Here is a 55,983-nt window from a genome sequence, read left to right as displayed (position 1 = left end):
ACGGCGACTTCGCCATGCGCCCCGACCTCAGCACGCTGCGCCGGCTGCCCTGGCACGAGGGCACCGCCTTCCTCGTCGCCGACCTCGCCTGGAACGACGGCTCACCGGTCGTCGCCGCGCCCCGGCAGATCCTGCGCCGCCAGCTGGAGCGGCTCGCCGCGCACGGCTACAGCGCGCACGCCGGGACCGAACTCGAATTCATCGTCTTCAAGGACACCTTCGAGCAGGCGTGGAACAGCGGCTACCGCGAGCTGACCCCGGCCAACCAGTACAACATCGACTACTCGATCCTCGGCACCGGCCGGATCGAGCCGCTGCTGCGCCGCATCCGCAACGAGATGGCGGGCGCCGGACTGACCGTCGAGTCCGCCAAGGGGGAGTGCAACCCCGGACAGCACGAGATCGCGTTCAAGTACGACGAGGCGCTGGTCACCTGCGACCAGCACGCCGTCTACAAGACGGGGGCCAAGGAGATCGCCGTCCAGGAAGGCGTCTCCCTCACCTTCATGGCCAAGTACAACGAGCGCGAGGGCAACTCCTGCCACATCCATCTCTCGCTCCAGGACGACGACGGCGTGAGCGTCATGGCCGGGGAAGGCCCCGGCGGCATGTCGCCCGTCATGCGCCACTTCCTCGCCGGACAGCTCGCCGCGCTGCGCGACTTCGCGCTGCTCTACGCGCCCAACATCAACTCCTACAAGCGGTTCCAGCCGGGCTCCTTCGCGCCCACCGCCGTCGCCTGGGGCTACGACAACCGCACCTGCGCGCTGCGGGTCGTCGGCCACGGCCGGTCCCTGCGCTTCGAGAACCGGCTGCCCGGCGGCGACGTCAACCCGTACCTCGCCGTCGCCGGACTCGTCGCCGCCGGGATCCACGGCATCGAGAACCGGCTGGAACTCCCCGACGAGTGCACGGGCAACGCCTACAAGGGCGACTACGCACACGTCCCCACCACCCTGCGCGAAGCGGCCGAGCTGTGGGAGAACAGCCCGATCGCGCGGACGGCCTTCGGCGACGAGGTCGTCGCGCACTACAGCAACATGGCGCGCGTCGAGGTGGAAGCCTTCGACGCCGCCGTCACCGACTGGGAGCTGCGCCGCTCCTTCGAACGCCTGTGAGGCCCGAGATGAGCCCTGCGACCGAGCACCACATCCTCAACCCAGCGACCGGCGAGACGATCACCACCGTCCCCGCCACCACCCCCGCACAGGTGGACGCGGCCGTCACCCGCGCCGCCGCCGCGCAGCGCGGCTGGGCAGCCGCCGCCCCCGCCGACCGGGCACGGCTGCTGCGCCGCTTCGCCGCCCTCGTCGACACGCACACCGAGGAACTGGCCCGGCTGGAGGTGCGCGAAGCCGGCCACACCATCGGCAACGCCCGCTGGGAGGCGGGCAATGTCCGCGATCTGCTCGACTACGCGGCGGGCGGGGTCGAGCGGCTGACCGGCCGGCAGATCCCGGTGGCCGGGGGCATCGACGTCACGTTCCTCGAACCCCTCGGGGTGATCGGGGTGATCGTCCCCTGGAACTTCCCCATGCCGATCGCCGGCTGGGGCGCGGCGCCCGCGCTCGCGGCAGGCAACGCCGTCATCCTCAAGCCCGCCGAGACCACCCCCCTCACCGCGCTGCGCCTCGCCGAACTGGCCCTGGAGGCAGGCCTTCCCGAGCATCTGCTGCAAGTCCTGCCCGGCGCCGGGGACATCGCGGGCAACGCCCTCGTCGAACACCCCGGCGTCGCCAAGATCGTGTTCACCGGGTCCACCCGCGTCGGCAGGCAGATCATGGCGAAGTGCGCGGAGCGGGTGAAGCGCGTCACCCTCGAACTCGGCGGCAAGAGCCCCAACATCGTCTTCGCCGACGCCGACCTCGAACAGGCGGCGGCCACCGCGCCGATGTCCTTCCTCGACAACGCGGGACAGGACTGCTGCGCCCGCACCCGCATCCTCGTCCAGCGCGAGGTGTACGACCGCTTCCTCGACCTGCTCGCCCCGGCGCTCAGCGCCGTCGTCGTCGGCGACCCCGCCGACGAGGCGACCCAGATGGGCCCGCTGATCTCGGCCGTCCAGCTGGAGCGCGTACGGTCCTACATCCCCGACGGCGCGCCCGCGCTGCGCGGCAGCGCACCCGTGGGGCCCGGCTTCTGGTTCCCGCCGACCGTCCTCACCCAAGCCCCCGCCGACTCACCGGCCGCCGTCCAGGAGGTCTTCGGCCCGGTCGCCGTCGTCCTGCCCTTCGACGGCGAACAGGACGCGGTCCGGCTCGCCAACGCCACCGACCACGGCCTCGCGGGCTCCATCTGGACCCGCGACGTGGGCCGCGCCCTGCGCGTCTCACGCGGGGTCGCCGCCGGGAACCTGTCCGTCAACTCGCACAGCAGCGTGCGCTACAGCACCCCCTTCGGCGGCTTCAAACAGTCCGGGCTCGGCCGCGAACTCGGCCCCGACGCACTGACCGCCTTCACCGAAACCAAGAACGTCTTCATCAGCACGGAGGCCTGAGCACCCATGACCGAAGCCACCACGGACGCCGTCTGCCGCCGACTGGTCGGCCGCACCGCCGTCATCACCGGAGCCGGCAGCGGCATCGGCCTCGCCACCGCCCGCAGGCTCGCCTCCGAAGGCGCCCATGTCGTCTGCGGCGACATCGACGAGACCACGGGCCGCACCACGGCCGACGAGGTCGGCGGCACCTTCGTCCGGGTCGACGTCACCGACCCCGAACAGGTCGAAGCGCTGTTCAGGACGGCGTACGACACCTACGGCAGCGTCGACGTCGCCTTCAACAACGCGGGCATCTCCCCGCCCGACGACGACTCGATCCTCACCACCGGCCTCGCGGCCTGGCGCCGGGTCCAGGAGGTCAACCTCACCTCCGTCTACCTCTGCTGCAAGGCCGCGATTCCGTACATGCAGCGCCAGGGCAGGGGCTCCATCATCAACACCGCGTCGTTCGTGGCCAGACTGGGCGCGGCGACCTCGCAGATCTCGTACACCGCCTCCAAGGGCGGCGTGCTCGCCATGTCCAGGGAACTGGGCGTCCAGTTCGCCCGCGAAGGCATCAGGGTCAACGCCCTGTGCCCGGGCCCCGTCAACACCCCGCTGCTCCAGGAACTCTTCGCCAAGGACCCGGAACGCGCGGCCCGCCGCCTGGTCCACATCCCGGTGGGCCGCTTCGCGGAGGCCACCGAGATCGCCGCCGCCGTGGCCTTCCTCGCCAGCGACGACGCGTCCTTCGTCAACGCCACGGACTTCCTGGTCGACGGCGGCATCGCGGGCGCCTACGTCACCCCGGTGTAGCCGCGGCCGCCGGGGAGGGCGGCCGCGTGGCCACGGGACCGCGTCAGAGGAACGTCTTGCCCTCGCCCCGGTAGGTCGGGGTCTCGGCGGTCAGGTGGTCGCCCTCCAGCAGGTGCAGGGTGTCGAACCGTTCGCACAGTTCGCCCGCCTTCGCGTGCCGGAACCAGACCTTGTCGCCGATCAGGAGGTCGTCCGCCGGTGAGCCGAGCAGGGGGGTCTGGACCTCGCCCGGGCCCTCCTGCGCGTCGTAGCGCAGGCCTTCAGGGAGATACGGTTCGGGCAGCCGGTCGGGGCCTGCCGCGCCCGAGGCCGGGTAGCCGCCGCCGAGGACCGTCACCACGCCGACGCCCGGCCTGCGGACCACCGGCAGGGCGAAGAGCGCTGCCGGGCGGCCGGTGAACGACGTGTAGTTGTCGAACAGGCGCGGTACGTAGAGGCCAGAACCCGCCGCGATCTCCGTCACCGCCTCCTCGGCGGCCGTGTGCTGGACGCTGCCCGTGCCGCCGCCGTTGACGAACTCCAGCTCCGGGGCCACCGCGCGGACCGCGCGTACGACGGCGCCGCGCCGGTCCGCCAGTTCCCTGCGGGCCGTCGCCTGCATCAGCCTGATCGCCCGCGAGCGCAGCGGCCGGTCGGCGATCGCGTCGCCGACGCCCGCGATATGGCCCTCGTACGCCATCAGACCCACCAGCCGGAAGCCCGGCCTGCGCGCCACCGACCGCGCCAGCTCGACCAGTTGTGCCGGCTCGCGCAGCGGCGAGCGCAGCGCGCCGATCCGTACCCGGCCGCCGAACATCCGCAGCGACGTGTCGAGTTCCAGACAGACCCGGATCTCCTCCTGACCGCCCGCACGCGCCAGATCGATCAGATCCAGCTGCGCCGGATCGTCGACCATCACCGTCACGGCGGCGGCCAGCTTGGGGTCGGCCGCCAGCTCCGCGTACGCGGAGCGGTCCGCCGACGGGTACGCCAGCAGTACGTCGTCGAAACCGGCGCGCGCCAGCCACAGCGACTCCGCCAGCGTGAACGACATGATCCCGGCGAAACCGTCCCTGGCCAGCACCCGTTCCAGCAGCGCACGGGAGCGAACGGACTTGCTGGCCACCCGGATCGGCTTGCCCGCCGCCCGCCGGACGAGATCGTCCGCGTTCGCGTCGAAGGCGTCGAGATCGACGATCGCGAACGGGGCGTCGAGATGAGCGGTGGCCCGGTCGTAGCGGGCCCTGTCAGTGGCGCGGGGAGTCATGGACCGAGCTTGCCAGACAGGATTACCCGACGGTAGGGGGATCTATTGGGCAGATCACCACCGGCCGGTCCACCCGTTCCCTCCGGGGGTGGTCCAGCCCGTAGAGTGACGCACACGCGGCGTTCGAACGGGCCTGCCCGGCAAGGCGGATCGGCGCGGGCCGAACAGCGGACCGAACTGCACAGGGGGGCAGATGAGCACCGACGCGCGGCGCTCCTCCATACCGCCCCGGCCCACGGAGCCTCCCGAGGTCCAGCCGCCGCCCGGCGTGCCCCAGCCCCGCTCCCGCATCACGGACGCGCTGCTGCCGCCCAAACCGCCGGCGCCGCCACGGCCCGCCACACCGCCACCGCCCCCCACCGCCCCGCCCGCGGCCCCGACTTCGGCCGAGACCACCACCCAGCTGCGCGTCCCGCCGCCGCCCCCGGCACCGGACCACACGCCCGGCGCCGCCGCCCGGCACGGCTCGCCCTTCTCCCGCGCCCCCTGGGCCGTACCGCCCGAGACCCCGGCCGAACTGACCACCCGGCTGCGTCCGGTGCCCGCGCGACGGCCCGTCAGGACCGTCGCCGCCGTGGCCTGTGTCGTCCTCGGCCTCGGTCTGATCGGCGGCGCCGTCACCGGCAGCTGGCTGACCGGCGACTCGGCCGCCGAACCCGCCGCACGCTCCAGCTTCAGCGCGGCGCGCGCCCTGTGGCACAGCACCCCCGTCGACACGCTCTTCCCCCGCACGCTCAAGGGCACAGGGGCGGGGCCCGGCGGCGCCGACCGCACCTGGACCCGGATCGCCGTCGCCCCCGACAGCCCCTGCGCGAACGCACTCGACCCCCTGCTGGTCAGCACGCTCAACCCCGTCGGCTGCGAGCGCGTCCTGCGCGCCACCTACGCCGACGCGACCGCCAGCAGCGTCACCACCGTCGGGCTGGTCTTCACGGCGGCCGACGCACCCGCGGCGCAGGACCTGCGGGCCCGGTTCGACAAGGAGCGTCTCGCCGAGCGGGCCGATCTGATGCCGCGCCCCTTCGCCGCCGCCGGCACCACCGCCTCGGCCTTCGGCGACCGGCAGCGCGGCAGTTGGACGGTGCGCGTCCTCACCGACGCGCCCGTCGTCGTCTTCGCCGTCTCCGGCTTCGCCGACGGACGCCAGGTCGCGCGCCCGCTCCCCGTCGACAAGGCCATGGCGGCCCGCGCCACCTCGGACGTCGCCCAGGCGGGCCTCGGCCAGGAGGCCAAGGGCATCGCCGACCGCGTCGAGCGCGGGCTGCGCAAGACGGTCGAGGCGAGCCCGGGGACGGACGAGTGAGGCGCAGCCGGCTCGCCGCCGCCCTCGCCGCCACGTCCTTCGCCCTCCTCGTACCGGCGGCGCCCGCGCACGCCGACTCACTCCGCGACCAGCAGTGGGGTCTCGAAGAGCTGCACACGGAAGCCGCCTGGCGCACCGCGCAGGGCCACGGCGTCACCGTCGCCGTCCTCGACACGGGGGTCGACGGCAGCCACCCCGACCTCGAAGGACAGGTGCTCCCCGGCAAGGACTTCATCGGCTTCGGCGCCGAGCGCGGCGACCGCTCCTGGGCCCGGCACGGCACCGGCATGGCCGGCATCATCGCCGGACACGGCCACGGGCCGGGCAACGAAGAAGGGGTACTCGGCATCGCGCCGCAGGCCAAGATCCTGCCCGTCCGGGTCATCCTCGAAGGCTCCGACCCGGCACGGGACCGGGCCCGCGACTCCAAGGGCGGCGCCCTCGCCGACGGCATCCGCTGGGCCGCCGACCACGGCGCCGACGTCATCAACCTCTCCCTCGGCGACGACAGCGCCTCGGCGCACCCGGAGAGGGGCGAGGACGACGCAGTCCAGTACGCGCTCGCCAAGGGCACCGTCGTCGTCGCCTCCGCCGGCAACGGCGGCGAGAAGGGCAACCACATCTCGTACCCCGCCGCCTACCCCGGCGTGATCGCCGTGACGGCCGTCGACCGGTACGGCACACACGCGGCCTTCTCCACCCGCCGCTGGTACGCCACGGTCAGCGCCCCCGGCGTCGACGTCGTCCTCGCCGACCCCGACCGCAAGTACTACGAAGGCTGGGGCACCAGCCCCGCCGCCGCTTTCGTCTCCGGCACCGTCGCGCTGCTCCGCTCCGCGCACCCCGGCCTCACCCCCGCGCAGATCAAGCGGCTCCTCGCCGACACCGCGCGCGAGTCACCCAAGGGCGGTCGCGACGACGCGCGCGGGTACGGCCTGGTCGACCCGGCGGCGGCGCTGGACGCCGCGGCGCAGCCGGTCGTGCGCGACAGGACGGCCGGTTACGCCCGGCGGTATTTCGGCGCGGGCCCGGACGCCCCGCGCGAGAAGTCCGAACCGTCCAGCTGGCTGGCTCCGGTCGCCGGCGGCCTCGGCGGACTGTTCCTGGCGGCCGCGGTGGTGCTGTGGCGCGGCAGGCGCCACTCCCTCGGCCGCTGACCCAGGCCCCGGCTGCCGGCCCGTCCCGCCGCCGTGGGGCGGCGACCCGCCCCGATACGCTCACCCCGTGGCCCTCAAGAACATCCCCGACCCCGGATTCTCCGCCGACGACGGCACGGCCGACGCCGCGCTCAGCACCGCGCTCGCCGCGTGGGCCGCCGACAGGTCGGCCGAGCCGCAGGTGCTCGCGGCGCTCAGCGGCGCCCGGCTGCTGGTCCCCGTCGTCGCCGTACTCGGCGAGAGCGAGGAGGACGAGAACGGGCTGCGCCGCGAGAAGACCAGCGACATGGCGGTCCCCACGCTCCGCGCGGGCGACCGGCGCGCCCTGCCCGCCTTCACCTCGACCGCGTCGCTGGCCCGCTGGGACCCGGCGGCCAGGCCCGTCGCCGTACCGCTGCGGCAGGCCCTGGAGGCGGCGGCGCACGAGCGGGCGGACACGCTCGTACTCGACCTGGCGGGCCCCGTCACCTACCAGCTCACCGGCGCCGCGCTGCGCGCGCTCGCCGAGGGCCGCGTCAGCACCGACCCGCTGGCCGACCCGGCCGTCACCGCGGCCGTACGGTCGGCCGTGGCCGCCGAGCCCGCCGTGCGGCGCGCGCATCTCGGCCCCGGCAGCGCGGACGGCACCCTCGCGCTCGTACTGGACGACGCGGCGCCGCCCGCCGAAGCGGCCCGCAGGATCGCCGAGGCACTGGCCGCCGACGAGGTACTCAGGGCCCGGCTGGTGCGCGGCCTGGATCTGGCCCTGCTGCCGCCGGAAGCGGCGCCACCGGGCGAGCCCCTGTACGTACGGCCGTAAAGAACCGACGCTCAGCCGTCAGCCGTCAGCCGTCAGCCGGCTCAGCCGTAGACCGGCCCGGTGTACTTCTCGCCGGGGCCCTGGCCGATCTCGTCCGGTACGACCGACGCCTCGCGGAACGCCAGCTGGAGCGACTTCAGACCGTCCCGCAGCGGCGCCGCGTGGAACGAGCTGATCTCCGTCGTGCTCGCGTCCATCAGCCCGGCCAGCGCCATGATCAGCTTGCGCGCCTCGTCCAGGTCCTTGTGTTCCTCACCCTCCTCGGTGAGCCCGAGCTTCACCGCGGCGGCGCTCATCAGATTGACCGCGACGGTGACGATCACCTCGACGGCGGGCACCTCCGCGATGTCGCGGGTCATGGCGTCGAAGTCGGGGGATGCCGTGGGCTCCGAGGAGTCCTGGGGAGAGGTAGCGTCGCTCATGCCCCACACCCTAGGGCGTATCGCTCGAACAGCATCCCGTGCCGCCGGTTAGCTCCCGCGGGGGAGAGGTGCTAACCTGGAGTGACGACCGGCTGGACATCTGTATGTCCGGCCCACAAGTGGAGGCTCCGATCTCCCACCTGACCGCCTTTACCGGGCGGCGGGTCACCGGTCAGGTGGCGCCCATCGTTCCGTACGGACGATGGAGCCGCCCGATACGCCCCGCGGTAGACGCGGCGGTGTTCCGGTATTCACGGAGCTTCCGCCTGTGTCCCGTCCGGGGCATTTTTGTTGTCCCGCCACGGTTGGTCTGACGAAACAGACGTTACGCGGCTGTCTGCCAGGCAGTCGTGTGGTGCTACCGAGGAGGATCCATCAGCGCCGAGCCCCGCATCAACGACCGGATTCGCGTTCCCGAGGTGCGACTGGTCGGTCCCAGTGGCGAGCAGGTCGGCATCGTGCCGCTTGCCAAGGCCCTGGAACTTGCACAGGAGTACGACCTGGACCTGGTCGAGGTCGCGGCGACAGCCCGTCCGCCCGTGTGCAAGCTCATGGACTACGGGAAGTTCAAGTACGAGTCGGCCATGAAGGCCCGTGAGGCGCGCAAGAACCAGGCGCACACGGTCATCAAGGAGATGAAGCTCCGGCCGAAGATCGACCCGCACGACTATGACACCAAGAAGGGTCACGTCGTCCGGTTCCTCAAGCAGGGTGACAAGGTCAAGATCACGATCATGTTCCGTGGTCGCGAGCAGTCCAGGCCGGAACTCGGCTTCCGACTGCTGCAGCGGCTCGCTTCGGACGTCGAGGACCTCGGGTTCATCGAGTCGAACCCGAAGCAGGACGGCCGAAACATGATCATGGTTCTCGGCCCGCACAAGAAGAAGACCGAGGCCATGGCCGAGGCACGCGAGGCGCAGGCCGCCCGCAAGGCCGAACGCCAGGGCTACGCGCCCGACGAGCATGTCGACGAGTCCCCGGACGCCGCCGAAGCTCGCGCCGAAGCCCAGGCCGAGGCACCTTCCGAAGCGTGATCCGTGGGCGCCAACCAGGCGCCCTGGACCGCGGTCCGGACATCCCCATCACCATTGAGAAGGCGTCTCGTGCCTGCCGGCCCGTCCGGACCGGCAGGGGGCGCCAATGACGAGGAGAGAACGGCGTCATGCCGAAGAACAAGACCCACAGCGGTGCAAAGAAGCGTTTCCGCGTCACCGGCTCCGGCAAGATCCTGCGCCAGCGCGCCGGCCGCCGCCACTACCTGGAGCACAAGCCCTCGACCCTGACGCGCCGCCTCGCCGGCACCGTCGAGCTCGCCCCGGGAGACGCCGCCAAGGCGAAGAAGCTTCTCGGCATCTAGGGCGTGCCCTAGGCCAGTACAGGGCACACCCGCCGACCTGCGGGGGCCATGCCGTTCTCGGGTCACGTCCCACCGTGACCCAGCTACTAGGAGTTAACAAGTGGCACGCGTCAAGCGCGCAGTCAACGCCCACAAGAAGCGCCGGGCAATCCTTGAGGCAGCCAGCGGTTACCGCGGCCAGCGCTCACGTCTGTACCGGAAGGCGAAGGAGCAGGTCACCCACTCCCTCGTCTACAACTACAACGACCGCAAGAAGCGCAAGGGCGACTTCCGTCAGCTGTGGATCCAGCGCATCAACGCCGCTGCCCGCGCCAACGGCATCACCTACAACCGCTTCATCCAGGGTCTGAAGGCCGCCAACGTCGAGGTGGACCGCAAGATCCTCGCCGAGCTGGCCGTCAACGACACGAACGCGTTCGCCGCGCTCGTCGAGGTCGCCCAGAAGGCGCTTCCGAGCGACGTCAACGCGCCCAAGGCCGCGGCCTGACCGCGCTCGCGCACCCAGCACAGCCACCGGACCCGCAGGCGGAGAGCCTGCGGGTCCGGTGCGTTCCCCGGCCCGTCCGGTAGCCGTCACCCCGCAGCCGTCACCCCGCAGCCGTCACCCGGCAGCCGTCACCCCGTCGAACGTCCGCCCCGCCAGAAGTGAGAGCCGCCGCATCATGGGCACCCCCACCCCCGAGCTGATCTCCCCGCGCTCAGCGCGCGTCACGGCGGCCCGCAGGCTCGCCAAGCGGGCCTTCCGCGGCAAGGAGCGCCGGTTCATCGCCGAGGGGCCGCAGGCCGTGCGGGAGGCGGTCGCCCACCGCCCGGCCGGCGGCGAGTCCACGCTCGTGGAGCTGTTCGCGACGGCCGAGGCCGCCGAGCGGTACGCCGAGATCGTCCGGGCGGCCCGGGACACCGGCGCCCGGGTGCACCTCGCGGCCGACGCCGTGCTGGACGACCTGTCCCAGACGGTCAGCCCGCAGGGCCTGCTCGGGGTCTGCCGCTTCCTCGACACCCCGTTCGAGGACGTCGTACGGGCCAGGCCCCGGCTCGTGGCCGTTCTCGCGCACGTACGCGACCCGGGCAACGCCGGTACGGTGCTGCGCTGCGCGGACGCGGCGGGAGCCGACGCCGTCGTCCTGACCGACGCGTCCGTCGACCTCTACAACCCCAAGTCGGTGCGGGCGTCGGCCGGTTCGCTCTTCCACCTGCCGGTGGCTGTCGGCGTTCCCGTCGAGGACGCCGTCCAGGGGCTGCGGGATGCGGGCGCCCGCATCCTGGCCGCCGACGGTGCGGGTCACAGCGATCTGGACGACGAGCTGGACGCGGGACGGATGGGCGCCCCGACCGCGTGGGTGTTCGGCAACGAGGCGTGGGGGCTGCCGGACGAGACGCGCGCGCTCGCCGACGCCGTGGTGCGCGTCCCGATCCACGGAAGGGCCGAGAGTCTGAACCTCGCGACCGCCGCCGCCGTATGTCTTTACGCCTCCGCCCGTGCCCAGCGCAAGACAGCTCCCTAGGCCGGACGGCGCCTAGTACTGTTGCGCCTTCGAAGAAGCCCAACCACAGCCCGACCGCTGCCCGACCGCGGTCCGGGACAAGCCCCACAGCAGCTCCACAGCAGTCCGACAGATGCCCGATCCGCTGATCCGGAAGGGGATACGACGTGCCGGCCATCGACCCCGACGATCTCCCCGACGGCCTTGTCGTCGCCGACGAGACAGGCAAGGTGATCAGCTTCAACGCGGCAGCGGCCCGTATCACCGCCTTACCGTGCGCCGAGGCGATCGGCCGCCCGCTGGAGCGGGCGCTGCCGCTGGAGGACCTGAAGGGCCGCCGCTGGTGGACGCTGACCGATCCGTACGGCGGGCTCGCCATCCGGTCGGGCCAGCCCGAATGCAACCTGCTGCTGCCCGGCGGCCGTGAGGTCCTCGTCTCGGTCCGCTACGTCCGTACGCACCCCACGGGACCCGTCCGCAGGCTCGTCGTCTGCATCCGCGGCACCGAGGCGCGACGGCGTACCGAACTGAGCCATGCCGAGCTGATCGCCACCGTCGCGCACGAGCTGCGCTCACCGCTGACCTCGGTGAAAGGCTTCACCGCGACGCTGCTCGCCAAGTGGGAGCGGTTCACCGACGACCAGAAGCGGCTGATGCTGGAGACCGTCGACGCCGACGCCAACCGGGTGACCCGGCTGATCGCCGAACTGCTCGACATCTCCCGGATCGACTCCGGCCGGCTTGAGGTGCGCCGCCAGCCGGTCGACATGGCCGCGGCCGTCGGCCGCCACGTACAGGCGCACACCGCGTCGGGCCAGGCGCCGGACCGGTTCCTCGTCCGGATGCGGCAGCCGCTGCCCGATCTGTGGGCCGATCCCGACAAGATCGACCAGATCCTCGGCAACCTGCTGGAAAACGCGGTGCGCCACGGCGAGGGAACCGTCACCATCGAGGTGGGCCCCGCGCCCCTCGACCCGACCGCCGACCCGGCGGAAAGCACGACCACTACGGAGATGGGAACGGCTGTCACGGTGTGCGACGAAGGCCCCGGCATCCCCGAGGAGTCGATGAGCCGCGTCTTCACCCGCTTCTGGCGCGGCAGCAAACGCGGCGGCACGGGCCTCGGCCTGTACATCGTCAAGGGGATCGTCGAGGCGCACGGCGGGACGATCACCGTGGGACGCGGCCCCGGCGGCGGCGCCGAGTTCCGATTTATCCTGCCCGTCGGCGCTCCGGCCTATCTGACCTGAGCACGCCCACGGGCTTCGTCACTCCGTACGACCTTTAGACTCGACCTTTGGCGCTTTCGCGTCCTCTGCGAGCAGGGTCGTTTCGCCAGCCAACCGGAAGCACGGGAAGAGATGTCGGCACCCAACAAGTCGTACGACCCAGTCGAGGTCGAGGCACTGAAACCGCAAGAGATCGACCGGATGCGGGACGAGGCGCTCGCCGCCTTCGCCGCAGCGGGCGATCTCGAAGCGCTCGGTCACGCGAAGACCGCGCACACCTCGGGCACCTCACCGCTCGCACTCGCCAACCGGGAGATCGGCGCGCTGCCGCCCCAGGCCAAGGCCGAGGCCGGCAAGCGGGTCGGCCAGGCGCGCGGCGCCGTCAGCAAGGCGCTCGCCGCCCGGCAGAGCGAGCTGGAGGCCGAGCGCGACGCCCGGGTCCTGGTCGAGGAGGCGGTGGACGTCACACTGCCCTACGACCGGGTACCGGCAGGCGCCCGGCATCCGCTCACCACCTTCATGGAGCGCGTCGCCGACGTCTTCGTCGCCATGGGCTACGAGGTCGCCGAAGGGCCCGAGGTCGAGGCGGAGTGGTTCAACTTCGACGCGCTCAACTTCGTCCCCGACCACCCGGCCCGGCAGATGCAGGACACGTTCTTCGTCCAGGGCCCCGCGGGCACCGAGGGCGACGAGTCGGGGGTCGTGCTGCGCACGCACACCTCACCCGTCCAGGCGCGCACCCTGCTCGACCGGGAGCCGCCGGTCTACGTCGTCTGCCCCGGGCGGGTCTACCGCACGGACGAGCTGGACGCCACGCACACCCCGGTCTTCCACCAGATCGAGCTGCTGGCCGTCGACGAGGGCCTGACCATGGCCGACCTCAAGGGCACCCTCGACCACATGGTCCAGGCGCTCTTCGGGCCCGAGGTGACGACCCGGCTGCGGCCGAACTACTTCCCGTTCACCGAGCCGTCCGCCGAGATGGACATGGTCTGCTACGTCTGCCACGGCGACTCCGTCGGCAACCCCGACCGGCCCTGCCGCACCTGCGGCAGCGAGGGCTGGATCGAGCTGGGCGGCTGCGGCATGGTCAACCCCAAGGTGCTCGTCGCCTGCGGTGTCGACCCCAAGAAGTACAGCGGATTCGCCTTCGGGTTCGGCATCGAACGGATGCTGATGTTCCGCCACAACGTCGAAGACATGCGAGACATGGTCGAGGGTGACGTCCGGTTCACCCGGCCGTTCGGGATGGAGATCTGATGCGCGTCCCGCTTTCCTGGCTGCGGGAGTACGTCGACCTGCCGGCGACGGAGACCGGCCGTGACGTACAGACGCGGCTCGTCTCCGCAGGGCTCGAGGTCGAGGCGGTCGAGCAGCTCGGCGCCGGACTCAAGGGCCCGCTCGTCGTCGGCAAGGTGCTCACCATCGAGGAGCTGGAGGGCTTCAAGAAGCCCATCAGGTTCTGCACCGTCGACGTCGGCACCGCCAACGGCACGGGCGAGCCGCAGGAGATCGTCTGCGGCGCCCGTAACTTCGCCGTCGGCGACAAGGTCGTCGTGGTCCTGCCGGGCGCCGTGCTGCCCGGCGACTTCGCCATCTCGGCGCGCAAGACGTACGGCAGGACGTCGCACGGCATGATCTGCTCCAGCGACGAGCTGGACATGGGCGACGACGGCACGCACGGCATCATCGTGCTGTCGCCCGAGCACGAGGTCGGCTCCGACGCCATCGCGCTCCTGGAGCTGGTGGACGAGGTCCTCGACATCGCCGTCACGCCCGACCGCGGCTACTGCCTCTCGCTGCGCGGCATCGCCCGCGAGACCGCCATCGCGTACGGGCTGCCGCTGCGCGACCCGGCGCTCATCGACGTACCGGCGCCCAGCGCGTCCGGCTACCCGGCGAAGGTCTCCGACCCGATGGGCTGCGACCGGCTCACGCTCCGCACGGTCACCGGGCTCAGCCCCGAGGCGCAGTCCCCGATCTGGATGCGGCGCAGGCTGCAGAAGGCCGGGATGCGGCCCATCTCGCTCGCCGTCGACATCACCAACTACGTGATGCTGGAGATCGGCCAGCCGCTGCACGCCTACGACCGCTCCCGGCTCGAAGGGCCGATCGGGGTGCGCCGCGCGCAGCCCGGCGAGCGGATCACCACCCTCGACGACACCGAGCGGGCGCTCGACCCGCAGGACCTGGTCATCACCGACGACCGGGGCCCCATCGGGCTCGCCGGGGTGATGGGCGGCGCCCACACGGAGATCGCCGACGGCGGCACCGACGGCGACAGCGGTGAGGCGCACGGCACGACCGACGTCGTCATCGAGGCGGCGCACTTCGACGCGATCTCCATCGCCCGTACCGCCCGCAGGCACAAGCTGTCCTCCGAGGCGTCCAAGCGCTTCGAGCGCGGCTCCGACCCGCAGGCGACCGCCGCCGCGGCGCAGCGGACCGTCGATCTGCTGGTGCTGCTCGGCGGCGGCTCGGCCGAGGCCGGTGTCACCGAGGTCATCGCACCGTCGGCGCCGCACACGATCAGCATGCCGGCCGGTCACCCCGACCGCGTCGCGGGTGTCACATACGGCAGGGAGACCGTCGTACGGCGGCTCCAGGAGATCGGCTGCGACGTCTACGGGCAGGACGAACTCGTCGTGACCGTGCCGTCCTGGCGGCCCGACCTCGACGCTCCCAACGACCTCGCCGAAGAGGTCATCCGGCTGGAGGGGTACGAGAACCTGCCCTCCACGCTGCCCACCCCGCCGGCGGGCCGCGGCCTCACCGAGCGGCAGCGGCTGCACCGCCGCGTCGGCCGCGCCCTCGCGGGCGCCGGCTATGTCGAGGCGCTGAGTTACCCGTTCATCGGCGACGCCGTACTCGACCAGCTCGGACTGCCGGCCGACGACGCGCGCCGCCGTACGGTCAAGCTGGTCAACCCGCTCTCCGACGAGGAGCCAGCGCTGCGCACGACGCTGCTGCCCGGACTCCTCGGGGCGCTGCGCCGCAACGACGGCCGTGGCTCGCACGACCTGGCGCTGTTCGAGACAGGTCCGGTGTTCCGGCCGACCGGCGACGAGACGGTGCCGGTCCGGCTGCCTGTCGACCGGCGGCCGACCGACGAGCAGATCGCCGCGCTCGACGCGGCGCTGCCGCGCCAGCCGCGCCGTGCGGCCGTCGTGCTGGCCGGTGCGCGCGAGCAGGCGGGCTGGTGGGGCAAGGGCCGCCCGGCCGGCTGGGCGGACGCCGTCGAGGCGGCCCGCACGATCGCCCGCGAGGCGGGCGCCGAGCTGGCCGTACGCGCGGATCAGCACGAACCCTGGCACCCGGGCCGGTGCGCCGCGCTGTTCGCGACGGTGGACGGCACGCGGACGCTGGTCGGTCACGCGGGTGAACTGCACCCGCGCGTCGTGAAGGCGCTCGGCCTGCCGGAGCGCACCAGCGCCGCCGAGGTCGACCTCGACCTGCTGGAGCGGGCCGGCGCCGGGCCGTTGCGGGCGCCCAGGATCTCCACCTTCCCGGTGGCGACCCAGGACGTGGCGCTGGTCGTCGCGCGTGACGTGCCGGCCGCCGACGTGGAGCTGGCGCTGCGCGAGGGCGCGGGACCGCTGCTTGAGGGCATCCGGCTGTTCGACGTGTTCACCGGCGAGCAGCTCGGTGCGGACAGCAAGTCCCTCGCCTACGCCCTGCGGTTCCGGGCGGCCGACCGCACGCTGACCGTCGACGAGGCATCGGCCGCGCGTGACGCGGCGGTCGCGCTGGCGGCCGAGCGCACGGGCGCCGTACTGCGCGGCGCCTGAGGGACCGGGCCCGACAGCCCGACCGGGCTGTGGTTGAGCACTGAGGAGCGGATCCGCAAGCCAGGGATCCGCTCCTCACTCGTTCGAGTGAGAACTCCTGGTGGAGGGTCCGGAGCGGGCCCGGTGATCGACACAATCGATCCGGCCACTCAGCCGAAGGGCGGGCCATGATCCGTACCAGGACAGCAGCCAGACCGGCGGAGAAATCCCCCGCCGGACCGTCGTCCCTGTGGCGCGCCCTCGTCTATCTCGTCCCCGGCCTGTGGCTCGCCTCGGTGATCGGCTGGGAGCTGCTGGGCCCGCCGGCCGAGGAGGACCACGGCGGGATGGCCCAGCGCTTCGCGGCCTGCGCGGCCTGCCTGCTCCCCGCCGTGTGCGTCGTCGCCGGGGTGCGGCACGGCCCGGTGCGCGAGCTGCGGCAGTTACGCGCCATCGCGCGGGCCGCACAGGACGTACTGCTCAGACCCCTGCCACCACGGCTCGACGGTCTTACCCTCGCCGCAGCCCAGCTCTCCGCGACCCGGGGCGCCGACATCGGCGGCGATCTGTACGAGGTGCTGGTCACCCCGTACGGCGTGCGGGTGGTGATCGGGGACGTACGGGGCCACGGACTGCCCGCCGTCGGGGCGGTCGCCGCCGTCCTCGGCTGCTTCCGGGAGGCGGCGTACGACGAGCCGGGACTCGACGGGGTGCTGCGCAGACTGGAGCGGGCGCACCAGCGCCAGGTGCGCAGACGGGCCGGGCAGGAGTATCCGGCGGCCGAGGGGCCGCTGTGCCCCGCCGTCGAGGAGTTCGTGACGGTCCTGCTGCTGGAGATCACCGCCGACGCCGAGGTGCTGGCCGTCAACTGCGGTCATCCGTGGCCCCGCAGGATCGGCGGTGAGGTGACACCGCTCGCCTCCGACGAGCCGCTGCCGCCGCTCGGCGCTTTTCCGCTGCCCGCCGACGTCCCCGTACAGAGCTGTGGCCGGCTGCTGCCGGGCGAGGCGCTGTTCCTGCACACGGACGGCGCGACGGACGCCCGTGACCACGCCGGACGGTTCTTCGCCCTGGAGGCCGAGCTGGCCGCCACGGCGGGGACGGACCCGATCTCACCGGCCGCGCTGGTACGGCGGGTGCACACCGCCCTGCTGCGGCACACCGGGGGCCGGGTCACCGACGACATCGCCCTGCTGGTCCTGTGCAACGACCGCGCGCGGGTACCGGCGCAGTCCGCTGAGCCGGAGCTGCGCCGCACCCGTCCGACACCCTCCCATCCGTAGTGGCCCAGTTGGCTGCACGGCCGACTGCGCCGTCCGCCTGCCGCGGAGTGTCGGGCAGGTCGGCAGGACGGACGGTGCGGTCACGGGCCGCCGCACTGTACGAGGGGGAGCCGGCGGCCCGGCCGACGGCATTCAGTCAACCCGCCCCCGCGCCGCACCGGCAGAGCGCACACTGTCCGGATCCGGGCGTTACGTTCACACCCCGTGTGAACGCCGCCCTGCGGAGGCCGTGCGGGGGCGGCGTCCGGCGAGCCACCGGAGGGGGATATGCAGCCCAACACTCTGCTGGAATCGCTGCTCGACGAGGCGGGCGTCTCGCATGCCGGTCTCGCCGCGCGGGTCAACCTGGCGGGCCGGGACAGGGGCCTGGCCCTGCGGTACGAGCACACGGCCGTGGGCCGCTGGCTCAAGGGGCAGCGGCCACGCGGGCAGGTGCCGGACCTGATCTGCGCCGTCCTGAGCGAGCGGCTGGGCCGTCCGCTGGCCCTGGACGACATCGGGTTCGGCAGACCGGACGAGCCGACGGCCGCCGGGGTCACCCCGCTGGCCGGGTTCGTGGAGCGGGCCACCGCGCTCTGGCGCTCCGACGTACAGCGGCGGCCGCATGCCGTGGACGCGCCCGCGGTCACCGGCACTCCGGCCGTGCTGCCGGTGTGGGAGTGGGAGAACCCGCCGGAGGACGGCGACGTCTCACGCAACGGCCCCACCAAGGTCTCGCCCGCCGACATAGAGCTGCTGCGGGCGGCCAGGGCCCACTACGAACTGATGTACCGCAGGGCGGGCGGGGTGGTGACCCGGGCCAGGATCGTCGGCTTCCTCAACGCCGAGACGGCGCCGCTGCTGCGCGGCGGGTACAGCGACGCCCTGGGCCGTCAGCTGCACCGCGCGGCGGGCGGGCTCGTCGCCGTCGCGGGGATCTGCGCGTACGACTCGGACGCGCACGGCCTCGCCCAGCGCTACTTCCACCAGGCGCTGCGGCTCGCCAAGGCCAGCGGCGACCGGGGCCTCGGTGCCTATGTGATCGCGCTGCTGGTCAACCAGTCGCTGTACCGGGGGGAGTACCGGCAGGCCGTCGCCTTCGCCGAGGCGGCGCTGCGGGCGGCCGGGCGGCAGATCACGCCCGCGCTCGCCGCCGACCTGTACGCGATGCAGGCCAAGTCGTACGCGTGCCTGGGCGACAGCGCCGGCGCGCTGGAGCGGATCAGGCGCGCGGAGCAGGCCGCGGAGCGCATCAGGCCGGGGTACGAGCCGGACGAGACCGGTTACGTCCAGCCGGGCCTGGTGAACGTGCAGGTGGCGGAGGCGCTGCTGAGCCTCGGCGATCTGCCGGCCGCCCGCGCGCACGCGGCTGCGGCCGTGGACACCCCGGCACACGACCGGGGCCGGGTGCACCGGCTCGCGATGCTCAGCCACATCGAACTGCGCCAGGGCGAACCCGACCGGGCGGCGCGCACGGCCGTCGAAATGACCGAACGGGCCAGGGGGATGGAGTCGCAGCGGCTGCGCGACCGGCTGCGCTCGGTCCGCGAACAGCTGGTGGCCAGTGGCTGCACGGACGCGGAGGAGACGGCCGAACTCATCGACGGCGCACTGCGCGTCCCCCTGTAGAAGACCTGCCGCCGGGAGAAGACGTACTGCCGGTCACAGACCCGCTGCTGCGATATTGCCATCAACTTGTCGAAAGGTGGCAGAAACGTGCAGTGGACGAAACTAAGCGAAAAGAATGTCTATGGAAACCGCTGGTTCGAGGTGAATCTGGCGGACGTGGAACTCCCCGACGGCCGGCATCTGGACCACTTCCTCATCCGGCTCCGTCCGGTGGCCGTGGCGACAGCGGTCAACGCGGCCGACGAAGTGCTGTTGCTCTGGCGGCACCGCTTCATCACCGACAGCTGGGGCTGGGAGCTGGCGGCGGGTGTGGTGGAGGACGGCGAGGACATCGAGAGCGCGGCGGCGCGGGAAATGGAGGAGGAGACCGGCTGGCGCCCCGGCGCGCTCAAGCATCTGCTCACCGTCGAGCCGTCCAACGGTCTGACCGACGCCCGGCACCATCTCTACTGGTCGGAGAGCGCGACGTACGTCGGCCACCCCGAGGACGACTTCGAGTCCTCACGCCGGGAGTGGGTGCCGCTGAGCCGGGTGCCCGCCCTGCTCGCACGCGGTGAGATCCCGGCGGCCAACATGGCGGCCGCGCTGCTGATGCTCCATCACTTACGACTCGGGTAGGCCAGGGACTCCGAACACTCCGGGTATGCGGACATGACACCGTCCGCCGGCGCCCTGCCTCTCCGGCGCCGGCGGACGGCCGGATACGGTGTCCGGGCCCCGCCGTTGTGTCTTGATCCGGGAGGACCCCCATGTCGGCAGCGTTTTTCTCCGCCCTGTCCCATCTCGAATGCTCCAGGACCGGCGCCGTCAGCGACGCCGACGTGCTGCAAGGGACGTCCGAAGCGGGGGTCCCGCTGCTGGCCCGATACGACCTGGACCGGGTCAAGGCGTCCGTGAAGCGCGCGGAGATCGCCGACCGGGCACCGGACCTCTGGCGCTACCGCGAACTGCTGCCCGTACGGGACGAGCGCCATGTGGTCACCCTCGGCGAGGGCATGACCCCGCTGCTCGACCTGCCCCGCTACGGCGCCCAGCTCGGTGTGCCGGGACTGCGGATGAAGGACGAAGGGCTGATTCCCACCGGCAGCTTCAAGGCGCGCGGCGCCGCCGTCGGCGTCTCACGCGCCGCCGAACTCGGCGTGACCGGCATCGCCATGCCGACCAACGGCAACGCGGGCGCCGCCTGGGCGGTCTACGCCGCACGGGCCGGGATGCGCAGCCTGATCGCCATGCCGGTCGACGCCCCGGAGATCACCCGCGCCGAGTGCGTCGTCGCCGGCGCCGAGCTGTATCTGGTCGACGGACTGATCGGCGACGCGGGCAAGATCGTCGCCACCGCCGTCCGCGAGCGGACCGGCTACCAGGAGGTCTCCACGCTCAAGGAGCCCTACCGGCTCGAAGGCAAGAAGACCATGGGCTACGAGATCGTGGAGCAGCTCGGCTGGCGCTGCCCCGATGTGATCCTCTACCCGACCGGCGGCGGTGTCGGCATCATCGGCATCTACAAGGCGCTGCTGGAGATGCGTGAACTGGGCTGGCTGACCGGGGACCTGCCGCGTCTGGTCGCCGTCCAGGCGGCGGGCTGCGCGCCGATCGTGGACGCGTACGAGCGCGGCGCCACCGAGAGCGTGGCGCCCGCGAAGTCCCACACGGTCGCCTTCGGCATCACCGTCCCCAAGGCGCTCGGCGACTTCCTCGTCCTGGAGGCCGTACGGGCCACCGAGGGCACCGCCATCGCCGTGACCGACGAGGAACTGCTGGCGGCCCAGGGCGATCTCGCCCGCGCCGAGGGCATGTTCATCTGCCCGGAGGGCGCCGCCTGCTTCGCCGCCGTGGACAAGCTGCGCGAGTCCGGCTGGCTGCGCGGCGACGAGGACGTGGTCGTGCTGAACACCGGCGCCGGGCTGAAGTACCCGGAGACCGTGCGGGTCGACGTCCCCACGCTGCCGGTCGACGGACGCATTCCCGCCGCGGGCGAACCCTGGTCCGACAGTGAGTGACCGGGCGGGGGCCGGTCCGCAAGCCGGGGCCGGTTCGACGGCGGTGCGCTGGCGGCGCGACATCCACCGGCACCCGGAGACCGGCTTCACCGAATTCCGCACCGCCAGCCTGATCGCCGCGCGCCTCACCGAGCTGGGCTGGCGGGTGCGTACCGGCACCGACGTCATCTCGTCCGGGCACCGGCTCGGTGTGCCGGACCCGGCCGAGCTCGACGCCGCGTACCGGCGCGCCGCCGAATCGGGCGCCGACCCACGGCAGTTGGCGGCGCTGCGCGGCGGCCATACGGCCGTGGTGGCGACGCTGCCGGGCGCCGGGCCGGGACCGGCGGTCGCCCTGCGCGCCGACATCGACGCGCTGCCGATCCTGGAGTCGGCCGACGCGACGCATCTCCCCGCACGCGAGGGCTTCCGCTCCGCGTACGACGGGGTGATGCACGCCTGCGGCCACGACGGGCATATCGGCATGGCCGTCGAACTCGCCGAGCGGCTGGCCGCCGACCCGCCGCCCGCAGGTTCGGTGACGCTGATCTTCCAGCCGGCCGAGGAGGGCGGCAGAGGGGCGCGCGCCATGGTGCCGGCGGGGGCCGCAGACGGCATCGACGTACTGATCGCGGCGCATCTCGGCCTCAGCCTGCCCACCGGCACCGTCGCGTCGTCCCTGGACGGCCTGCTCGCCAACTCCAAGCTCAGGGCGGTCTTCCACGGCGTCTCCGCGCACGCGTCGCTCGCTCCGCACGAGGGCCGCAGCGCTCTGCTCGGCGCCGCTGCCGCCACCCTCGCCGTGCACGGTCTGCCGCGCGTTCCCGGCCACGAGACCCGGGTGGGGGTCGGCCGGATCAGCGGCGGCACCTCCAGCAACATCGTCCCCGACCGGGCCGAGATGCTGCTGGAGACCCGCGCCGACGAAGGGTCCGTCAACGACGACCTGGAGGCGCGGGCCCGTACCGCGCTGCGCGGGGCGGCGGAGATGTACGGGCTGAGCGTCGACGTCGAGCTGATCGGCGGCGTCACGACGGCGCGCGCCGACCGGCCCGCCGTCGAACTCGTCGAGGCGGCCGCGGCCGCGGCGGCGCTGCGGCTGGTGACGGCGTCGGCCGAGAACGGGGTGGCGAGCGACGACGCCACCGCGTTCATGCGCCAGGTCCAGCGCGGCGGCGGGTACGCCAGCTACGTCGGCGTGGGCGCCGACCTCGCCGCGCCCCACCACACGCCGCGCTTCGACTTCGACGAGGCGGCGCTGCCGCTCGGCGTCGCACTCCTCGAAGGGTTCGTCCGCCGCGCCGTGGAGCGCCCGCCGGACGCGACCTAGTCGGGGAAGGCACCGCCGAGAGCGGTGAACAGCCGCTCCAGCCGGGCCCGGTGGTCGTCGATCACCGGGCTCGTCGGCTCCCCTGCGGTGAGCCGGCGCGCGGTCTCCACCATCACCGTGCTGTAACCGGCGATGAAGAAGGCCGCGAAGAGCGCCGCGTCGCCTTCGAAGGCCGGGTCGTGTGCCAGCTCGTCGGCGAGGGTCCGCTGCAGGTCGGAGGCGATCTCCCGGGCCCGCGCGATCAGCGCGGGCGAGGCGGCGACGGTCCGGAAGAACGGGATGGACCGGTCCTTGACCCCGGACAGCGCGTGCCGGGTGTCGACCAGCCGCAGGGTCGTGTCGCGCAGGGACGTCACCACGCCGACGCCAGGAGCGCGGTCGCGCACCGCCGAGCGCAGGAACTCCACGGCGTCGTCCGCGCGGTCCAGGAACAGGTCCTCCTTGCGCGGGAAGTGCTTGAAGACCGTCACGCTCGACACCCCGGCCGCCCGGGCGACCTCGGCGACCGTGACCGTGTCGTACCCGCGCTCCAGGAAGAGCCCGGTCGCGACCTCCGAGATCCTCGCCCGCGTCAGCGGCCCGCCCCGCTCTCCGGTCCTGGGCATCCGGCCTCACTTCCTTGCGTAACTAAACTTAGTGACTTAACTTAGTGGAGTAACCCCAGTGTGGCCACCCCGCACGGCAGAGAGAAGGAAATCAGATGACTGTCGACGCACCTCCGCCCCCCGGCACAGGACCCACGGATTACGACGTGCTCGTGGCGGGCGCCGGGCCCGTCGGCCTGATGCTCGCCACCGAGCTGCGGCTGGCCGGGATCCGGGTGCTGGTCGTGGAGCGGCGGACGGAGATCGACACCGCGCTCAAGGCGGGCGCGGTCAACACCGCGTCGGCCGAGGCCTTCGACCGGCGCGGACTGCTCGCCGCCGTGGCGGCGCTGGCGGCGCCGCAGCCGTTCCAGGGGGCCGGGGCCGGGAAGCTGCCGCCCTCCGTCGGCCACTTCGGCGGCATCCAGGTCCCCGCGGGCCCCGTCGACCTGGCGGATCCCGACCTGCGCGGCCGTGGCCCCGCCTGGTACGTGCAAGCCGTCCAGGCCGATGTGGAGCGGGTCCTCGGCGAACGCGCCGCCGAGCTGGGCGTCGAGGTCAGGCGCGGGGTCGAGGTGCGCGGCTTCGACGCGACGGACGCCGGTGTCACCGTCCAGCTGGACGGCGGCGACGACGTACGCGTGGCGTGGCTCGTCGGCTGCGACGGCGGCCGCAGCCTGGTCCGCCGCCACGGCGGCTTCGACTTCCCCGGCACGGACCCGGGGATCACCTTCCGCCAGGCGGTCGGCACGGTCGAGGGCGCGGAGGCCCTGGAGCCGGGCTGGCAGCACACCGCCACCGGCGTCTACGTCTACGGGCCGAAGCCGGGCCGGGTGCGCACCGTCGAGCTGGACGGCCCGCCGGCCGACCGGGAGGCGCCGGTCACGGCGGCCGAGATGGAGGCCAGCCTGCGGCGCGTCCGCGGCGCCGACGTCCGCGTCACGGAGGTCACCGCCGGCACCCGCTTCACCGACAACGCCCGGCAGGCGACGGAGTACCGGCGCGGCCGGGTGCTGCTGTGCGGCGACGCGGCGCACGTGCACTCACCGTTCAGCGGCCAGGGCCTGAACCTCGGCATCGGCGACGCCGTCAACCTGGGCTGGAAGCTCGCCGCGACCGTACGCGGCTGGGCACCGGACGGACTGCTCGACACCTACACCGCCGAACGGCACCCGATCGGCGCCTGGGTGCTCGACTGGACACGCGCGCAGGTCGGCGTGATGCGCGGCGACGCCTACAGCAGCGCGCTGCGCGGCGTGGTCACCGACTTCCTCGGCACCCGGGACGGCGCGACCTACTACGTCCGACGCGTCTCCGGCCTGTGGCAGCGCTACGACCTCGGGGACGGCCACCCGCTGGCCGGCGCGACGGTGCCCGCCCTCCGCCTCACCGACGGCAGCCGCCTCGCCGACCACGCCCACCACGGCCGCACCCTGCTGGTCGACCTCACGGGCGACGACCGACTGGCGGCCTTGGCCGCCCCGTACGCCGGCCGCCTGGACCTGCTCAACACCCACACCGAAGACACCGAGGCGACCGCGCTACTGGTACGCCCCGACGGCTTCGTGGCATGGGCGTCCTCCGACGGCAGCACCACCGGCCTGACAACGGCCCTGAACCGCTGGCTCGGCGCGTAGCCCCCGCCGGGTTCGTCGGTACGCCGGGTCCGTCAGTACGAGTAGAAGCCCGCGCCCGACTTGCGGCCCAGGCGGCCCGCGTCGACCATGCGCTGGAGCAGCGGGGGAGCGGCGTACAGCGGTTCCTTGTACTCGGCGTACATCGAGTCGGCGACCGAGGCCACCGTGTCGAGTCCGATCAGGTCGGAGAGCTTCAGCGGGCCCATCGGGTGGGCGCAGCCCAGCTCCATGCCGTTGTCGATGTCCTCGCGGCTCGCGATCCCCGACTCGAACATCCGGATCGCGGAGAGCAGATACGGGATCAGCAGCGCGTTGACCACGAAGCCCGAGCGGTCCTGGGCGCGGATCGCGTGCTTGCCGAGGACGCCGCCGACCACGGCCTCGGCGCGGCGGATCGTTTCGTCGGACGTCGTGAGCGCGGGGATCAGTTCGACCAGCTTCTGCACCGGCGCCGGGTTGAAGAAGTGGATCCCGATCACCTGGTCGGGCCGCGAGGTCGCCACGGCCAGCCTGACCAGCGGGATGGACGAGGTGTTGGAGGCCAGGATCGCGTCGGGGCGCGTCACCACCTGGTCGAGCACCTGGAAGATCTCCGTCTTCACCTGCTCGTTCTCCACGACCGCCTCGACCACCAGATCACGGTCGGCGAACTCGCCGAGATCGGTGGTGTAGCTGATCCTGTCCAGCGCCGAGTCGCGCTCATGGGCGGTGATCTTGCCGCGTTCGGCGGCCTTCGTCAGCGAGTTGTGCAGCCGGGTGCGGCCGATCTCCAGGGCCTCGCCCGTGGTCTCGGCGACCCGTACCTCAAGTCCGCTGCGGGCGGCGACCTCCGCGATGCCCGCGCCCATCTGGCCGCAGCCCACCACTCCGACGCGGGTGATATCGCTCAGGGTGTCGGTCACGTCGTGCCTTTCGCTGGTCCGTGTTCCGGCAGGTCCCGTACGGTTCCGGGCCTGTCCGGGCCACGACGTTACCGCGCGGTGTTCTTGGGGTTGCGGCCCGGGGCGGGCATGCTCTGCGGGAGCGGCACGAGCGGCGACCGGCGGAAGCACGCGCAAGCACACAAGGGGCAGGTTCATGCGGGGAATCGGCAGAAGAGGGTTCGTGACGGCCGTGGCGGGCACCGCCGGAGCCCTGCTCACGGCGGGGGACGCCGTCGCGGGGGACGCGGTCGTGCGGCCGGCGGCGGCGCCGCGGGGACGGCGGGCGCCCCGGCGGCCGATGCGCGGGATGTGGCTCGCGACCGTGGCCAACGCCGACTGGCCGTCGAAGCCGGGGCTGCCGGCCGCCCGGCAGCGGAGCGAACTGCTGAGCCTGCTGGACACGGCGGTCGCGCGCCGGCTCAACACCGTGATCTTCCAGGTGCGGCCCACGGCCGACGCGCTGTGGCCGTCGCCGTACGAGCCCTGGTCCCAGGTGCTCACCGGCACCCAGGGCAAGGACCCCGGCTGGGACCCGCTGGGCACCGCCGTGCGCGAGGCGCACGCGCGCGGCCTCGAACTGCACGCCTGGTTCAACCCGTACCGCGTCGCGAACAGCACCGACCGGGCCGCCCTGTCGCCGCGGCACCCGGCGCGGGTCCACCCGCGGTGGGTGCTGCCCTACGGCGGGAAGCTCTACTACAACCCGGGCCTGCCCGAGGTCAGGAGCTTCGTCCAGGACGCGATGCTCGACGCGGTCAAGCGCTACGACATCGACGCCGTCCACTGGGACGACTACTTCTACCCGTACCCGGTCGCCGGGCAGACCTTCGACGACGACGCCGCGTACCGGCGGTACGGCGGCGGCTTCGCCGACAAGGCGGCCTGGCGGCGGCACAACACGGACACGCTGGTGCGCGAAACGGCGGCCCGCATCAAGGCGGTCAAGCCGCACCTGCCCTTCGGCATCAGCCCGTTCGGGGTGTGGCGCAACGCGTCGAGCGACCCGCTCGGCTCGGACACCAGCGGCGGTGTGCAGACCTACGACGACCTGCACGCCGACACCCGCAAGTGGGTCAAGGAAGGCTGGATCGACCACATCGTCCCGCAGCTCTACTGGAACATCGGCTTCGCCGCCGCCGACTACGCGAAGCTGCTGGACTGGTGGGCCGCCGCCGTACGGGGCACGGGCGTGTACCTCCACATCGGCGAGGCGCTGTACAAGGTGGGGGACCCGGCCCAGCCCGCGCAGTGGCGGGACCCGGCCGAACTCACCCGCCACCTCGACCTGTGCGCGCGGCACCCGGAGGTCAGGGGCAACGTCTACTTCTCCGCCGCCCAGGTGGCCGGTGACCCCCTGGGCGCGATGACCCGGGTCGCCGAGCGCTACGAGCGCCACGGGAGGCGGTGAAGGGGGGTCCGGAAGGGCCGGGGCGAGTTCACCTGGTCCGGTCTCCGGTGGTCCGGTCCCGGCCCGGTGCCCCCGCGCGCAGTCCGTCCGTGACGATGTCCAGGAGCCGGGCGGCCCTCGGCTGCCAGTCCTCGTGCGGATCGATCTGCCAGAGGCCGGCGATGGCCAGGAAGAAGTCCTCCGGGCTCACCCCGGGGCGGATGGTGCCGGCCTCCTCGTTGGCGCGGAGCAGGGTTCGGGCAGCGTCCGTCATCGGGGTGGGGCCCGGTTTGGCAGGGCCCCCCGGCGCGCCGGTGACCAGCCGGATCGCGTTGGCCAGGCCGGCCTTGGTCATGGCGAATCCGGCGAGACGGTCCATCCACTCGCGCAGGGCCTGTTCGGGTGCGCGCGTGTCCAGCAGTTCGGTCGCCGCTTCTGAGACCTGCTGCATCTCGTAGCGGTAGACCTCAAGGACCAGTGCCTCGCGGTGGGGGAAGTTGCGGTAGAACGTGGCTTGGCCGACGCCGGCCTTCTTGGCGATCTCGCTCAGCGGGACGTCCGCCCGCAGCGTCAGTTCGACCATCGCGACCCGCAGGATGCGTTCGCGGTTGCGCTGTGCGTCCGAACGCAGAGGAGTGTCCTTCTTCGGCTGGGGCACACGTCCTCCTCGGCGGGTTCCCGGTCGAATCCCTTCCTTGTCAACCGGACAATTGTCCGTTAAGTTGCGCGTACAAGGACAGCAGTCCGGTCAGCTGTCACCTTAGCGTCGGGCGCTGCTGCCTCCAGCCCCCAGTTCCTTGTCACCGGACACAAAAGAAGGCTGATCATGGACCCAGCCCCTTCGTCGACGTCCAGCGCGATCACTCTGCACATCAACGGCGAGAAGTACCGTCTGTCCACCGACCACCGCACCACCCTGCTCGACGTCCTGCGCGAGCGCCTCGACCTCACCGGTACGAAGAAGGGCTGCGACCAGGGGCAGTGCGGTGCCTGCACCGTCCTGGTCGACGGGCGTCGTGTCGTCTCCTGCCTGAGCCTCGCGGTCGCGGCCGAAGGGCGCGACGTCACCACCATCGAAGGCATGGCCGACGGTGACCAGCTGCACCCCGTCCAGCAGGCGTTCCTCGACCTCGACGGCTACCAGTGCGGCTACTGCACGCCCGGCCAGATCTGCTCGGCCGTCGCCGTCATCGAGGAGCACGCCGCCGGCTGGCCGAGCGCCGTCACCGACGACGTAGGCACCGAGGCGGGGCCGGCACCGCTCACGCCCGCCGAGATACGTGAGCGCATGAGCGGAAACCTGTGCCGCTGCGGCGCCTACGTCTCGATCGTCCAGGCCGTCAGCCGTGCGGCCGCGGCGGCCGGAGAAGGCCGGACGGCAGCAGTGAAGGAGGCATCCGTATGAAGGAGTTCGGCTATCAGCGCGCCGACGACGTCGCCGGTGCGGTCGCCCTGCTCGCAGCCGCCCCGGACGCGCGGTTCCTCGGCGGCGGCACCAACCTCGTCGACCTGATGAAGAGCGGAGTCGAACGTCCCGGCCGGCTGGTCGACGTCCGTGGACTGCCGCTGGACCGGGTCGAGCACACAGCGGACGGCGGCCTGCGCATCGGCGCGACCGTCACCAACAGCGACCTCGCCGCCCACCCCGAAATCCGCCGCCGGTACCCGGCGTTGACCCAGGCAGTACTGGCCGGCGCCTCCGGGCAGCTGCGCAACATGGCCACCGTCGGCGGCAACCTGCTCCAGCGCACCCGCTGCGGCTACTTCTCCGACGTGAGCAAACCCTGCAACAAGCGCACCCCGGGCAGCGGTTGCCCCGCCGTCAGCGGCGAGCACCACAACCACGCCGTCCTCGGCGCCTCCGACCACTGTGTGGCGGTGCACCCCTCCGACATGGGCGTGGCACTGACGGCGTTCGACGCCGTGGTCTCCTACGAGACTCCCGAAGGGCCGGGCGAGGTGCCGATCACCGACTTCTACCTCCCGGTCGGCGACACCCCGCACCTGGAGACCGCCCTGCCGCCCGGAGCGCTGATCACCCATGTCAGCCTGCCGCCGGCTCCGGTCGCCGCTCGCTCCCGCTACCGCAAGGTGCGCGAACGCGCCTCGTACGCCTTCGCCATCGGCTCCGTCGCCGCCGCGCTGGACATCGAGGACGGCGTCGTACGTGATGCGCGGCTGGCCTTCGGTGCCGTCGCCTCCCGGCCGTGGCGTGCCCGCGCGGCCGAATCCGTCCTGACCGGGGCACCGGCCGGCGGCGACACCTTCGCCGCCGCGGCGGACGCCGAACTCGCCGCCGCCAGGCCCCTGCCCGACAACGGATACAAGGTGACCCTCATGCGCAACCTGGTGGTCGCCGTCCTGACCGAACTCGCCGAGAGGGACGTCCGATGACGATCACCACGCCAGGAGCCGCCGCGCTGCGAGGGGCTGTCGGTGTCGCGCACACCCGTGTGGAGGGCCGGGACAAGGTCACCGGCGCGGCCCGCTACGCGGGAGAGATTCCCTTCGCCGAACTGGCCCACGGCTGGCTGGTCCTGTCGACCGTCACCCGCGGCCGGATCCGCTCGGTCGAGAGCGCCCCGGTGCTCGGCATGTCGGGCGTGCTCGCCGTGCTGCACCACGGCAACGCACCGCGCCTGAACACCGACTACGTCGGCATGCTGGGACGTCCCGACCCGACCGCCGCCGTCTTCCAGGACGACCGGGTGCCGTGCGCCGGCTGGCCGGTCGCGCTGGTCGTCGCCACCACATCCGAGGAGGCCAGGGAGGCCGCCGAAACGCTGCTCGTCACCTACGACGAGGAGCCCCACGACACCGCGCTCGTCGCCGACCACCCCGGCGCCTACTCGGCCCAGGGACCGATGCCGGCGGAGACGGAGAAGGGGGATATGGAGGCCCAGCTCGCCGCGTCCGCCGTCGTCATGGACGCGGAGTACACCACCCCCGAAGAACAGCACAGCATGATGGAGCCGCACGCGGCGACCGCCCTGTGGGACGCCGGCCGGCTGGAAGTCGTCGACTCCAACCAGGGCGCCAGCTGGATCCAGGGCGAGCTGGCCAAGATGTTCTCGCTCGACGAGTCCTCGGTGCGGGTGCGTTCCGAGCACATCGGCGGCGGCTTCGGCAGCAAGGGCCTGCGCGCCCACCAGGTGTCCGCCGTGATGGCCGCCACCGTCCTGCGGCGCCCGGTACGGGTGGTGATGACCCGGCGTCAGATGTTCTCGCTGACCGGGCACCGCAGCCCCACCACGCAGCGGGTCAGGCTCGGCGCCGACCGGGACGGCCGGCTGCGCGCCCTTGAGCACCGTTCGCTGAGCCGGACGTCGACCGTGTACGAGTTCGTCGAGCCCAGTGCGGGTGTCGCCCGGGTGATGTACGACGCCGAGGCCCACCGCACGGCCAACCACGTCGTGCGACTCGATGTGCCGTCCCCGACCTGGATGCGCGCACCGGGCGAGGCCCCCGGATCGTTCGCGATCGAGTCGGCCCTGGACGAACTCGCGGAACGCTGCGGCGTCGACCCGATCGAGCTGCGTCTGCGCAACGAGCCGGAGACCGGCCCCGTCTCCGGGCTCCCGTTCAGCAGCCGCAACCTGTCGGCCTGCTTCCGCGAGGGCGCCCGCAGATTCGGCTGGGCGGACCGCGACCCGCGTCCCGGCGTGCGCCGGGACGGACGCTGGCTGCTCGGCACCGGCACGGCCGCCGCGTCCTTCGGCGCCGGGGCCAGGCCCTCCACGGCCCTGGCGACGGCGGAGGCGGACGGTTCGTTCACCGTACGGATCTCCGCCGCCGACATCGGCACCGGCGCCCGCACCGCCCTCACCCTGATCGCCGCCGACGCGCTGGAGACCGCGCCCGAACGGGTCCGGGTCCGGATCGGGGACAGCGACTTCGGCCCCGCGATGATCGCCGGTGGTTCGATGGGCACCCGCTCGTGGGCCTGGGCGGTCACAGCCGCAGCCGCCGAGCTGCGGGAACGTCTCGCGGTGGCCCCGGACATCCCCCCGGAGGGGATCACCGTTCGGTCCGACACCACCGAGGTCCTCGGTGCGCTCGCGAAGAAGGAACGGCACTCCTTCGGGGCCCAGTTCGCCGAGGTCGCCGTGGACGTCGCCACCGGCGAGATCCGGGTGCGCCGCATGCTGGGCATCTTCGCCGCCGGCCGGATCGTGAATCCGCTCACCGCCCGCAACCAGCTCCTCGGCGGTATGACCTGGGGCATCTCCATGGCCCTGCACGAGGAGGCGGTCCGTGACCGGAACACCGGCCGCCACTACGCCCCCGACCTCGCCGGTTACCACGTGGCCACGCACGCGGACGTCCCGGACATCGAGGCGGACTGGGTGGCGGACCACGACCCGGACGACCCGGTCGGCATCAAAGGCGTCGGCGAGATCGGCATCGTGGGCGCGGCCGCTGCCGTCGCCAACGCGGTGTGGCACGCCACCGGCGTACGCCACCGGAACCTTCCGATCCGGCCCGACCGCGTGCTGACGGCATCGGTCGAGGACCCGGCCGGGGCGACCCCGGGCAGGGGAGCGGCGCATGCTTGACATCGCCGACGAGCTGCACCGCTGGATGGAGGAGGGCCGGGAGTTCGCCGTCGGCACCGTCGTCTCCGTCGGCGGAAGCGCGCCGCGCGGCCCCGGCGCCGCCCTCGCCGTCGACAGCGAGGGCACGGCGATCGGCTCGGTGTCCGGCGGCTGCGTGGAGGGCGCCGTCTACGAACTCTGCGAACGGGCCCTCCAGGACGACCGGGCCGTGCGCGAACGGTTCGGCTACAGCGACGAGGACGCCTTCGCGGTCGGGCTGACCTGTGGGGGGATCATCGACGTGATGGTCACCCCGGTTCGCTCCCACTCGCCCGAGCGAGCGGTGCTGCGGGCCGCGCTGGCCGCGGCGGCCGGCGGCGAGCCCGCTGCCCTCGCCCGGGTGGTGCGCGGTCCGGAGGAGCTGCTCGGGCGGGCCCTGCTCGTCCGAGCCGACGGCGCCGATGCCGACGGCGCCGACGAGGGCGGGCTCGGAGGCCACCCGGAGCTGGACCGTACGGCCGTGGCCGAGACCCGGGCCCTGCTGGACGCCGGCCGCACCGGCACCGTCACCATCTCCGAGGACGGGTCGCACTGTCCGGGCGGGATCACCCTGCTCGTCGAGACCAGCGTGCCGCCGCCCCGCATGATCGTCTTCGGCGCGGTCGACTTCGCCGCGGCGCTGGTGCGGGCGGGAAAGTTCCTGGGCCATCATGTGACCGTGTGCGACGCCCGGGCCGTCTTCGCCACCGAAGCCCGCTTCCCCGACGCCGACGAGGTGGTCGTGGACTGGCCGCACCGCTATCTGCGGCGTACCCCGACCGACGGACGCACGGTGGTGTGCGTACTCACGCACGAAACCAGATTCGACGTGCCGCTGCTCGTGGAGGCGCTGCGGCTGCCGGTCGCGTTCGTCGGTGCGATGGGCTCACGCCGTACCCACGAGGATCGGCTCCGACGGTTGCGTGAGGCGGGTCTGAGCGAGGCGGAGCTGCACAGGTTGCGCTCGCCCATCGGCCTGGACCTCGGCGCCCGTACGCCCGAGGAGACCGCCCTGTCCATCGCGGCCGAGATCGTCGCGGCCCGTCGGGGCGGCACGGGCCTGCCGCTGACCGGCCGGGCGGAACCCATCCACCGGGACCTGTGGGGGGCGACCGCCTGAACACTCCGCCGTACCGTCAGGTCCTGGCGCGCTGGGTGACCGCGATACAGGCCAGCACGGCGACCGCCGCCACCGGCGCCGCCGCCGTCAGGTGCTCGCCGAGCAGCAGCACCGACCAGACCAGCGTCAGCAGCGGTTGCGCGAGTTGCAGCTGACTGGCCCTGGCGACACCGATCGCCGCCATGCCCCGGTACCAGACGTACAGACCGCAGAACGTCGAGCCGACCGCGACCCACACCAGCCCCGTCACACCGTGCGCCGTCAGCCGCACCGGCTCGAAGGGCAGCGCGACGACGGCGCCCACCACGGCGAACGGCAGACAGCCGACCAGGGCCCAGCCGACCACCTGCCAACCCGGCATCTCCCGGGCGAGCCTGCCCCCTTCGGTGTAACCGGCCGCGCAGACCAGCACCGCGCCGAACGTGTACAGATCCGCGGCGGACAGCCGGCCACCGCTCTGCTGCACGGCGAACGCCACCACGACAGCGGCGCCGACGAGCGCCGCCGCCCAGAACGTACGCGAAGGCCGCCGGCCGGTGCGCAGCGCGGCGAACACGGCGGTCGTCAGCGGCAGCAGCCCCACCACGACAGCGGTGTGCGCGGACGTGGCCGACCCGAGCGCGAGCGTCGTCAGGGTGGGGAAACCGATCACCACCCCGCCCGCCACGACGGCGAGCCCGCCCCGGTGCTCCCGCGCCGGGAGCGGCACCCGCAGCACCAGCAGGAAGGCGCCCGCGACCAGGGCGGCGAGTGTGCTGCGCAGCGTGACCAGGGACCAGGGGCCGAAGCTCTCCAGACCCCACACCGTGGAGGGGAAGGTGAGCGAGAAGGCGATCACCCCGAGCGCGGCGAGCAGCGTGCCGCCGCGGGCACCACCGCCCTCGACTGCTATCGAGGCGGGGTGAGTAGCGCTATCCTGTGCTGTCATGCATGAGGGTAGCAGTGTGGCCGAGTTGACGAAATCCCTGCGCCAGGAGCTGGACCGCTACTCACCAGGTGGAAAACTGCCGTCCAGCAGGGCCCTGGTCGAGCGCTACCGGGTCTCCCCGGTGACGGTCTCCCGCGCCCTCGCCGGGCTCGTCGCCGAAGGTCTCGTCGTCAGCCGTCCGGGCGCCGGGGTCTTCCGCGCCCACCCCCGGGGCACGCCCCCGCCGCTCTGCGACACCTCCTGGCAGGAGGTCGCCCTCAGCGCCGACGCGGCGACCGACGCCGTGCCCCGGTCGGTGGACGCCTCCGGAGTGCTCGTCACCCTCGCCGCCCCCGCGCCCGGCGTCATCGAGTTCAACAGCGGCTATCTGCACTCCGTCCTCCAGCCCGAACAGGCCATGGCGGCGGCGCTCGCCAGGGCGGGGCGGCGGCCCGGCGCCTGGGGACGGCCGCCCGTCGAAGGCGTCCCCGAACTGCGCGCCTGGTTCGCCCGTGGCATCGGCGAGAGCTGCACCGCGGCCGACGTACTCGTCACGGCCGGTGGCCAGTCCGCGCTGACCACCGCCTTCCGCGCGCTCGCGCCGCCCGGCTCGCCCGTCCTCGTCGAATCCCCCACCTACCCGGGCATGCTGGCCATCGCCAGGGCGGCCGGGCTGCGGCCCGTACCGGTCCCGGTCGACGCCGAAGGGGTGCGGACCGAACTGCTCGAAGCGGCCTTCAAAGCCACCGGCGCCCGGCTCTTCGTCTGCCAGCCGCTCTTCCAGAACCCCACGGGTGCCGTGCTCTCGGCGGCCCGCCGCCCCGAGGTGCTGCGCATCGCGCGGGCCGCCGGGGCCTTCGTGGTCGAGGACGACTTCGTACGCCAACTCGTCCAGGAATCAGGGCCGTTGCCCCGGCCGCTCGCCGCCGACGACCCCGAAGGCGTGGTCGTGCACGTGAGTTCGCTGACCAAGGCCACAGCCCCCAGCCTGCGCATCGGCGTCCTCGCCGCCCGAGGTCCGGTGATGGAACGGCTGCGGGCCATCCATGTCGTCGACACCTTCTTCGTGCTGCGTCCTTTGCAGGAGGCCACCATCGAACTGGTCGGCTCGGCCGCCTGGAGCCGCCATCTGCGCTCCGTCCACACGGCGTTGAAGCTCCGCAGGGACACCATGGTCGCCGCGCTCAGGACCGAGGTGCCCGAACTGGCCCTGCCGCACGTCCCGGCCGGCGGCTACCACCTCTGGCTCCGCCTCCCGGACGGCAGCGACGAACAGGCCGTCGTCTCGGCGGCGCTGCGCGCCGGTGTCGCCGTGGCCCCGGGCCGCCCCTACTTCAGCGCCGAGCCGCCCGCACCCCACCTGCGCGTGAGCTTCGCGGGCGTGGCCGGTACGGCGGAGATCACCGAAGGCGTACGGCGGCTGCGCACCGCGTGCGACGAGGCGCTCGGCTGACCGTCAGGATTCCGTCAGAGCCATCTCCGGGGATATGCCGACGTCATGGAAAACGTCCGGAAGCGTTCCATGGTTGTCCATCGAGCCCCCCTTGACCAGCGTGGCTTTCGGATCGACGATCCTGGCCATGAGTGTTCGGGTCACGTTGGTCACCGCCGCGCGAAACTCGGACCTGTACGACGAGCGCTTCGACGACGACCGCCCGCTGAACCGGGCCGGCTGGCACGAGATGCAACTCGTCGCACACGCCCTGGTGCCGCTGGCCGCCGCAGATCTCCGCTACTGCTCGCCGACCCTCCGCAGCCGCGCGACCGGCGACGCCCTCGGCTACGCCCCGCTCGCCCAACCCGCCCTGCGGGACTGCGACATGGGCCGCTGGCGCGGCTTCACCCTGGCCGAGGTCGCCGCCCGTGAACCGGCCGGTGTCGAGACCTGGCTGGCCGACCCGCGCACCTCACCGCACGGCGGGGAACCGCTGCTGGCCTTCATCGCGCGGATAGGGAACTGGCTGGACACCCGGCCCGCCGATGACATCGTTGCCATTGTCGCGGTCGCCGAACCCGCCGTCGTACGCGCCGCGCTCGTCTACGCCCTCAAGGCGCCGCCCCACACCTACTGGTCCTTCGACGTACGCCCGCTGTCGACCGTCACGCTGACCGGCAGCCCGGGGCGCTGGGTGGTACGGCTCGACGCGGGCGTCTGACCGGCGGCGCCCGCAGCTCGGCCCGCCCCGGCGCTCAGCCGGCCTCGGGATCGGGGCCGTCGGGCTCGCCGCCCGGCGCGCCCAGCGTGTCGAGGAGCTGCTGACCGTACTTGGCCAGCTTGTTCTCCCCGACCCCGTTCACCGTGCCCAGCTCGTCCAGCGTCGAGGGCGACAGCACCGCGATCTCGCGCAGCGTGGCGTCGTGGAAGATCACGTACGCCGGTACGCCCTGCTCCTTGGCCGTCGCGCCGCGCCAGGCGCGCAGCGACTCGAACACCGGCACCGCCTCGGCCGGCAGATCGACGGGCGCCGCCCGCTGCTTCGGGGTCTTCTCCCGCGCCGCCCTGGCCGCCTTCGCCGCCTTCTCCGGCTCGCGCCGCAGCACGACGGGCCGGCGGCCGCCCAGCACCTCGCCGCTGTCGTCCGTGAGGACCAGCGTCCCGTACTCGCCCTCGACGGCGATCAGCCCCTGCGCCAGCAACTGCCGGGCCACACTGCGCCATTCGGCCTCACGCAGCTCCGTGCCGATGCCGAAGACGCTGAGCGCGTCATGGTCGAACTGGATGACCTTCGCCGTCTTCTTGCCGAGCAGGATGTCGGTGATCTGCCCCGCGCCGAACTTCTGGTTGCGCTCCCGCTTCAGCCGCACCACCGTCGACAGCAACTTCTGCGCCGGCACCGTCCCGTCGTACGACTCCGGCGGGGTCAGACACGTGTCGCAGTTGCCGCAGGTCTCGCCCGCGCTCTGCTGGCCGAAGTAGGCCAGCAGCTGCCGCCTGCGGCACTCGACGGTCTCGCACAGCGCGAGCATCGCGTCGACATGGGCGCTCAGCATCCGCCGGTGGGCGGCGTCGCCCTCGGACGTGTCGATCATCTTCCGCTGCTGGACCACGTCCTGGAGGCCGTACGCCAGCCAGGCCGTGGACGGCAGCCCGTCACGCCCGGCACGGCCCGTCTCCTGGTAGTACCCCTCGACGGACTTCGGCAGGTCGAGGTGGGCGACGAACCGTACGTCCGGCTTGTCGATGCCCATCCCGAAGGCGATCGTCGCGACCATCACCAGACCGTCCTCGCGCAGGAAGCGCGACTGGTTTGTGGCGCGGGTACGGGCGTCGAGACCCGCGTGGTACGGCAGCGCGTCGACCCCGTTCTTCACCAGGAACTCGGCGGTCCTGTCCACCGAGGCGCGGGACAGGCAGTAGACGATCCCCGCGTCGCCGGGGTGCTCGGCGCGCAGCAGCTGCAGCAGCTGGCGCTTCGGGTCGTCCTTCGGCACGACGCGGTACTGGATGTTGGGCCGGTCGAAGCTGGCGACGAAGTGCCGGGCGTCCTGGAGCTTCAGCCGCGAGGCGATCTCCGTGTGCGTGGCCTCGGTCGCCGTCGCGGTCAGCGCGATACGCGGCACGTCGGGCCAGCGCTCGTGCAGCGCGGACAGGGCGAGGTAGTCGGGCCGGAAGTCGTGCCCCCACTGCGCCACGCAGTGCGCCTCGTCGATGGCGAACAGCGAGATCGTGCCGCGCTCCAGCAGCCGTACGGTCGCGTCGACCCGCAGCCGCTCAGGGGCCAGATAGAGCAGGTCCAGCTCGCCCGCGAGGAACTCGGCCTCCACCAGCCGCCGTTCGTCGAGATCCTGGCTGGAGTTCAGGAAGCCGGCGCGCACCCCGAGCGCCCTGAGCGCGTCGACCTGGTCCTGCATGAGCGCGATGAGCGGCGAGACGACCACACCGACGCCCTTACGGACCAGCGCGGGGATCTGGTAGCAGAGCGACTTGCCGCCGCCGGTCGGCATGAGCACGAGCGCGTCACCGCCGTCGACCACATGGTCGATGATCTCCTGCTGGCTGCCCCGGAAGGAGTCGTAGCCGAAGACCCGGTGCAGGACCCGCAGTGCCTCGCTCGTCTCGTCGGGCGCCGGGGAAGGACCGGGTGCCTCGGGTGCTTCTGGACCGGTGTCGGGAGCGCTCATCCGGCGATTCTACGAGGGTCGGCCCGGCCGGTCCGACGGGCTTGTGTCCTGCCGTGAATCCCGGGGTGGAAAGGTGTGCGAACCCCGTCGCCGCGTGCTTTTTCCTTCTAGACTCAACCGCGTGTCCGCGTTTCCGTCGGCACCGCGCGGTTTTCGCGCCTAGGAGGCTCCCGTGTCGGATGCATCTGTCGTTCCGGTCGTTTTCATCCACGGACTGTGGCTGCACTCCAGCAGCTGGGACCCCTGGCTCAGTCTCTTCAACGAGCGCGGGTACGCGGCGACGGCGCCGGGCTGGCCCGGCGACGCGCCGACCGTCGAGGCCACCCGCAAGAACCCCGCGCCGCTCGCGAACCGGGGGCTCGCCGAGGTCACCGACCACTACGCGCAGATCATCGCCGGGCTGCCGGCCGCGCCCGTGGTGATCGGGCACTCGTTCGGCGGGCTGATCGCCGAGCGGCTGCTCGCCTCGGGCGTGACCCGCGGCTGTGTGGCGCTCGCCCCCGCCCAGTTCCGCGGTGTGCTCGGGCTGCCGCTCGCCCAGCTCCAGACGGCGGGACCGATCCTGAGCCGCCCGGGGCTGCGCACCAAGACCTGGGCGCACACGGCGGACTCGTTCCACCGCGGCTTCGCCAACACACTGCCGCGCGAGGAGTCCGACCGCCTCTTCGAGACGTACGCCATGCCGTCTGTCGCGCTCGCTGTTCCAGGCCGGGCTCGCCAACTTCGCGCCCCGCAGCGAGGCGGCCGTCGACACCGCCCGTGAGCGCGGGCCGCTGCTGATGCTGGCGGCGGGCGAGGACAGGACCGTACCGCCGGCGACGGTGCGGGCCGCGTACAAGATCCAGCGGAAGAAGAACAAGGGCGTCACCGAGTACAAGCTGTTCGAGGGGCGCAGCCACGCGTTCGGCGCCGACAGCGGCTGGCGCGACCTCGCCGACGAGGCGCTGGCGTTCCTCGCCCGCAACGGCCTCGCCCCGGCCGGTACGGCGACGGACCGGCCGCCCACCGCGTAGTCGGTCCTAGTCGGTCACTGACGGCGCGAGTCGGCCCGTGCCGCTCGCGCCAGCAGCAGTGCCCGCTCGGGGGCGTTACGGGTCAGCGAAGCCGCCCGCTCGAACTCGGCGCGCGCCTCGTCCGTCCGGCCCAGCCGCTCCAGCAGATCGCCCCTGACGCTCGGCAGCAGGTGGTAGTCCTTCAGGTCGGGTCCCTCGGCGAGGGCGTCCACCAGCTCAAGACCGGCGTCGGGGCCCCGGGCCATCGACACGGCGACGGCCCGGTTCAGCTCCACCACGGGGGACGGGGTCAGCGTCATCAGCCGGCCGTACAGCGCGGCGATCGCGTCCCAGTCCGTGTCCTCGTAACGGATCGCCTGCGCGTGGCAGGCGGCGATGGCCGCCTGCACCGCGTACGGGCCGCCGCCCGCGCGGTGCAGCGCCTCGATGCCGCGCCGGATGAGGACGCGGTTCCACCGGGAGCGGTCCTGGTCGGCGAGGAGGACCGGCTCGCCGTCCTGGTTCGTACGGGCCGCGATACGGGAGGCCTGGAACTCCAGGAGCGCGGCAAGACCGTGCGCCTCCGGCTCGTCGGGCATCAGCCCTTCCAGCACCCGGACCAGCCGCAGCGCGTCCTCGCACAGCGCGGGGCGTACGAGGTCGTCGCCGGCCGTCGCCGAGTACCCCTCGTTGAAGACGAGGTAGATGACCTCGCAGACCGAGGAGACCCGGCCCGGCCGCTCGGTGGCGCCGGGGACCTCGAAGGGCACCCCGGCCTTGGCGAGGGTCCGCTTCGCCCGGACGATGCGCTGCGCGACCGCCGGCTCGGAGGCGAGGAAGGCGCGGGCGATCTCCTCCGTCGTGAGCCCGCCGAGCAGCCGCAGCGTCAGCGCGATCCTGGCCTGCGTCGACAGCACGGGATGGCAGGCGGTGAAGATCAGCCGCAACAGGTCGTCGTCGATGTCGTCCACATCGGCGGGCTCGGCGGGCGGCGCGTCCTCCAGCGTCCGGCCGACCTCGGCCAGCTTGCGCGCGTACGTCTCCTTGCGGCGGACGAGATCGATCGCGCGATGCCGGGCCGTGGCCGTCAGCCAGGCCCCCGGCCGGTCCGGCACCCCGGTCCGCGGCCACTGCTCCAGGGCGGCGACCAGCGCGTCCTGCGCGATCTCCTCGGCGATGCCGACGTCACGTACCACCCGGGTGACGCTCGCGATGATCCGCGCGGACTCGATCCTGAACACCGCTTCGACCGTCTCCGCCACGCTTGCTGCCGTCACGGCAACCCATCAGAGCAGCAGGGCGGGGACGGGGCAACCGCGGGCCCCCGCGGTGCGCGGCCGGACGCGGGACCCGCGCCCGGTCAGCCCTCGTCGATCTGGCGGACCTCGGAGGTGACGGTCCAGTCGTCCGGGTGACAGGCCAGGAACCGCTTGGTCCACTCCATCGCCTCCGCCTTGTCCTTCACCTGGAGGATGGCGTAGCCGCCGACGACTTCCTTGGTCTCGGTGAACGGCCCGTCGGTGTAGCTGAACTCACCGCCGGACCTGGTGACCCGCGTGCCCTCGGCGGACGGGGTGAGCCCCGCGGTGTCCAGCATGACGCCGGCCTTGGTGATCTCCTCGAACAGCGCCCCCATCCGCGCCCCGGCCTCGGGGGTCATGTCGGCGGGGGAGTGCTTCTCCTCGATACGTACCAGTGTCAGAAAGCGCGGCATGACGACTCCTCGGTCGGAAACGACGACGGGGCCTGTGCCCGCCTCTCACCCTTGCGTCGAACGGGCGGGACCCGGATCGACACCCCCGGCGGAGATTCTTCGGTGAATTTCTCCGGCCGGCCACCGGGACCCCACAGGCGGATTCCCGGCGACGCGCGGCGGGACGCCGCAGGCTGACCCGAACGGCGGACCCTACGCGGCGGCGCCGAACCACCTCGGCAGCGTGTCCGTCAGGTCGCGCTGGTCGTCACCGACCCACGCCACATGGCCGTCCGGCCGCAGCAGCATCGCCGGTACGGGCAGCTCCTCGCTGACGTCCACGACATGGTCGACCCGGTCCGCCCAGCCCTCGGCCGAGAGCCGTCCCGTCTGGTCGAGCAGCAGTCCGCGGCCCGCGCGGGTCAGCTCGTAGAGGCGACCGCGCTTCAGCGTCACGTCCCGCATCCGGCGGCCGAGGAGTTCGTGGCCCTCGCCGAAGTCGTAGCGGATCCCGATCGCGATGATCTTCTCGGTCAGATGGCGGTTCACCTCGTCGAAGTCCATCAGCTCCGCGACCAGTCTGCGGACCGTCCGCGGGCCGGGCTCCGGGGACATCAGCTGCATCTGCGCGCGGGTGTTCTCCAGCACGTCGGCGGCCACCGCGTGCCGCTCGGTGTGGTAGCTGTCCAGCAGCCCCTCCGGCGCCCAGCCGTTGATCTCGGCCGCCAGCTTCCAGCCGAGGTTGAACGCGTCCTGGACGCCGAGGTTGAGGCCCTGCCCGCCCACCGGCGGGTGGACGTGCGCCGCGTCGCCCGCCAGCAGCACCCGGCCGGTGCGGTAGCGCTCGGCGAGCCGGGTGGCGTCGCCGAAGCGGGAGAGCCAGCGCGGCGAGTGGATCCCGAAGTCGGTGCCGCCGTAGGCCCGTAGCTGCCGCTTGAAGTCGTCGAGGGTCGGCGGCACCGAGCGGTCGCCGGCCACCCCGTCGGCGGGCACCACGACGCGGAACCTGTGGTCCCCGAAAGGACCGACGCCGAACCGCAGATGGGTCTTGCGCACCTCGCCCACCACGGCGGCGATCTCCTCCGCCGAGGCGGCCACGTCCATCTCGCCCACCAGCGTGTCGGTCCTGGACGGCTCACCGGGGAAGCCGACGCCGAGCAGCTTGCGCACCGTACTGCGACCGCCGTCGCAGCCGACCAGATACCGCGCGCGCAGTTCCGTGCCGTCGGCCAGCTCGACGCTCACCCCGTCGGCGGACCGGCTCAGCCCGACCAGCTGGCAGCCGCGCCGGATCTCCGCCCCCAGCTCCGCCGCGCGCTCGGCCAGCAGCCGGTCGATGACCGGCTGCGGAATGCCGAGGACATAGCCGTGCGCGGTGTCCAGCCCCTCGGGCGCCGGCTTGGCGATGGCAGCGAAGAACCCGCCGAGCGGATGCTGCCGGCCCTCCGCGAGGAACCGCTCCAGCAGGCCGCGCTGGTCCATCACCTCAATGCTGCGCACATGCAGCCCGAGCGAACGGATGAACGCGGCGGGCTCGGCGTCCTTCTCCACCACGACCACCCGCACCCCGTGCAGCCGCAGCTCGCCGGCCAGCATCATCCCGGCCGGTCCCGCGCCGGCGATGATCACGTCAATCATGAAGTTCCCCCACTACGAAGTCACACACAAGGTCGCAAACAGGCAGATTCCCGTAGGTTCCCCGCCCAGGCGGGCCATTCTGCGGCACACCGGGGGCCTTGCCGCAAGGCCCCCCGTGCGCTATACCTTGGGTGTGGCAAGGAGTGGCTGATCTCCTTGCCTTTGCTTTTGCTCTGCATTGCATAAAGCTGCGGTGAAACGTATAGTCATGCCCTTACCGAGGAGGGTTTTCGATGGCTGTACGTGCAGCGGTGGCGGGAGCGAGCGGATACGCGGGCGGGGAACTGCTCCGACTGCTCCTCACCCACCCCGAGGTCGAGATCGGCGCCGTCACAGGACACTCCAGCGCGGGCGAGCGCCTCGGTCCGCTTCAGCCGCATCTGCTGCCGCTGGCCGACCGGGTGCTGCTGCCCACGACGGCCGACGCGCTCGCCGGGCACGACGTGGTCTTCCTCGCGCTGCCGCACGGCCGGTCCGCCGCCGTCGCGGAGCAGCTCGGTGACGATGTGCTCGTCGTCGACATGGGCGCCGACTTCCGTCTGGAGAACCCCGCCGACTGGGAGCGGTTCTACGGCTCGCCGCACGCCGGCACCTGGCCGTACGGGCTGCCCGAGCTGCCCGGGGCCCGCGCTGCGCTCGCCGGGACCCGGCGGGTCGCCGTCCCCGGCTGCTACCCCACCGCCGTCTCGCTCGCCCTCTTCCCCGCGTACGCCGCCGGTCTCGTCGAGCCGGAAGCCGTGATCACCGCCGCCTCCGGCACCTCGGGCGCCGGCAAGTCGGCCAAGCCCCATCTGCTCGGCTCCGAGGTGATGGGCTCCATGTCGCCGTACGGCGTCGGCGGCGGCCACCGGCACACCCCCGAGATGATCCAGAACCTCAGCGCGGCTGCGGGGGAGCGGATCAGCGTCTCCTTCACCCCGACCCTCGCCCCCATGCCGCGCGGCATCCTCGCCACCTGCTCCGCCAAGGCCAGGCCGGGCACCACGGCGCAAGGCGTCAGGGACGCCTACGCGAAGGCCTTCGCCGACGAACCGTTCGTCCGTCTGCTGCCCGAAGGTCAGTGGCCGGCCACCGCGTCCGTCTACGGTTCCAACGCCGTTCAGATCCAGGTCGCCCACGACCCGGACGCGGGGCGCGTCATCGCGATCAGCGCCATCGACAACCTCACCAAGGGCACCGCTGGCGGCGCGGTGCAGAGCATGAACATCGCCTTCGGGATCGCCGAGGACACCGGACTTTCCACGATCGGAGTGGCACCGTGAGCGTCACCGCAGCGCAGGGATTCACGGCGGCCGGCATCGCCGCAGGAATCAAGGACAGCGGCGGCCCCGACCTGGCCCTCGTGGTCAACACCGGGCCGCGCACATCGGCGGCCGGTGTCTTCACCTCCAACCGCGTCAAGGCGGCGCCGGTCCTCTGGTCCGAGCAGGTCGTCAAGGGCGGCGCGATCACCGCCGTCGTCCTCAACTCCGGCGGTGCCAACGCCTGTACGGGACCCCAGGGCTTCCAGGACACCCACGCGACGGCCGAGAAGGCCGCCGAGGTGCTGAGCGCGGCCGGCCCGGCCGAGCACAGCGCGGGCGAGATCGCCGTCGCCTCCACCGGGCTGATCGGTGTGCCGCTCCCGATGGACAAGCTGCTGCCCGGCGTCGAGAAGGCCGCGGCGGCCCTGTCCGAGCACGGCGGCGAGAAGGCCGCCATCGCCATCAAGACCACCGACACGGTCCACAAGACCGCCGTCGCGGGCGGCGCCGGATGGACCGTCGGCGGCATGGCCAAGGGCGCCGGCATGCTCGCGCCGGGACTCGCCACCATGCTGGTCGTCCTCACCACCGACGCCGACGTGGAGACATCCGCCCTCGACACCGCGCTGCGGGCCGCCACCCGGACCACCTTCGACCGCGTCGACTCCGACGGCTGCATGTCCACCAACGACACCGTGCTGCTGCTCGCCTCGGGCGCGGCGGGCGTGACACCCGGGTACGACGAGTTCGCCGAGGCCGTCCGTACGGTCTGCGCCGATCTCGCGCGGCAGCTCATCGGTGACGCGGAAGGCGCGTCCAAGGACATCAGGATCGAAGTGATCAACGCGGCGACCGAGGACGACGCCGTCGAGGTGGGCCGCTCCATCGCCCGTAACAACCTCCTCAAGTGCGCCATCCACGGGGAGGACCCCAACTGGGGCCGGGTACTCTCCGCCATCGGCACGACGGGCGCCGCCTTCGAGCCCGACCAGCTCAACGTCGCCATCAACGGCGTCTGGGTCTGCAAGAACGGCGCGGTCGGCGAGGACCGCGACCTGGTCGACATGCGCTACCGCGAAGTGAAGATCACCGCCGATCTGGCCGCCGGCGGCGACTCCGCGGTGATCTGGGCCAACGACCTCACCGCCGACTACGTCCACGAGAACAGCGCGTACAGCTCATGAGCACCCGACAGCACACCGCCCTGCCCAAGGCCCAGATCCTCGTCGAGGCGCTGCCCTGGCTGATCCGTCATCACGGCAAGGTCGTCGTCATCAAGTTCGGCGGCAACGCCATGATCGACGACGACCTCAAGGCCGCCTTCGCCCAGGACGTCGTCTTTCTGCGGCAGGCCGGGCTCAAGCCCGTCGTCGTGCACGGCGGCGGCCCGCAGATCAGCGCCCAGCTCGACCGGCACGGCCTGGTCAGCGAGTTCAAGGCCGGGCTGCGGGTCACCACACCCGAGGCGATGGACGTCGTACGGATGGTGCTCGCCGGACAGGTCCAGCGCGAACTCGTCGGGCTGCTCAACCAGCACGGCCCGCTCGCCGTGGGTATGACGGGCGAGGACGCGCACACCATCACGGCGACCCAGCACCGCCCGCTCATCGACGGCGAGATGGTCGACATCGGCCGGGTCGGCGAGATCACCGCGATCGACACCGGCGCCATCGAGGCGCTGCTCGGCGACGGCCGGATCCCGGTGATCTCCTCGATCGCGCGCAGCGCCGAGGACAACCACGTCTACAACGTCAACGCCGACACCGCGGCGGCGGCGCTCGCCGCCGCGCTCGGCGCCGAGACGATGATGGTCCTCACCGACGTCGAAGGCCTCTACGAGGACTGGCCGAACAGCGACGACGTGATCAGCAGGCTCACCGCGACCCAACTGGAGAAACTGCTGCCCGACCTCTCCAGCGGCATGGTGCCCAAGATGGAGGGCTGTCTGCACGCCGTCCGCAACGGCGTCACCACGGCCCGCGTCATCGACGGCCGGGTCCCGCACTCGATCCTGCTGGAGATCTTCACCGACGAAGGAATCGGCACGATGGTCGTGCCGGACGGACAGGACACAGGGGGAGCTCAGTGACCGCCAACGACGCACTCGTACAGCGCTGGCAAGGCGTGATGACGGACAACTACGGCACGCCGAAGCTGTCCCTCGTACGCGGCGAGGGCGCCACCCTCTGGGACGCGGACGGCAACCGCTACACCGACTTCGTCGGCGGTATCGCCGTCAACGCGCTCGGCCACGCCCACCCCGCCGTCATCGAGGCGGTCTCGCAGCAGATCGCGTCGCTCGGTCATGTCTCCAACCTCTTCATCGCCGAACCGCCGATCGCACTCGCCGAGCGGCTGATCCAGGCGTTCGGCCGCCCCGGCCGGGTCTTCTTCTGCAACTCGGGCGCCGAGGCCAACGAAGCGGCCTTCAAGATCGGCCGGCTGACGGGCCGTACGCACATGGTCGCCACCGAAGGCGGCTTCCACGGCCGCACGATGGGCTCCCTCGCGCTCACCGGACAGCAGCCGAAGCGGACCCCGTTCCTGCCGCTGCCCGGCGACGTCACGCACGTACCGTTCGGCGACGTCGAGGCGCTGCGCGCCGCCGTCACCACCGACACCGCGTTCGTGATCATCGAACCGATCCAGGGCGAACTCGGCGTGGTCGTCCCGCCCAAGGGCTATCTGGAGGCGGCCAGGGAGATCACCCGCGCCACCGGCACCCTGCTCGTCCTGGACGAGGTCCAGACGGGCGTCGGCCGGACAGGACACTGGTTCGAGTATCAGGCGCACCAAGGCGTCGAGCCCGATGTCGTCACCCTCGCCAAGGGGCTCGGCGGCGGGCTGCCGCTCGGCGCCACCATCGCCTTCGGCCCGGCGGCCGACCTGCTCAAGCCCGGCCAGCACGGGACGACGTTCGGCGGCAACCCGGTCGCCTGCGCCGCGGGGCTCGCCGTCCTGGACACGCTCGCAGCCGACGGGGTGCTCGACCAGGTCAAGCGGCTCGGCGAGCGGCTGCGCGACGGCGTCGAAGGGCTCGGCCACCCGCTGGTGTCCCATGTCCGCGGCGCGGGGCTGCTGCTGGGTATCGTGCTCACCGAGCCGCTCGCGCCCCAGGTGCAGCGCGCGGCTCAGGACGCCGGCCTCCTGGTCAACGCGCCCGCCCCCGACGTGATCAGGCTGATGCCGCCGCTGATCATCGGTGACGAAGAGGTGGACGCGTTCCTCCGGGCCCTGCCCGGCATCCTCGACGACGCGTACGGGAACGGAAGAGCCGGAGAATGAGACGACGATGACCGAGGCCCCGGAAACAGAGCAGGGCGGACAGTCGGTGCCGCAGACGCGGACCGCGCGCCACCGCCGGATCGTGGACATCCTCAACCGGCAGCCGGTGCGCTCCCAGAGCCAGCTCGCGAAGCTCCTCGCCGACGACGGACTGAGCGTCACGCAGGCGACGCTCTCCCGCGACCTGGACGAGCTGGGCGCCGTGAAGATCCGCAACACCGGTGGTGAGCTGATCTACGCCGTGCCCAGCGAGGGCGGCTACCGGACCCCGCACGCCCCGCTCGGCGAATCGGCGAAGGAGGAGCGGATGCGCAGGCTCTCCGCCGAACTGCTGATCTCCGCCGAGGCCTCGGCCAATCTCGTCGTGCTCCGCACCCCGCCGGGCGCCGCCCAGTTCCTCGCCTCCTCCATCGACCAGGCCGAGTTGAGCGACGTACTCGGCACGATCGCCGGCGACGACACGCTGATGCTGATCAGCAGGGACCCGGCGGGCGGCCAGGCGCTCGCCGACCACCTGCTCAAGCTGGCCCAGAACCCCCGCTGACCGCGCCGTCCCCGGACAGCGCGTCGCCCGCTGGCCGGTCGGCCCGGTGGCGGCCTCGGCGGTCAGTAGCGGGTGAGGGCCGTCGCACCCGACGCGGTGCCCATCGCGATGTGCGGGGAGCGGCGCGGATCGGCCCAGGCCAGGATCGCGCTCATCGCGTCGGCCGGTACGGACACGCAGCCGGCGGTCGCGCCCTTGCCGTTCACATGCAGGAAGATCCCGGCGCCCCGGCCGTGCACCGGCGCGTCGTAGTTGTAGCCGATGACCAGCGCCCGCGCGTACTGCTCGGTGTAGTCGGACAGATGCTCGGCCTCGGCGGCGCGGCAGTCGGCCGGCAGCCCCTCGGTCCAGCGGTTGTACGCGGTGGACCCGTTGTCCTCGCACCACCAGGAGTCGTCGCCCACCGGCCGGTAGCCGAACCGGGTCCCGGCCGGCGCGGGCGCGATGCCGAAGGCGTACGGCAGGTCGTACAGACCCGTCGGTGTGGTGGACGTGCCCTGGGTGCGCCGCTCGCCGTCGACGAGCCCGCCCGAGCCGAAGCGCGCGTCCGCCGAACCCGCCTCGACCCATCGGCCGTCGCGCAGCTCCCACCAGGACAGCTTGCCGGTGGTGGACCCGGTGTCCGGGGCCTGCGCGGTGATCAGCTGACTGCCGCCGCCGGTGTCCGCCATCCGCTCCGGCAGCGGCGCCTCCGGGGACACGGGTACGGGGGCGGCGGCGCCCGTGGCGGTGGCGAGGGCGAGCAGGACGGAGCCGAGCACAAGTCCGGTACGCATGCTCAGGACCGTAGCCCGGCCCGCCCCTGACGGCCCCTCAGCCCGCTCCGTACGGGTGAGGCCCGGTCCGCCGGGCCCGCAGCTTCGGATCGGGGTCCGCACGCATCAGGACCGCCGCGCGCCCCGACGCGGCGCAGCGCGTCGACGGCGGCGGGGCTGGCGTGCGGTTGCTCGTACCCGTGTTCGATCCGTACCTCCTGGTCGACATCGACCCAGGTCGCCGCGTCGGTCAGATCCCGTTCTTCCCAGCTCTGCATGGCCGGAGCCCAGGGCGGACAGGGCTGGGGGCGCCGATCATTTTCGGCGGCTTTGACAAAACATACGGACCACTGCATAGTTATACCCATCAGTGAATGCATCGTAAGGAGATACCCGTGACCGAGCGCGTCGTACTCGCCTACTCGGGCGGCCTGGACACCTCCGTCGCCATCGGCTGGATCGCCGAGGAGACGGGCGCCGAGGTCATCGCCGTTGCCGTGGACGTCGGCCAGGGCGGCGAGGACCTGGACGTCATCCGCAAGCGCGCGCTCGCCTGCGGTGCTGTCGAGGCCGAGGTCGCCGACGCCAAGGACGAGTTCGCCGACGAGTACTGCCTCCCGGCGATCCAGGCCAACGCCCTTTACATGGACCGCTACCCGCTGGTCTCGGCCCTTTCCCGGCCGGCCATCGTCAAGCACCTCGTGGCCGCCGCCCACAAGCACGGCGCGGGCATCGTCGCGCACGGCTGCACCGGCAAGGGCAACGACCAGGTGCGGTTCGAGGCGGGTATCTCCGCGCTCGGTCCCGATCTGAAGTGCATCGCCCCCGTCCGCGACTACGCGATGACCCGGGACAAGGCGATCGCCTTCTGCGAGGAGAAGAACCTCCCGATCGCGACCACCAAGAAGTCCCCGTACTCCATCGACCAGAACGTCTTCGGACGCGCCGTCGAGACGGGCTTCCTGGAGGACATCTGGAACGGTCCGATCGAGGACATCTACGAGTACACCCAGAACCCGGCCGTCCAGCGGGAGGCCGACGAGGTCGTCATCTCCTTCAAGGAGGGCGTCCCCGTCGCGATCGACGGCAAGCCCGTCACCGTGCTGCAGGCCATCCAGCAGCTCAACGAGCGGGCCGGCGGCCAGGGCATCGGCCGGATCGACATGGTCGAGGACCGGCTCGTGGGCATCAAGTCCCGTGAGGTGTACGAGGCGCCGGGCGCCATCGCGCTGATCACCGCGCACCAGGAGCTGGAGAACGTCACGGTCGAGCGCGAACTGGCCCGCTACAAGCGGCAGGTCGAGCAGCGCTGGGGCGAACTGGTCTACGACGGCCTGTGGTTCTCGCCGCTCAAGCGCGCCTTGGACGGCTTCATCAAGGAGGCCAACCAGCACGTCACGGGCGAGATCCGGATGACGCTGCACGGCGGCCGCGCCGTCGTCACAGGACGCAAGTCCCCCGAGTCGCTCTACGACTTCAACCTCGCCACCTACGACTCGGGCGACACCTTCGACCAGTCCAAGGCCCAGGGCTTCATCGAGATCTTCGGCCTCTCGTCGAAGATCGCCGCCAAGCGCGACCTCGCCTGATCCGCGTACGCGCCTGACGCGACCGAACAGGACAGCCGCCTCCCCGTCACAGCGGCGGGGAGGCGCCTTCGTTTCAAGCCTTCTGAGGAGCAGTAGTGAGCAGCAAAAACGGGGATGTCCGGCTCTGGGGCGGCCGGTTCGCCGACGGTCCTTCCGAGGCCCTGGCCGCCTTGTCCGCCTCGGTGCACTTCGACTGGCGCCTCGCGCCGTACGACATCGCCGGCTCACGTGCCCACGCCCGCGCGCTGCACAAGGCGGGGCTGCTCTCCCAGGACGAACTGGCCCGCATGCTGGCCGGGCTCGCCCAACTGGAGGACGACGTCGCCGACGGCTCGTTCGTCGGCACCGTCGCCGACGAGGACGTCCACACGGCCCTGGAACGCGGCCTGCTGGAGCGGCTCGGCCCCGACCTCGGCGGCAAGCTGCGCGCGGGCCGCTCCCGCAACGACCAGATCGCGACGCTCTTCCGGATGTATCTGCGCGACCACGGCCGGATCATCGGCGGGCTGATCGCCGACCTCCAGGACGCGCTCGTCGCCCTCGCCGAGGCGCACCACGGCGTCGCCATGCCCGGCAGGACGCACCTCCAGCACGCGCAGCCCGTGCTGTTCGCCCATCATGTGCTCGCGCACGTCCAGTCGCTGTCCAGGGACGCGGAGCGGCTGCGGCAGTGGGACAAGCGCACGGCCGTCTCCCCCTACGGCTCCGGCGCGCTGGCGGGCTCGTCGCTCGGGCTCGACCCGGAGGCCGTCGCCGTCGACCTCGGCTTCGAACGCGGCTCGGTCGGCAACTCCATCGACGGCACCGCCTCACGGGACTTCGTCGCCGAGTTCGCCTTCATCACGGCGATGATCGGCGTCAACCTGTCCCGGATCGCCGAGGAAGTCATCCTCTGGAACACGAAGGAGTTCTCCTTCGTCACGCTCCACGACGCCTTCTCCACCGGCTCGTCGATCATGCCGCAGAAGAAGAACCCGGACATCGCGGAGCTGGCGCGCGGCAAGTCGGGCCGGCTCATCGGCAATCTCACCGGGCTGCTCGCCACGCTGAAGGCGCTGCCGCTCGCGTACAACCGCGACCTCCAGGAGGACAAGGAGCCGGTCTTCGACTCCTGCGACCAACTGGAGGTGCTGCTGCCCGCGTTCACCGGCATGATGGCGACGCTGACGGTCAACCGCACCCGGATGGAGGAGCTGGCCCCGGCCGGCTTCTCGCTCGCGACGGACATCGCCGAATGGCTCGTCAAGCAGGGCGTGCCGTTCCGGGTCGCGCACGAGGTCGCGGGGGAGTGCGTCAAGGAGTGCGAGGCGCGCGGCATCGAGCTGGACCAGCTCTCCGACGAGCAGTTCGCCAAGATCTCCGAACACCTGACGCCCGACGTGCGCTCGGTGCTCAACGTGGCGGGTTCGCTGGCGTCCCGCAACGGCAGGGGCGGTACGGCCCCTTCGGCGGTGGCAGTCCAGCTCTCCGAGCTGAAGGCCGACCTGGTGATCCAGCACGCCTGGGCGACGGCCAAGGACTGACGACCGCTCACCGCCCGGACGCCGACCAGACGCACCGGTCGGCGTCCGGCGCGTCCGGTGCGGGTCCGGCGCGTCCGGTGCGGGTCCGGCGTGACCGGGGCGGGTCCGGCGCGTCCGGGGCGCGTCCGGACGAACGGGGCGGGTCCGGCGCGACCGGGGCGGCTCCGGCGAAGGCCGCGTCGCCCCCGTCCGCCGGACAGCCGCTACGCGGCCTTCGCCTTCGTCGCGTACATGTCCACGTACTCCTGGCCGCCCAGCCGCATGACCTCGGTCATCACCGAGTCCGTCACCGCGCGCAGCACATAGCGGTCGCGCTCCATGCCGTCGTAGCGGGAGAACTCCATCGGCTTGCCGAAGCGCACCGTCACCTTGCCCGCGCGCGGCAGGCCCTTGCCGCTCGGCTGCAGCTTGTCCGTGCCGATCATCGCGAACGGCACCACCGGCGCACCCGTCATCAGCGTCAGCCGGGCGATCCCCGTACGCCCCCGGTACAGCCGGCCGTCGGGGGAGCGGGTGCCCTCCGGGTAGATGCCGAAGATCCGGCCCTCCTCCAGCACGCGCTGCCCCGTCATCAGCGCGGCGACACCGCCCCTGCCGCCGTCGCGGTCCACCGGGATCATGCCGACACCGGTGAAGAACCAGGCCATCAGCCGGCCCTTCACGCCCTTGCCCGTGACGTACTCGTCCTTGCCGATGAAGAACACCTGCCGGTCGCAGACCAGCGGCAGGATCATCGAGTCGATGAACGTCAGATGGTTGCCGGCCAGGATCACGGGCCCGCTGCCGGGAATGTTCTCGGCGCCTTCCACCCGTGTACGGAACATCAGGCGCACGAGCGTTCCGAGCGTTGCCTTGATGAGCGCGAAGCGGGACAACGGGTCCTCCGGTGTCGGGAACGGGCAGGAATAACCGGCCAAGTCTATGCAGGTGAGCACGTTACTCGCGGGGGACCGCACGGCGCACGTCGGGCCGCCGCCGAATACCCGGTGTCGGGGGCTGTTTCCGCCGTGTTCGTCCAGGGTCCCCCCTGTCGCAGACGTATCCGCCTACGCTCGGGCGCGTTTGACAGGTGCCGGACATCACACGGACTCACACGAGGGAGCATTCATGACGCAGGGTGCGCGCAACACACCCGGACGGCGGACCGTACTGGGCGCCGCCGTACTGGGCTCGGCGGCCATGGCGGTGCCCGCCGTCGCCGGCACGGCCGCCGCGCAGCCGGCAGGGCACGGCAAGGGCGGCCACGGCCCCGCGCGGCCGAAGCTGCCCGTGCCGACGATCGTCGGCCACCGGGGGACGGCGGGTTACCGCCCCGAGCACACCCTCGGCTCGTACCAGCTGGCCCTCGACATGGGCGCCGACGTGATCGAGCAGGACCTGGTGCCCACCAAGGACGGGCATCTGGTCTGCCGTCACGAGCCCGACATCACGGCCACGTCGGACGTCGCCGACCACCCGGAGTTCGCCTCCCGCAAGACCACCCGGGTCATCGACGGGGTCAGCACCACCGGCTGGTTCACCGTGGACTTCACCCTGGCCGAGCTGAAGACGCTGCGCGCCAAGGAGCGGATCCCCGCCAACCGGCAGCACAACACCCTCTACGACGGCCACTGGGACATCCCCACCTACGAAGAGGTGCTGCGCTGGGCCGACGACGAGGGCCGCCGCCGTGGCAGGCCCGTCTGGCTGTACACCGAGACCAAGCACCCCACCTACTTCCGGGGCATCGGCCTCGGTCTTGAGGAGCGGTTCGCGAAGCTGCTGCGCCGGTACGGGCGCGACCACGCGAACGCGCCGATCTTCCTCCAGTCGTTCGAGCCGACCAGCATGAAGCGGATGGCCGAGCTGGTCTCGGCGCCGCGCGTCGTCCTGCTCGACGTCGCGGGCAGCCGGCCGTGGGACTTCAAGGCCACCGGCGACCCCCGGGGTGTCGACGACCTCGTCACGCCGGCCGGGCTGAAGTGGATCGCCTCCTTCGCGCAGGGCATCGGCCCGACGCTCGACCTGGTCATCCCCAAGGACGCGACGGGGAAGCTGACGTCGCCGACCACCCTCGTCCGGGACGCGCACGCCAAGGGGCTGATCCTGCACCCGTACACGATGCGCAACGAGAACACCTTCCTGCCGGCCGACTTCCGCCGCGGCACCGACCCGAACGCGTACGGGGACGCCTTCGGCGCCTTCCAGGCGTACTTCGAGACCGGTATCGACGGTGTCTTCACCGACAACGCCGACACGGGTGTGCTCGCCAGGGCGGACTTCCTCAGCCGCTGAGCCACTGGCTGCCGAGCCGCCGAGCCGATGCCGGGGCGCCGGTCCGTCAGCGGCGCGCCCCGAGATGCCCCCGGTCGGGTGACTGCCCGCACCGGGGGCAACCGCCGTCCGCCGCCGTCGCGTCCCGCCAGGCATGACAGTCGCCGACACCCGCTTCCCGTACGGTCCGCACCGGGCCGCAGCCGCGCTCGTCAGCGCGCTGTCCCCGCTGGTCAGCGCCGAGGCCACGGCCGAAGCCGGCTGGGCGGCCACCGAACCGCGCGATCTCGAACAGGCCGTCTGGGTACGGCTGCTGGAGCGGCTGGCCGACGCGGGGCCGCCGTCCGACACGGCCCGCTGGGTACGGTCGGCGGTACGCGCCGAGGCGCGCAGGACCCGGCGTACGGCGGCGAACGAGCTGCCCTACGCACCGGAGCGGCCGGATCCGGCCACCGACCCCGACGCCGGGCCTGAACACAGCGCATTACGCGCGGAGTGGCGCAGAACACTTCGTTCCGCCGTGGTCCGTACACCAGGGCGTTGCCCCGGGCTGCTGACTGCGATGTTGTCGCCGAAGGACCCCACGTACCGCGAAATCGCAGGGGAGTTGGCTATCTCACAGGGAAGTCTGGGGCCGATGCGTTCCCGATGCCTGGGATGCCTGCGCAGAATGCTGGCGGCAGAGGTTGCAGCTCCTGAACAACGGGGAAAGGAGCGGTAGACAACCGGCGGAACAGGTGAGCGGGAGGCATGCACACATGGGCATGAGCGTGACCATCTCAGCGGCGAGAGCGCAGGACGCGGAACAGATCCTGAAGCTGCAGTACCTGTGTTACCAGAACGAGGCCGAGCTCTACGGCGACTACACCATCGAACCCCTCACCCAGACCCTGGAGGACCTCAGGGCCGAACTCGACGCCGGGCACGGCCTGGTGGCCCGGCTGGGCGACGAGATCGTGGCATCGGTACGGGGAACGGTCGACGAGCAGGGCACGGCGCGCATCGCGAAACTCATCGTCCATCCGAGGATGCAGCGGCACGGCCTGGGCGGCCGGCTCCTCGACGCCATCGAGGGCCAGTTCGCCACGACCCCCGCCGCCAAGCGCTTCCAGCTCTTCACCGGCCACCGCAGTGAGGGCAATCTGCGGCTGTACCGCAGCCGTGGCTACCTGCCGGTGTCGAGGGAGCTGGTCGGTCCGCGGCTGACGCTCGTCACACTGGAGAAGCAGGCGTCACAGGGCGCGGACGCCACCGCGTACGCGGCGAGCGCCTGAGCCACACCACCCGTCAGCATCTACCTCAGCCGTCAACGGGGTCGACGGGGTCAGGGCCCGACAGGCTCTGACCCCGACGGGACCTGCGCAGCCACAGGATGCCGGTGACCGGCAGCAGTACGGGGATGAAGACGTACCCCATGCCGTAGTCCGACCAGACCGTCGCGTCCGGGAAGGCCGAAGGGTCGGCCAGCGTCCAGGTGCCCACGGTCAGCACCCCGACGAGTTCGAGACCGCAGCAGACCAGCGCCGCCCTGCGGGCGGTCTCCCCGCCGCGCACCAGCGTGTACGTGATGAACGCGTACACCACGGCGGCGACGGCCGAGAGTGAATACGCCAGCGGCGCCCGGTCGAAGTCGGTGGCGATCTGGTAGACCGACCGCGAGACGGCCCCGACGGACATCACCCCGTAGAACCAGACGAGCAGCAGTCCAGGACCCTTGACCAGCCTGGTCCTCGGTTCCCCGGTCGCGGAATCCTCCAGCGTCACCGTCAGCCTCCCCAGATGTCGTACAGCCGTACTTCCAGCACCGCCAGGACGACCGCGCCCGCCGAGACCGTCACCGAGCCCCAGCGGGTCCGTTCCGTCAGCGAGAGGAAACCGGCGGCTGGCACCGCGAGCGCGGCGCCGACCAGATACGAGACGAAGATCACCGATCCGTCGTCGGCATGCTCGCCACGTGCCAACTGCACGATTCCCACCACGAGTTGGACCAGCGCGAGCAGGGACACCACGGCCATGCCGATGAAGTGCCAGTCCTTGGTCGGCTGGTCCCTGTATGCGGCGAATCCGCACCAGGCGGCGAGGGCGAGCGCGGCCACGGACACCGCGATCGTCAGGACGTCAAGCATGCGCATGAGCGTATTACGGTCCGTCCCGACCCCGGCGCGCGCCCCTGGGTCCCGACTGTCCGCTATGCGGACACCCCGGACCTCGTCCTTGACGTCTGCTTTACTTGAGCCATGACCACGACGAGCAACCGCGTTTCCGCGACCGAGGCGATCGTTACGCCCGGTGCTCGTTGTATGTGTCGAATGTGCGCCTGCTGACGCGCGCTTCCTGACGCTCGGGCCCCGGCGGCTTTCCGCCCGCGGCGCCTGACCGTCCGAGCAGCTGAACTTCCCCCGGCCCGACCCGGCTCCGCCGTGTCCTGGCCTCTTTCCTGTGCCCCCCTCGTGCCCGGCCGACCTGCGGCCGCGCACCGGACAGTGACGGACAACTCCTGTGATCACCACAACAGGTCTGACCAAAATCTACCGGTCAGGACCCTCCCGCAGCCGTGAGGTGACGGCCCTCGACGGGGTCGACCTCCATGTCGGCGAAGGGGAGGTCTTCGGCGTCGTCGGCCAGAGCGGCGCCGGGAAATCGTCCCTCATCCGCTGCGTCAACCTCCTCGAACGCCCCACGTCCGGCACGGTCACCGTCGACGGCCAGGACCTCACCGCCCTCGCCGGCCGGGGCCGGCGGGCCGGCAAGGAGCTGCGCGCGGCCCGCAGTTCGATCGGCATGGTCTTCCAGCACTTCAACCTGCTGTCGTCACGCACCGTGCGGGACAACGTCGAACTGCCGCTGGAGATCCTCGGCCACTCCGGCAAGGACCGGCAGCGCCGCGCCGCGGAACTGCTCGACCTGGTCGGCCTCGCCGACAAGGCCAAGGCCTACCCCGCCCAGCTCTCCGG

General features: G+C 72.2%; 54 protein-coding genes (2 of these 54 running past the window's edge). 39 read left to right on the top strand and 15 right to left on the bottom strand.

The features are described from left to right. The 3 genes in view from OHS57_RS07810 to OHS57_RS07800 are tightly spaced (at most 8 nt apart) and all read left to right on the top strand, a layout consistent with a single transcriptional unit that may run on beyond the window. Positions 1-1,118, top strand: the 3' portion of a protein-coding gene (locus OHS57_RS07810) for a glutamine synthetase family protein (protein WP_328581477.1). 247 nt of this gene lie to the left of the window's left edge; only the last 1,118 of its 1,365 coding nucleotides appear in the window; its start codon lies beyond the left edge, outside the window; its stop codon occupies positions 1,116-1,118. An 8-nt stretch (positions 1,119-1,126) separates the two neighbouring features. Further along, a complete protein-coding gene (locus tag OHS57_RS07805; protein ID WP_328581476.1) occupies positions 1,127-2,497 on the top strand; it encodes an aldehyde dehydrogenase family protein in 1,371 nt (456 codons plus the stop codon). 6 nt (positions 2,498-2,503) lie between these two features. Continuing rightward, positions 2,504-3,295, top strand: coding sequence for a 3-oxoacyl-ACP reductase (locus OHS57_RS07800; protein ID WP_041991455.1), 792 nt, complete (start codon positions 2,504-2,506; stop codon positions 3,293-3,295). A 43-nt stretch (positions 3,296-3,338) separates the two neighbouring features. Here OHS57_RS07800 and OHS57_RS07795 read toward each other — a convergent pair whose 3' ends face one another. Then, positions 3,339-4,541 carry an amino acid deaminase/aldolase gene (locus OHS57_RS07795; protein WP_041991457.1) on the bottom strand — a complete coding sequence of 401 codons (1,203 nt, stop codon included), beginning with the start codon at positions 4,539-4,541 and terminating at the stop codon, positions 3,339-3,341. 193 nt (positions 4,542-4,734) lie between these two features. On the opposite strand from OHS57_RS07795, the gene OHS57_RS07790 reads away from it, so the two are divergent. The 3 genes from OHS57_RS07790 to OHS57_RS07780 all read left to right on the top strand — a co-directional run bounded on the left by OHS57_RS07790 (position 4,735) and on the right by OHS57_RS07780 (position 7,800). Then, complete coding sequence (locus OHS57_RS07790) at positions 4,735-5,844, top strand: hypothetical protein (protein WP_328581475.1); 1,110 nt, start codon at positions 4,735-4,737, stop codon at positions 5,842-5,844. Beyond that, complete coding sequence (mycP, locus tag OHS57_RS07785; RefSeq protein WP_328581474.1) at positions 5,841-7,001, top strand: type VII secretion-associated serine protease mycosin; 1,161 nt, start codon at positions 5,841-5,843, stop codon at positions 6,999-7,001. Before OHS57_RS07790 ends, mycP begins: the two co-directional genes overlap by 4 nt. Positions 7,002-7,068: 67 nt before the next feature. Next, positions 7,069-7,800 carry an SseB family protein gene (locus tag OHS57_RS07780; RefSeq protein ID WP_328581473.1) on the top strand — a complete coding sequence of 244 codons (732 nt, stop codon included), beginning with the start codon at positions 7,069-7,071 and terminating at the stop codon, positions 7,798-7,800. A gap of 41 nt (positions 7,801-7,841) precedes the next feature. On the opposite strand, the gene OHS57_RS07775 is transcribed toward OHS57_RS07780, so the two are convergent. Further along, positions 7,842-8,222, bottom strand: a complete 381-nt coding sequence (locus OHS57_RS07775) for a DUF1844 domain-containing protein (RefSeq protein ID WP_041991461.1) — start codon at positions 8,220-8,222, stop codon at positions 7,842-7,844. A gap of 350 nt (positions 8,223-8,572) precedes the next feature. Here OHS57_RS07775 and infC point away from each other — a divergent pair, with 350 nt between their 5' ends. The 12 genes from infC to OHS57_RS07715 all read left to right on the top strand — a co-directional run bounded on the left by infC (position 8,573) and on the right by OHS57_RS07715 (position 22,259). Next, the gene (gene infC, locus OHS57_RS07770; protein ID WP_078863721.1) at positions 8,573-9,256 is read left to right on the top strand and encodes a translation initiation factor IF-3; all 684 of its coding nucleotides are present in this window, start codon (positions 8,573-8,575) and stop codon (positions 9,254-9,256) included. A gap of 128 nt (positions 9,257-9,384) precedes the next feature. Next, complete coding sequence (gene rpmI / locus OHS57_RS07765) at positions 9,385-9,579, top strand: 50S ribosomal protein L35 (protein WP_041991465.1); 195 nt, start codon at positions 9,385-9,387, stop codon at positions 9,577-9,579. Positions 9,580-9,679: 100 nt separating this feature from the next. Further along, on the top strand, positions 9,680-10,066 hold the full coding sequence (gene rplT, locus OHS57_RS07760; RefSeq protein WP_041991468.1) for a 50S ribosomal protein L20: 387 nt from the start codon (positions 9,680-9,682) through the stop codon (positions 10,064-10,066). A gap of 175 nt (positions 10,067-10,241) precedes the next feature. After that, on the top strand, positions 10,242-11,084 hold the full coding sequence (locus OHS57_RS07755; protein ID WP_328581472.1) for a TrmH family RNA methyltransferase: 843 nt from the start codon (positions 10,242-10,244) through the stop codon (positions 11,082-11,084). 146 nt (positions 11,085-11,230) lie between these two features. Beyond that, complete coding sequence (locus OHS57_RS07750; protein WP_328581471.1) at positions 11,231-12,313, top strand: sensor histidine kinase; 1,083 nt, start codon at positions 11,231-11,233, stop codon at positions 12,311-12,313. Between the two features lie 111 nt (positions 12,314-12,424). Continuing rightward, entirely contained in the window at positions 12,425-13,552 is a 1,128-nt protein-coding gene (gene pheS, locus OHS57_RS07745) for a phenylalanine--tRNA ligase subunit alpha (RefSeq protein ID WP_041991474.1), read from the top strand. Next, complete coding sequence (gene pheT / locus OHS57_RS07740; RefSeq protein WP_328581470.1) at positions 13,552-16,080, top strand: phenylalanine--tRNA ligase subunit beta; 2,529 nt, start codon at positions 13,552-13,554, stop codon at positions 16,078-16,080. The genes pheS and pheT overlap by 1 nt, the downstream gene beginning before the upstream one ends. A 167-nt stretch (positions 16,081-16,247) precedes the next feature. After that, positions 16,248-17,342, top strand: a complete 1,095-nt coding sequence (locus tag OHS57_RS07735; RefSeq protein ID WP_041991478.1) for a PP2C family protein-serine/threonine phosphatase — start codon at positions 16,248-16,250, stop codon at positions 17,340-17,342. 267 nt (positions 17,343-17,609) lie between these two features. After that, entirely contained in the window at positions 17,610-18,950 is a 1,341-nt protein-coding gene (locus tag OHS57_RS07730) for a transcriptional regulator (RefSeq protein WP_328581469.1), read from the top strand. A gap of 87 nt (positions 18,951-19,037) precedes the next feature. Next, positions 19,038-19,568, top strand: coding sequence for an NUDIX hydrolase (locus OHS57_RS07725; RefSeq protein WP_041991480.1), 531 nt, complete (start codon positions 19,038-19,040; stop codon positions 19,566-19,568). Positions 19,569-19,699: 131 nt separating this feature from the next. Next, positions 19,700-20,950: a threonine synthase gene (locus OHS57_RS07720; RefSeq protein WP_328581468.1), complete on the top strand. Its 1,251-nt coding sequence runs from the start codon at positions 19,700-19,702 to the stop codon at positions 20,948-20,950. Continuing rightward, positions 20,943-22,259, top strand: a complete 1,317-nt coding sequence (locus OHS57_RS07715; RefSeq protein ID WP_328581467.1) for an amidohydrolase — start codon at positions 20,943-20,945, stop codon at positions 22,257-22,259. The genes OHS57_RS07720 and OHS57_RS07715 overlap by 8 nt, the downstream gene beginning before the upstream one ends. On the opposite strand, the gene OHS57_RS07710 is transcribed toward OHS57_RS07715, so the two are convergent. Beyond that, positions 22,256-22,864, bottom strand: a complete 609-nt coding sequence (locus OHS57_RS07710; RefSeq protein WP_328581466.1) for a TetR/AcrR family transcriptional regulator — start codon at positions 22,862-22,864, stop codon at positions 22,256-22,258. The genes OHS57_RS07715 and OHS57_RS07710 overlap by 4 nt on opposite strands. Positions 22,865-22,959: 95 nt before the next feature. Here OHS57_RS07710 and OHS57_RS07705 point away from each other — a divergent pair, with 95 nt between their 5' ends. After that, complete coding sequence (locus tag OHS57_RS07705; protein ID WP_328581465.1) at positions 22,960-24,480, top strand: FAD-dependent monooxygenase; 1,521 nt, start codon at positions 22,960-22,962, stop codon at positions 24,478-24,480. A gap of 32 nt (positions 24,481-24,512) precedes the next feature. Here the strand turns inward: OHS57_RS07705 and OHS57_RS07700 are convergent, their stop codons facing one another. Then, a complete protein-coding gene (locus OHS57_RS07700; protein ID WP_041996818.1) occupies positions 24,513-25,370 on the bottom strand; it encodes a 3-hydroxybutyryl-CoA dehydrogenase in 858 nt (285 codons plus the stop codon). A gap of 187 nt (positions 25,371-25,557) precedes the next feature. Between OHS57_RS07700 and OHS57_RS07695 the strand changes: the two genes are divergently transcribed. Then, a complete protein-coding gene (locus OHS57_RS07695) occupies positions 25,558-26,811 on the top strand; it encodes a glycoside hydrolase family 10 protein (protein ID WP_328581464.1) in 1,254 nt (417 codons plus the stop codon). A 28-nt stretch (positions 26,812-26,839) separates the two neighbouring features. Here the strand turns inward: OHS57_RS07695 and OHS57_RS07690 are convergent, their stop codons facing one another. Further along, positions 26,840-27,448 carry a TetR/AcrR family transcriptional regulator gene (locus OHS57_RS07690; protein WP_328581463.1) on the bottom strand — a complete coding sequence of 203 codons (609 nt, stop codon included), beginning with the start codon at positions 27,446-27,448 and terminating at the stop codon, positions 26,840-26,842. A gap of 168 nt (positions 27,449-27,616) precedes the next feature. Here OHS57_RS07690 and OHS57_RS07685 point away from each other — a divergent pair, with 168 nt between their 5' ends. Genes OHS57_RS07685 through OHS57_RS07670 form a run of 4 tightly spaced genes read left to right on the top strand, consistent with a single transcriptional unit; the run spans position 27,617 to position 32,484 of the window. Beyond that, the gene (locus OHS57_RS07685) at positions 27,617-28,195 is read left to right on the top strand and encodes a (2Fe-2S)-binding protein (RefSeq protein WP_328581462.1); all 579 of its coding nucleotides are present in this window, start codon (positions 27,617-27,619) and stop codon (positions 28,193-28,195) included. After that, positions 28,192-29,184 (top strand): FAD binding domain-containing protein, encoded by a 993-nt coding sequence (locus OHS57_RS07680; protein ID WP_328581461.1) that lies wholly within the window; start codon positions 28,192-28,194, stop codon positions 29,182-29,184. The genes OHS57_RS07685 and OHS57_RS07680 overlap by 4 nt, the downstream gene beginning before the upstream one ends. After that, complete coding sequence (locus OHS57_RS07675; RefSeq protein WP_328581460.1) at positions 29,181-31,346, top strand: xanthine dehydrogenase family protein molybdopterin-binding subunit; 2,166 nt, start codon at positions 29,181-29,183, stop codon at positions 31,344-31,346. Before OHS57_RS07680 ends, OHS57_RS07675 begins: the two co-directional genes overlap by 4 nt. After that, positions 31,339-32,484 carry an XdhC family protein gene (locus OHS57_RS07670; RefSeq protein WP_328581459.1) on the top strand — a complete coding sequence of 382 codons (1,146 nt, stop codon included), beginning with the start codon at positions 31,339-31,341 and terminating at the stop codon, positions 32,482-32,484. The genes OHS57_RS07675 and OHS57_RS07670 overlap by 8 nt, the downstream gene beginning before the upstream one ends. Before the next feature lie 16 nt (positions 32,485-32,500). Here OHS57_RS07670 and OHS57_RS07665 read toward each other — a convergent pair whose 3' ends face one another. Further along, positions 32,501-33,412, bottom strand: coding sequence for a DMT family transporter (locus OHS57_RS07665; protein WP_328581458.1), 912 nt, complete (start codon positions 33,410-33,412; stop codon positions 32,501-32,503). Between OHS57_RS07665 and OHS57_RS07660 the strand changes: the two genes are divergently transcribed. Further along, entirely contained in the window at positions 33,411-34,844 is a 1,434-nt protein-coding gene (locus tag OHS57_RS07660) for an aminotransferase-like domain-containing protein (protein ID WP_328581457.1), read from the top strand. The genes OHS57_RS07665 and OHS57_RS07660 overlap by 2 nt on opposite strands. A 127-nt stretch (positions 34,845-34,971) precedes the next feature. After that, entirely contained in the window at positions 34,972-35,547 is a 576-nt protein-coding gene (locus OHS57_RS07655) for a histidine phosphatase family protein (RefSeq protein ID WP_041996824.1), read from the top strand. A gap of 34 nt (positions 35,548-35,581) precedes the next feature. On the opposite strand, the gene recQ is transcribed toward OHS57_RS07655, so the two are convergent. After that, positions 35,582-37,513, bottom strand: a complete 1,932-nt coding sequence (gene recQ, locus OHS57_RS07650; RefSeq protein ID WP_328581456.1) for a DNA helicase RecQ — start codon at positions 37,511-37,513, stop codon at positions 35,582-35,584. 172 nt (positions 37,514-37,685) lie between these two features. Between recQ and OHS57_RS07645 the strand changes: the two genes are divergently transcribed. Both OHS57_RS07645 and OHS57_RS07640 read left to right on the top strand, forming a co-directional pair. Next, positions 37,686-38,276 carry an alpha/beta hydrolase gene (locus OHS57_RS07645; RefSeq protein ID WP_328581455.1) on the top strand — a complete coding sequence of 197 codons (591 nt, stop codon included), beginning with the start codon at positions 37,686-37,688 and terminating at the stop codon, positions 38,274-38,276. Between the two features lie 16 nt (positions 38,277-38,292). Next, on the top strand, positions 38,293-38,526 hold the full coding sequence (locus tag OHS57_RS07640) for a hypothetical protein (protein WP_328581454.1): 234 nt from the start codon (positions 38,293-38,295) through the stop codon (positions 38,524-38,526). A 14-nt stretch (positions 38,527-38,540) separates the two neighbouring features. Here the strand turns inward: OHS57_RS07640 and OHS57_RS07635 are convergent, their stop codons facing one another. The 3 genes from OHS57_RS07635 to rox all read right to left on the bottom strand — a co-directional run bounded on the left by OHS57_RS07635 (position 38,541) and on the right by rox (position 41,836). Beyond that, the gene (locus OHS57_RS07635; RefSeq protein WP_328581453.1) at positions 38,541-39,782 is read right to left on the bottom strand and encodes an RNA polymerase sigma factor; all 1,242 of its coding nucleotides are present in this window, start codon (positions 39,780-39,782) and stop codon (positions 38,541-38,543) included. Between the two features lie 83 nt (positions 39,783-39,865). Next, complete coding sequence (locus OHS57_RS07630; protein WP_328581452.1) at positions 39,866-40,219, bottom strand: YciI family protein; 354 nt, start codon at positions 40,217-40,219, stop codon at positions 39,866-39,868. A 192-nt stretch (positions 40,220-40,411) separates the two neighbouring features. Further along, on the bottom strand, positions 40,412-41,836 hold the full coding sequence (gene rox, locus OHS57_RS07625; protein WP_328581451.1) for a rifampin monooxygenase: 1,425 nt from the start codon (positions 41,834-41,836) through the stop codon (positions 40,412-40,414). A 233-nt stretch (positions 41,837-42,069) separates the two neighbouring features. On the opposite strand from rox, the gene argC reads away from it, so the two are divergent. Genes argC through OHS57_RS07600 form a run of 5 tightly spaced genes read left to right on the top strand, consistent with a single transcriptional unit; the run spans position 42,070 to position 46,909 of the window. Continuing rightward, the gene (argC, locus tag OHS57_RS07620) at positions 42,070-43,098 is read left to right on the top strand and encodes an N-acetyl-gamma-glutamyl-phosphate reductase (protein ID WP_328581450.1); all 1,029 of its coding nucleotides are present in this window, start codon (positions 42,070-42,072) and stop codon (positions 43,096-43,098) included. Next, entirely contained in the window at positions 43,095-44,264 is a 1,170-nt protein-coding gene (gene argJ, locus OHS57_RS07615) for a bifunctional glutamate N-acetyltransferase/amino-acid acetyltransferase ArgJ (protein WP_328581449.1), read from the top strand. Before argC ends, argJ begins: the two co-directional genes overlap by 4 nt. Further along, positions 44,261-45,169: an acetylglutamate kinase gene (gene argB, locus OHS57_RS07610; RefSeq protein ID WP_041991514.1), complete on the top strand. Its 909-nt coding sequence runs from the start codon at positions 44,261-44,263 to the stop codon at positions 45,167-45,169. Before argJ ends, argB begins: the two co-directional genes overlap by 4 nt. After that, positions 45,166-46,365, top strand: a complete 1,200-nt coding sequence (locus OHS57_RS07605) for an acetylornithine transaminase (RefSeq protein WP_328581448.1) — start codon at positions 45,166-45,168, stop codon at positions 46,363-46,365. The genes argB and OHS57_RS07605 overlap by 4 nt, the downstream gene beginning before the upstream one ends. A gap of 7 nt (positions 46,366-46,372) precedes the next feature. Beyond that, on the top strand, positions 46,373-46,909 hold the full coding sequence (locus tag OHS57_RS07600; RefSeq protein ID WP_041991516.1) for an arginine repressor: 537 nt from the start codon (positions 46,373-46,375) through the stop codon (positions 46,907-46,909). A gap of 62 nt (positions 46,910-46,971) precedes the next feature. Here the strand turns inward: OHS57_RS07600 and OHS57_RS07595 are convergent, their stop codons facing one another. After that, positions 46,972-47,685, bottom strand: a complete 714-nt coding sequence (locus OHS57_RS07595) for a L,D-transpeptidase family protein (RefSeq protein WP_328581447.1) — start codon at positions 47,683-47,685, stop codon at positions 46,972-46,974. A 2-nt stretch (positions 47,686-47,687) separates the two neighbouring features. After that, positions 47,688-47,942: a hypothetical protein gene (locus OHS57_RS07590; protein ID WP_328581446.1), complete on the bottom strand. Its 255-nt coding sequence runs from the start codon at positions 47,940-47,942 to the stop codon at positions 47,688-47,690. Positions 47,943-48,059: 117 nt separating this feature from the next. Here OHS57_RS07590 and OHS57_RS07585 point away from each other — a divergent pair, with 117 nt between their 5' ends. Further along, positions 48,060-49,253, top strand: a complete 1,194-nt coding sequence (locus OHS57_RS07585; protein WP_041991520.1) for an argininosuccinate synthase — start codon at positions 48,060-48,062, stop codon at positions 49,251-49,253. 95 nt (positions 49,254-49,348) lie between these two features. Next, positions 49,349-50,776 (top strand): argininosuccinate lyase, encoded by a 1,428-nt coding sequence (gene argH / locus OHS57_RS07580; protein ID WP_328581445.1) that lies wholly within the window; start codon positions 49,349-49,351, stop codon positions 50,774-50,776. 203 nt (positions 50,777-50,979) lie between these two features. On the opposite strand, the gene OHS57_RS07575 is transcribed toward argH, so the two are convergent. Next, on the bottom strand, positions 50,980-51,651 hold the full coding sequence (locus OHS57_RS07575) for a lysophospholipid acyltransferase family protein (protein WP_041991524.1): 672 nt from the start codon (positions 51,649-51,651) through the stop codon (positions 50,980-50,982). Positions 51,652-51,883: 232 nt separating this feature from the next. Between OHS57_RS07575 and OHS57_RS07570 the strand changes: the two genes are divergently transcribed. From OHS57_RS07570 to OHS57_RS07560, 3 genes are all read left to right on the top strand, one after another. Continuing rightward, on the top strand, positions 51,884-53,050 hold the full coding sequence (locus tag OHS57_RS07570; protein ID WP_328581444.1) for a glycerophosphodiester phosphodiesterase: 1,167 nt from the start codon (positions 51,884-51,886) through the stop codon (positions 53,048-53,050). A gap of 133 nt (positions 53,051-53,183) precedes the next feature. Continuing rightward, positions 53,184-53,750, top strand: coding sequence for a sigma-70 family RNA polymerase sigma factor (locus OHS57_RS07565; protein ID WP_328581443.1), 567 nt, complete (start codon positions 53,184-53,186; stop codon positions 53,748-53,750). Between the two features lie 37 nt (positions 53,751-53,787). Next, on the top strand, positions 53,788-54,303 hold the full coding sequence (locus tag OHS57_RS07560) for a GNAT family N-acetyltransferase (protein WP_041991528.1): 516 nt from the start codon (positions 53,788-53,790) through the stop codon (positions 54,301-54,303). 25 nt (positions 54,304-54,328) lie between these two features. Here the strand turns inward: OHS57_RS07560 and OHS57_RS07555 are convergent, their stop codons facing one another. Both OHS57_RS07555 and OHS57_RS07550 read right to left on the bottom strand, forming a co-directional pair. Beyond that, positions 54,329-54,706, bottom strand: a complete 378-nt coding sequence (locus OHS57_RS07555; protein ID WP_241778783.1) for a hypothetical protein — start codon at positions 54,704-54,706, stop codon at positions 54,329-54,331. 89 nt (positions 54,707-54,795) lie between these two features. Beyond that, positions 54,796-55,155, bottom strand: coding sequence for a hypothetical protein (locus OHS57_RS07550; RefSeq protein ID WP_041991530.1), 360 nt, complete (start codon positions 55,153-55,155; stop codon positions 54,796-54,798). A 373-nt stretch (positions 55,156-55,528) separates the two neighbouring features. Here OHS57_RS07550 and OHS57_RS07545 point away from each other — a divergent pair, with 373 nt between their 5' ends. Further along, positions 55,529-55,983, top strand: partial view of a methionine ABC transporter ATP-binding protein gene (locus OHS57_RS07545; RefSeq protein ID WP_041991532.1) — the start only. The gene runs 592 nt beyond the window's last position; the window shows 455 of its 1,047 coding nt (coding positions 1-455); it begins with the start codon at positions 55,529-55,531; the stop codon falls past the right edge of the window.

Source organism: Streptomyces sp. NBC_00370 (genome assembly GCF_036084755.1).
GTDB lineage: Bacteria > Actinomycetota > Actinomycetes > Streptomycetales > Streptomycetaceae > Streptomyces.
This window is presented reverse-complemented; position numbering and strand designations above follow the sequence as displayed.

Bases quoted from the DNA above. Each gene is read 5' to 3' on its own strand.
- OHS57_RS07805 (WP_328581476.1), top strand. From the start codon at position 1,127: ATGAGCCCTGCGACCGAGCACCACATCCTCAACCCAGCGACCGGCGAG.
- OHS57_RS07800 (WP_041991455.1), top strand. From the start codon at position 2,504: ATGACCGAAGCCACCACGGACGCCGTCTGCCGCCGACTGGTCGGCCGC.
- OHS57_RS07795 (WP_041991457.1), bottom strand. From the start codon at position 4,541: ATGACTCCCCGCGCCACTGACAGGGCCCGCTACGACCGGGCCACCGCT.
- OHS57_RS07790 (WP_328581475.1), top strand. From the start codon at position 4,735: ATGAGCACCGACGCGCGGCGCTCCTCCATACCGCCCCGGCCCACGGAG.
- OHS57_RS07775 (WP_041991461.1), bottom strand. From the start codon at position 8,222: ATGAGCGACGCTACCTCTCCCCAGGACTCCTCGGAGCCCACGGCATCC.
- rpmI (WP_041991465.1), top strand. From the start codon at position 9,385: ATGCCGAAGAACAAGACCCACAGCGGTGCAAAGAAGCGTTTCCGCGTC.
- OHS57_RS07755 (WP_328581472.1), top strand. From the start codon at position 10,242: ATGGGCACCCCCACCCCCGAGCTGATCTCCCCGCGCTCAGCGCGCGTC.
- pheS (WP_041991474.1), top strand. From the start codon at position 12,425: ATGTCGGCACCCAACAAGTCGTACGACCCAGTCGAGGTCGAGGCACTG.
- pheT (WP_328581470.1), top strand. From the start codon at position 13,552: ATGCGCGTCCCGCTTTCCTGGCTGCGGGAGTACGTCGACCTGCCGGCG.
- OHS57_RS07735 (WP_041991478.1), top strand. From the start codon at position 16,248: ATGATCCGTACCAGGACAGCAGCCAGACCGGCGGAGAAATCCCCCGCC.
- OHS57_RS07730 (WP_328581469.1), top strand. From the start codon at position 17,610: ATGCAGCCCAACACTCTGCTGGAATCGCTGCTCGACGAGGCGGGCGTC.
- OHS57_RS07720 (WP_328581468.1), top strand. From the start codon at position 19,700: ATGTCGGCAGCGTTTTTCTCCGCCCTGTCCCATCTCGAATGCTCCAGG.
- OHS57_RS07710 (WP_328581466.1), bottom strand. From the start codon at position 22,864: ATGCCCAGGACCGGAGAGCGGGGCGGGCCGCTGACGCGGGCGAGGATC.
- OHS57_RS07705 (WP_328581465.1), top strand. From the start codon at position 22,960: ATGACTGTCGACGCACCTCCGCCCCCCGGCACAGGACCCACGGATTAC.
- OHS57_RS07695 (WP_328581464.1), top strand. From the start codon at position 25,558: ATGCGGGGAATCGGCAGAAGAGGGTTCGTGACGGCCGTGGCGGGCACC.
- OHS57_RS07685 (WP_328581462.1), top strand. From the start codon at position 27,617: ATGGACCCAGCCCCTTCGTCGACGTCCAGCGCGATCACTCTGCACATC.
- OHS57_RS07680 (WP_328581461.1), top strand. From the start codon at position 28,192: ATGAAGGAGTTCGGCTATCAGCGCGCCGACGACGTCGCCGGTGCGGTC.
- OHS57_RS07675 (WP_328581460.1), top strand. From the start codon at position 29,181: ATGACGATCACCACGCCAGGAGCCGCCGCGCTGCGAGGGGCTGTCGGT.
- OHS57_RS07670 (WP_328581459.1), top strand. From the start codon at position 31,339: ATGCTTGACATCGCCGACGAGCTGCACCGCTGGATGGAGGAGGGCCGG.
- OHS57_RS07660 (WP_328581457.1), top strand. From the start codon at position 33,411: ATGCATGAGGGTAGCAGTGTGGCCGAGTTGACGAAATCCCTGCGCCAG.
- OHS57_RS07665 (WP_328581458.1), bottom strand. From the start codon at position 33,412: ATGACAGCACAGGATAGCGCTACTCACCCCGCCTCGATAGCAGTCGAG.
- OHS57_RS07655 (WP_041996824.1), top strand. From the start codon at position 34,972: ATGAGTGTTCGGGTCACGTTGGTCACCGCCGCGCGAAACTCGGACCTG.
- recQ (WP_328581456.1), bottom strand. From the start codon at position 37,513: ATGAGCGCTCCCGACACCGGTCCAGAAGCACCCGAGGCACCCGGTCCT.
- OHS57_RS07640 (WP_328581454.1), top strand. From the start codon at position 38,293: ATGCTGGCGGCGGGCGAGGACAGGACCGTACCGCCGGCGACGGTGCGG.
- OHS57_RS07630 (WP_328581452.1), bottom strand. From the start codon at position 40,219: ATGCCGCGCTTTCTGACACTGGTACGTATCGAGGAGAAGCACTCCCCC.
- rox (WP_328581451.1), bottom strand. From the start codon at position 41,836: ATGATTGACGTGATCATCGCCGGCGCGGGACCGGCCGGGATGATGCTG.
- argC (WP_328581450.1), top strand. From the start codon at position 42,070: ATGGCTGTACGTGCAGCGGTGGCGGGAGCGAGCGGATACGCGGGCGGG.
- argB (WP_041991514.1), top strand. From the start codon at position 44,261: ATGAGCACCCGACAGCACACCGCCCTGCCCAAGGCCCAGATCCTCGTC.
- OHS57_RS07600 (WP_041991516.1), top strand. From the start codon at position 46,373: ATGACCGAGGCCCCGGAAACAGAGCAGGGCGGACAGTCGGTGCCGCAG.
- OHS57_RS07595 (WP_328581447.1), bottom strand. From the start codon at position 47,685: ATGCGTACCGGACTTGTGCTCGGCTCCGTCCTGCTCGCCCTCGCCACC.
- OHS57_RS07590 (WP_328581446.1), bottom strand. From the start codon at position 47,942: ATGCAGAGCTGGGAAGAACGGGATCTGACCGACGCGGCGACCTGGGTC.
- OHS57_RS07570 (WP_328581444.1), top strand. From the start codon at position 51,884: ATGACGCAGGGTGCGCGCAACACACCCGGACGGCGGACCGTACTGGGC.
- OHS57_RS07565 (WP_328581443.1), top strand. From the start codon at position 53,184: ATGACAGTCGCCGACACCCGCTTCCCGTACGGTCCGCACCGGGCCGCA.
- OHS57_RS07560 (WP_041991528.1), top strand. From the start codon at position 53,788: ATGGGCATGAGCGTGACCATCTCAGCGGCGAGAGCGCAGGACGCGGAA.
- OHS57_RS07555 (WP_241778783.1), bottom strand. From the start codon at position 54,706: ATGTCCGTCGGGGCCGTCTCGCGGTCGGTCTACCAGATCGCCACCGAC.
- OHS57_RS07550 (WP_041991530.1), bottom strand. From the start codon at position 55,155: ATGCTTGACGTCCTGACGATCGCGGTGTCCGTGGCCGCGCTCGCCCTC.